Raw genomic sequence first — 56,674 nt, forward strand, 5'->3', positions numbered from 1 at the left:
GAACGTCTACGAGACGCGGGTGAAGTACGCCAGCGACGGCGACACGCTGTCGCCCCAGGTACGCGAGCGGACCCTCTTGGACAACTCCAACACTTGCGACCGGTGAGGGCCGCGCCCGCGTCAGCGCTTCGGTGCTCACCCGCGAAACGCCAGACAACGACCCTGCACTCGAAACGGAAGCACCGTTGTGGAGACAGCCCCCTCGCTTCCGTCCTGGCTCCTGTATCGAACGAGGACGGAAGCGATTGCATGGGGGCGCCCTGCCCTTCAGGACAGGGCCCGTGGCATCACGGCAGGTATGTCACCTCCAGCTTGGGATGCTTCGACGCGTCCGGGGACTCACGCGAGTAGTAGTTCGTGAGGTAGTACGGGCTGGAGAGCCGGAAGGAGACGCGCCGGTCGGAGGCATCCGAGGCGGCCTGGAGCACGGGGATGAAGTTCGGATCCTCCGTGACGCCCACCTGGTCGAAGTACGGGTTGTTGGTGGGGTACCAGAGCCACCACCAACCCAGGGGGGAACCGGTGGCCGCAGGCTGGTTGTTGTACGTGATGCTGTACTCACCCCAGTTGTTGTCCGGCACCAGGTACGTGTAGACGTTGCCATCACCACCGGGCGAAACGCCCCAGAACGCCGTGGCGGACAGCTTCACGGACTGGATGATCGCCCCCGCGGGGATGCTGGCCAGGTTGAACCGCAGGAAGATCTTCCGGTCGAAGCCGTAGTTGATGACCAACTCCTGCGCGCTTCCGTAGTTCCAGTCGGACTCCCCCCAGTAGTCGTGGTTGACGTAGGCATCCGCCTCCGGCTCCAGCACCGTGGTGACGGGTCCCAACTCATAGGTGAGCGTCAGCGCCGGACGCTGGGCTGCGTTGCTGTACTCACGCGAGCGGTAACGCGTCTTGTAGCCCGGCGAGTGCAGCCGGAAGCTCACCAACTTGTCGCCGGCCAGTTCGCCCTGCACGACGGGGATGAGCGCGGCATTGGAGTTGACGCCCCGCTTGTCCTCCGGCGTGTAGTCGTACCAGAGGAACCACTCGCCCACCGGACTCGTGGCGGGAGTGGGCCGGTTGTTCCAGGTGATGCCCATCTCTTGCCACGAGTCATTCGCGACGAAGGACGTGTACACGTTGCCGTCGCCCCCGTACGCGTAGCCGTCGTAGGCCAGCGCACTGAGGCTGGCGGCCGTGATGACCGCGTTCGCGGGCAGGCTGCTCAGGTCGAACCGCAGGTAGGCCTCGGCGTACCCCCGGTTCACGACGAACGTCCCGTGGTTCCCGTAGTTCGCGTCCGGCGCGTCGGGCGAGACGTAGGAGTCCGCGACGGGCGTGAGCGTCACCGTCGTGGAGGCCAGCGCCAGCGACGGGGCCGACAGCGCGGCCACCGCCAGCAGGGTTGTGACAGAGAATGAATTCAACAGCGAAACATCTGGAAATCTGAAGCGACTCGTCATGTCTGCCTTTTTCCGTGAGAAGAGCAGTGATTGCTCTCAAGCTCACGGACCGGGCAGACAGAAAGCGTATTCAGCTCAACCCAAGGTCTGCTTCAACTTCGCCAAGAGGTTGAGCGCGTCCAGCGGGGTCATCCGATCGATGGATGCGGTCCGAAGTGACTCCAGCACCTCCGTGTGCTCGGGAGGCACGGGTGGCGCGGCAACGGCTGGCGGCGCTCCACCGAACAAGCCCAGCTGTCCCGCGTTCACCGGGGCCACGCGCTTCGTGGAGCGCACCGCCACGCGGGGACGGCCCGCGTCATCCAGCTCACCGGACTCCAGGTTCTGGAGCAGCTCGCGGGCGCGAGACACCACCTCCGGCGGCAGGCCCGCGAGCTTCGCGACCTCGATGCCGTAGGAGCGGCTGGCCCCGCCAGGAATCAGCTTGCGCAGGAAGATGACCTTGCCGCCCTGCTCTTTCACGGCGATGCACAGGTTCTTCACCCGGGGCCGCTCGCGCGCCAGGTCCACCAGCTCGTGGTAGTGCGTGGCGAAGAGCGAGCGCGCGCCCACCTTGTCGTGGATGTGCTCCGCCACCGCCCACGCGATGGACAAGCCGTCGAACGTGGACGTGCCTCGGCCAATCTCATCCAGGATGACCAGGCTCTTCCTCGTGGCGTGATGGAGGATGTGGCTGGTCTCCGTCATCTCCACCATGAACGTGGACTGCCCGCGCGCCAGATTGTCCGCCGCGCCCACGCGCGTGAAGATTCGGTCGCACAGGCCGATGCGCGCCGCCTTCGCCGGCACGAACGAGCCCGCCTGCGCCATCAGCGCCGTCAGCGCCACCTGCCGCATCACCGTGCTCTTGCCCGCCATGTTCGGGCCGGTGATGACCAGCAGCTGCGCGTCCTCGGGATCCAACCGCACGTCGTTGGGGACGAAGGACTCGCCCGCGCCCAGCATCCGCTCCACCACCGGGTGGCGGCCGCCCGTGATCGTCAGCCCTTCCCCTGAGTCCACCTGGGGCCGCGTGTAGCCGTACTCCGCCGCGCACCGGGCGAACGACACCAGCGCGTCCGCCGTGGCCACCGCCTCCGCCGCGGAACGGATGCGTGGCGCCGCGGCGATGACCTTCGTGCGCAGCTCCTCGAACAGCTGGAGCTCCAGCACCACGCGGCGCTCCTCCGCCGTGAGGACCTTCTCCTCGTACTCCTTCAGCTCCTCGGTGACGAAGCGCTCCGCGCCCACCGTGGTCTGCTTGCGGATGTAGTCCTTGGGCACCGCGTGGAGGTTCGCCTTCGTCACCTCCAGGTAGTAGCCGAAGACCTTGTTGTAGCGGATCTTCAGCGAGGAGATGCCCGTGCGGTCCTTCTCCCGCTGCTCCAGCTTGAGCAGGTAGTCCTTGCCCGTGGTGGACAGCGCCACCAGGTCATCCAGCTCCGCGTGGTAGCCCGGCCGGATGAAGCCGCCGTCGCGGATGACCACCGGCGGCTCGTCCGTCACCGCGCGCATCAGCAGGTCCGCCAGCTCCGGCAGCGCCCCCAGCGGCCCGGACAGCGACTTCAAGAGCGACGCGTCACACCGCGCGAGCGCCGCGCCCAGCCTCGGCAGCTGCGTCAGCGAAAGCCCCAACGCGCGCAAGTCACGAGCGTTGCCCGCGCCCAGCGACAGCCGGCCGCAAAGCCGCTCCAGGTCGCCCACCTCCTTGAGCGTGGCCACCAACTCCTCGCGCCACACGCTCTTGCCAGACAGCTCCTCCACCGCGTCCAGCCGCGCTTCGATCTCCGGCAGCGAGCACAGCGGCGCGGACAGCCAGCGCGCCAGCTTCCGCGCACCCAGGCCCGTGGCCGTCCTGTCCAGCACGCCCAGCAGCGACCCCTTGCGACCGCCGTCGCGCAGGCTCTTGAGGACCTCCAGGTTGCCGCGCGAGGACTCGTCCATCACCAGGCAGCCCGCGCGCTCCTGGCGCGACAGCCGGTCCACGTGCGCCGCGGGCGTCTTCTGCGTGTCCTTGAGGTAGCGCAGCGCGGCTCCGGCCGCCCCGGTGGCCAGCGGCGAGCCGTCCAGCCCGAACGCGGACAGCGACTGCACGTTGAAGTGCGTGCGAAGGAACGCGGAGGCCCGCGTGTGCTCGAAGGCCGCGCCCTCGCTCTCCGCCACGGCCGGCACGCGCGACAGCCGCTGGCACACCTGCACCACCTCCGGCGCATCCCGCATGCCCTGCGGAACCAGCAGCTCGCGCGGCTCCACGCGCGACAGGCCCTCCACCAGCTCCGACAGGCTCTGCGCCTCGAAGGTGTAGAACTCGCCGGTGGACGCCTCCAGCAGCGCCGCGCCGAAGCCCGCTTCCCCCCAGCACACGGCCGCGAGGAAGTTGCTGGCCTGCGGCTCCAGCACCTCGTCGTCCAGCACCATGCCGGGGGTGATGACCCGCGTGACTTCCCGCTGCACGATGCCCGGCCCCGCGCCCGGCTCCGTCACCTGCTCGCAGATGGCGACCTTGAGGCCGTGCTCCACCAGCTTCGCGATGTACCGGCGCGAGGAGTGGTACGGCACCCCGCACATCGGAATCTTGTCCGCGCCCTTGGCCCGGGCCGTGAGGGTGATCTGGAGCAACTCCGAGGCCTTCACCGCGTCCTCGAAGAACATCTCGTAGAAGTCACCCAACCGGAAGAAGAGCACCGTGTCCGGATGGAGCGCCTTCACCTCCAGGTACTGGCGCATCATCGGGGTCAGGGAAGCGATCTCCCGCGCACCCGCGGGGGCCTCTCCCGTTCCGACTTCCGGAGTCGTGTCCACGTCGGGCAGCACCACGTCCGCCGCCTTGCCTGTCTTCGCCTGCTGCGTCAACGCCATCCCCGACCTTCTCTCACGACCTTACCCCCGGATCAACGAACGGACGCCCCTACCTGGTGCGTATGCCTACCACCGGCGTCCGACATTTCGGCGGGCCCGTTTCCGAAAACGGTTTGCTGGCCCTCCGCCCCCCGGCAGGCTGCCCGGCGACATGCCGACCTCACCCCAGACGACGACCCGCCCTCCCGTGCCCGCCCTGTTCAAGGTGGCCCTGGCCCCCGTACAGGCGTTCTTCCGGCTGGAGGCCAGCAGTGGAATCCTCCTGGCGCTCTGCGCGGTGGCCGCGCTCGCGTGGGCCAACTCGCCCTGGGGCTCCACCTACGCCGCCGTCTTCGACGCCCCCCTGCACCTGGAGATCGTGGGCCACGGCGGCCACTTCACCTTCCGCGAGCTCATCAACGACGGGCTGATGACGCTCTTCTTCTTCCTCGTGGGGATGGAGATCAAGCGCGAGCTGTCCGCGGGCGAGCTGCGCACCTTCTCCCGCGCGCTGCTGCCGCTCATCGCCGCGCTGGGCGGCATGGTGGTGCCCGCCGGGCTCTACCTCGCCTTCACCCACGGCACGCCCGCGCAAGGGGGCTGGGCCATCCCCATGGCCACGGACATCGCGTTCGCCATCGGCTGCCTCACGCTGGTGAAGGCGCGCGTGGGCCACGGGCTGGTGGTGTTCCTCACCGCGCTCGCCATCTTCGACGACATCGGCGGCATCCTCGTCATCGCGCTGTTCTACGGCACGGGCCTGCACGTGGAGTGGCTCGCGGTGGCCGCGGGCCTGGTCGCGGTGCTCTGGGGGCTCAACCGCTTCTACGTGCGCAACGGCCTGGCCTACGCCGTCGTGGGCGCGGCGCTCTGGTACGCCATGCACCACGGCGGCATCCACGCGACGCTGTCCGGAGTGGTGCTGGGCCTGTGCATCCCCGCGCTGCCCACCCGGCCGGGCCGCGAGGTGCTGGAAGAACTGGCGGCGTACGTCCAGGGGCTGGTGTCCCGCCCGGACGACGAGGCCGCTCGGGGCGCGCAGCTGCTCCACATCGAGGAGGCGCTGGAGGACATCGAGCCGCCGCTCAACCGCTTCGTGCACCTGTGGCACGGCTACGTGGCGTACGGCATCGTGCCCCTGTTCGCGCTGGCCAACTCCGGCGTGGACGTGTCCGGCATGTCGCTTTCGGACCTGCTCAAGCCCCTGCCGCTGGGCATCATCGTGGGCCTCTTCGTGGGCAAGCAGGTGGGCATCTTCCTGTTCACCTGGGCGGCGGTGAAGGCGGGCGTATCCCCCCTGCCCGCGGGCGGCAGCCTCGCCCAATTGCACGGGGTGTCGGTAGTGGCCGGCATCGGCTTCACGGTGGCCCTCTTCGTGGGCGGCCTGGCCTTCGCCAACCAGCCGGCCCTGCTGGCCGAGGCCAAGCTGGGCATCCTGACGGGCTCGCTGCTCTCCGCCGTCGTGGGCTACGTCCTCTTGCGCTACGTGGCCCGTCCAGCCCAGGCTCCCGCGCAGCCCTCGCCATGAACCTCCAGGACCTCAACCGCATCCGGCAGATCGCCCTCATCGCCGCCCGCCACGGCTTCGGCGAGGTGACCGAGCGCGCGGGCGTCTGGCGCATGCTCGGCGGCCGCAAGGAGAAGGTGGAGGTCTCCGAGGAGGCCCGCCGCGAGTCCACCGCGCGCCGCTTCCGCCTCTTCCTCTCGGAGCTGGGCCCCACGTTCATCAAGCTGGGTCAGGTGCTCTCCACCCGCGCGGACCTGCTGCCCGCGGAGTTCGTGGAGGAGCTGGCCACGCTCCAGGACAACGTGGAGGCCATCCCACTGGAGCAGGTCCACGCGCAGATCCGCGACGCCCTGGGCAAGGACGTGCAGGAGCTGTTCGCCCAGGTGGATCCGGAGCCGCTCGCCGCCGCGTCCATCGCCCAGGTGCACCGCGCGGTGACGCTGGAGGGCGAGGAGGTCGTCATCAAGGTGCAGCGCCCCGGCATCGCCCAGCGCATCGACGCGGATTTGGGCGTGCTGCGCTCGCTGGCGCGCCTGTTGGAAGCCGTGGTGGAGGAGACGGGCATCTACTCGCCCTCCGGCATCGTGGACGAGTTCGACCGGGCCATCCACGAGGAGCTGGACTTCATCAACGAGGCCACCAACATCCGCGCGTTCCTGGAGAACCACAAGGACCGCCCGTACCTCAAGATTCCGCGCGTGCACGCGGCGCTCTCCAGCCGCACCGTGCTCACCATGGAGTTCATCCGCGGGGAGAAGATCAACCCCGCCGCCCTGCCGGAGGCGGACCGCAAGCAGATTGCCCAGCACATCCTGGAGGCCAGCTTCCGCCAGCTCTTCGACGACGGCCTGTTCCACGGCGACCCGCACCCCGGCAACGTGCTGCTCATGGAGGGCAACCGGCTGGCGCTCCTGGACTTCGGCGTGGTGGGCCGGCTCACGCGCCCCATGCAGGAGACGCTGGTGATGCTGTGCCTGGCGGTGGCGCTCAAGGACAGCGACTCCGTGGCGCGTATCCTCTACCGCGTGGGCGTGCCGGACGCGCGCGCCAACCTGATGGGCTTCCGCAACGACATCGAAGCCATCCTCGGCCAGCACCTGCCCACCACGCTGGGCCAGGTGGACGCGCGCACGCTCCTGCGCGACCTGCTGGACCTGGCCGTGAAGTACCGCATCCGCATCCCCAAGGAGTACGCGCTGCTGTCGCGCGCCTCCATCTCCACCGAAGGCATGCTGCGCGGGCTCTACCCGGAGCTGAACATCATCGAGGTCGCGCTGCCGTACGCGAAGGAGCTGATGGCGGGCCGCTACGACCCCTCGCAGCTCCAGGGCGGCCTGATGCGCACGCTCCTGCGCTTCCAGTCCATGGCGCAGGACCTGCCCACCCAGCTGTCTCAGATTTTGCTGGACCTGGAGACGGGCAAGTTCAGCGTCACGGTGCGCGCGGAGCAGTTCGACAAGCTCAACGAGAACCTGCGCAGCGTGGCCGTCATCGCCTTCCTGGGCCTGTGCGCGTGCGGCTTCATCGTGGGCGCGTTCATCGCCTTCGCGCCCCGGCCGCCCATGTACGGGAACGTGCCGGTGCTGGGCATCGTCGGCATCGCGCTGGCGGCGGCCCTCTTCGGCGCGGTGCTCACCTGGTACCTGTTCGGCGGCCGGTTCGGGAAGGTCAGCGTGACCCGCTTCCTCAAGAAGCGCAGGTAGCCGGGAGCCTCACCGGCGCTCGGCCCGGTGCGGGTGTGACAACGGCCCACCTGGGGACAGGCAGGCGGGCGTGGGGAGCGCGTGTCACGCGAGCACGAACGGATCCGTTGATGGGTGCACAGTCAGGCTCTGCCCGGGTAATCTGCGGGGCTTGTCGTTCCCCCCTCTTGCCCCCGTGCTCGACTTGTTCGCGAACCCAACCGCCGCCCGCCGTCCGTATCGCGCCCCGCTGGCCACGCTGTTCGCGGCCGCGCTCCTCGCCACCACCGCCGGCTGCGCTGGCGGGCTTGATGACCCCGAGCGCTTCACCGGGGGCTCCAGCTCCTGCGCCGCCGGCACCACCGGCGCGAGCATCATCCAGGCGCAGTGCTTGTCGTGTCACTCCACGGATGCCAACGGGTCGGCGGGAGGCGGCCTGGACCTGCAGGCGTCCGGCCTCCCCGGGCGGCTCTACACCACCAACGCGGCGTGCAATTCCAAGCCGCTGGCGGACAGCGCCAACCCGTCCCAGTCCTTCTTCCTGATGAAGCTCACGGCTTCTCCGGGCTGCGGCGCGCGGATGCCGCTGGGCGCGTCGCTGAACGCCGCGGACACCGCGTGCCTCTCCGAGTGGCTGGTCGCCGGAAAGCCGAGCTCCCCGTGATGACGCGCACCCGTCATGTCTCCGCCGCGGCCCTCCTGGGCGCGGCCCTGCTGCTCGCGCCCGCCGCTGACGCCGCGCCGAAGAAGGCGTCCGCGAAGACGGCGCAGTCCTCGAAAAAGAAGGCCCAGGCCGCGGAGGCGCGCCGCGTGGCGGTGCTCGCCTCCGGTCCGCACGCGGACGCCGCGCGCGACGCGCTGGAGGCGGAGCTGGCCCGCCGTCCGGCCCGCTACGAAATCGTCCCCGAGTCCGCGGTGCGCGCCGCCGCCTCGCGCATGGGCAGGGATCCAACGCAGCCCGCCGGCGCCGCCGCCGTGGCGAGCGAGCTGGGCCTGAGCGCGGTGGTGGTGGCGGACACGTCCACCGTGGGCAAGAAGCATCAGGTGCGCGTCACCGTGCGCAACGGCAAGGACGGCAAGGCACTGGCCTCGCCCCCCGCCGCGAAGCCCGCCACGGCGAAGCTGGTGCCCGTGGCGGTGAAGCGTCAGTGGACGGCGCTGGAGCGCGGCCTGCAGAAGTCCAGCGCGCCAGTGGCCGCCCCGGTGGCGCCCCCGCAGCCTCCCACGCCGGTGGAGCCGGAGCCGTCGGTGAAGCCCGCGACGCCCATCGCGGAGACGCCCGCGCCCACGAAGACGCCCGCCGCGGAGCCCAACCGCAAGCCGGTGGCCGCGACTCCCAAGGAGACGAAGGCCCCGGAGAAGCCGGAGGACTCCTCCTCCACGGAGCCAGAGCTGACGGCCTCCGCGCCCATCGTCGAGGGCGCGCTGGGCCTGAAGCTCTTTGGCCGCTCGCTGCGCTACAAGGACGACGTGTTCGGCGTGCTGCGCCCGTACACGCTGGGGCCGGACGTGGGCGGCTTCGCGCTGCCGGGCGCGCCCCAGGTGGCGGGTGACGTGACGGTCTATCCGCTCGCGGCCTTCAAGAAGGGAGCGCTGGCGCGGCTGGGCATCACGGGCTCCATTGATCAGTCCTTCGGCCTGAAGTCCACGGGCTCCTCGGGCGAGGTCACCTACCCCACCACGGCGCGCGAGTGGCAGGCGGGCCTGCGCTACGTGATCCCCTTCGGCGCGGCGAAGCAACACGGCTTCGAAGTCACCGGCACGTACGGGATGAACACGTTCCGCATCGACGCGGTGGACGGCGAGCGGCCGTTGGACCTGCCCAACGTGGAGTACAAGACCGCGGGCCTGGGGTTGGGCGTGCGGGCGGCGCTGTCGGAGAAGTTCGACTTCAACTTCCGGCTTGGCTACCAGCACCCGCTGGACTCCGGCGAGCTGTCCTCGGACGCGTGGTTCCCGCGCATGTCCGCGGGCGCCGTCACGGGTAGCGCCACGCTGGCGTACCGGCTCAACCGCATCCTGGACGTGAGGTTGAAGGCGGACCTGCGCCGCTACTTCTTCAAGTTCAACCCGGAGCCGGGCGACCCGTACGTCGCCGGTGGCGCCGTGGATCAGTACCCTGGCCTGTCGCTCCAGGTGGGCTTCCGTTACTAGCTGAAGCGCCCTCGCGGTGATTGAGCGTTTGCCCATCCTGGAATGGGCAAACGCTCAAAGACAACCCAAGAGGCAGGGCGGGTAGTGCCAACCAATCCCTACCCTGTTTTTGCATGGATGCGATTGCAATGCGACGCCGGCCGGCGGATTCTGATTCACGCCACGTGAACAGGATTCAACCGGAGACCGGATGTCCGACCCCGTACGCGTCATCTTTCGCAACCAGGCCAACGCGCCTGTGACCGTCATCATCAACGGCTATCAGAACGCCAGCAGCGTCCCGGCCCGTGTCTATTCGGGGCAGGTCACCGGCATGAGCGGCGTCTTCCAGGTGTCTGGCTATGCCAGCTACGCCTGCTCCGCCTATGCAACGACGATGCTCTCCCCGGCGCTCGCACCCCAGACGGACGTGTCCATCGTCTTCACCACGGAGCAGACGCCATGAGCAACATGCGTGTCGTTTTCACGCCCTGCCCGGGGCAGGGCTATCAGGCGGATATCAAGAAGGTCTCCCAGGGGCACGTCAGCGAAGTGCAGAACGTGTCGGTCTGGAAGAGCTTGACCACCGACGCCACCGCGACGTTCACCGGCGGACCGGGTGACAGCTTCTTCATGCAGCTCTCTTCCTCGGGAGGACCGCGGGCCCTCTCGGGGACGGCGACCTTCTCGTCGGACGTCACCATCACCTTCGGGATGCTTTACACGGTCTTCGAGGAAGGATGAGCGCCCCGCCGACCCAAGAGACGCCGTCGCTCTTCCTGGTGTCGCTGCCCCGCTCCCTGTCGTCGACCACGTGGCAGTGGGCGCGCGAGCTGTTGGGACTCTCGGCCCCCGGCTGGGTGACGGACGGTGAAGTGCTCAACCTGGAGCGCTTCGGCTTCGCGCCCCATCCCGCGGCGGTGCACTTCCTGCGCCCGTCGGATGGCCCCGCCTTCGAGGCCGCTCGCGAACACCTGGTGCACGTGGTGCGCCCCACGGGCTGGGCCTACAAGGACGTCACCCAACCCTTCGTCGTCTCCGCCGCGCTCTCCCAACCCGGCGCCCTCCGGGTGATGAAGATCCACCGCTCCGTCGCGGACGTCGCGCTCGCCATGGGGGACCGGGGCTGGACGTATCCAGCGCGAGGCGTGCGCCGCGACGACCCGGATGAGGCCCTCATCGAAGGCCTGCTCGACGCCCAGGAGGCGCTGGATGCCATTCCCGGCCTGGTTGTGGACTTCGACGACCTGGTGATGGACGAGCTCGCGCTGCCCGCCTCGCTCCGGAGCCTCTATCCCGGGCTCGCGATGCCCGACACCGTCTCCTTCGACGATGCGTTCCTCCGGGCGCGGGACGAGGTCCTCACGCGACGCCGGAGCGAGCGCCACCGCGTCCTGGGAGATCGCGTGCTGGAGGCTGTGCGACGGCGCTCGGAGGAGCGCCGGGCCACCTCCGCGGACGCGCCCCGGCCGGGCTCCGCGCGCCGGAGCCGCCCGCGCATCCTCGTGGTGGGAGATGCCGTGGCCCCCACCGGCTTCAGCCGGGTCACCGAGAGCATCTTCCGGCGCGTCTCACGCGACTACGACGTCCACCAGCTCGGCATCAAATACGCGGGCGGCGCCCACGATCTGCCCTGGACGCTCCACCCGGCCATCGACGCCCGCGGCGTCAGCAAGCTGCCGGAGCTGTGCGCCAGCCTGGAGCCGGATCTCGTCTTCCTCGTCAATGACATCTGGGTGCTCGGAGACCATGTCCGGGCGCTTGGCCGCGTGCCCGGACGCCACCGGATGGTGGCCTACTGCCCCGTGGACTCCGGCCCGCTGAGCCCGAGCTTCCTCGCGGGGCTCCAGGGCGTCCACCGCCTGGTCGCGTACACCGACTTCGGTCAGGGCGAGCTGAGCGCCGCCGCCGCCCGGCTCACCACCGCGCCCACCTGGCCCCGGGTGGACGTCATCCCCCACGGCGTCGACACCGACGTCTTCCGCCCCCTGTCGCCCCCGAGCGAGTCGCTCGTCGCGTCCCGCCGCGCCAGCCGTGCCGCGCTGTTCGGGACGAACGAGCTGGACGACGCCTTCATCGTCCTGAACGCCAACCGCAACCAGCCGCGCAAGCTCATCGACCTCACGGTGAGGGGCTTCGCCGCCTTCGCGCAGGGACGTCCCGACGCCCGGCTCTACCTGCACATGGGCACCGAGGACGTGGGCTGGGACGTGCGTGGGCTGGGAGCGCGCTTCGGCATCACCGACCGCCTCATCATCAGCTCGGACCAACGCTTCGCGCCCCGGCTGTCGCTCGCCCAGCTCAACCACGTCTACAACGCGTGCGACGTGGGCGTGAACACGTCCAGCAGCGAGGGCTGGGGGCTCGTCGCCTTCGAGCACGCCGCCACGGGCGCCGCGCAGGTGGTCCCCGGCCACACCGCGCCGGGGGAGCTCTGGGCGGGCAGCGCCGAGCTGCTCGACGTCGCGTTGACCTTGTGCCAGCCCCGCATCCTCACCGACGCCCACGTGCCGTCCGTGGACTCGCTCACGGCGGCGCTGACCCGGCTGTACGAAGATCGAGCGCACCTGGAGGCCCGGTCCTGGGCCGCCCACGCGCTCGCCACCCGTCCCACGCTCCAGTGGGACACCATTGCCCTGGAGTGGGCCCGCCTCTTCGAGGACGAGCTCTCCCAGGGTGGAGGCCGTTCATGAATACCCAATATCAGCAGGCCCTCGCGGGAACCCTGGCTTCGGCCCCCACCGGAGGCATGCGCTCCCTTCGCTTCTGGAACAACCTGCCCGTGGACGCGCAGCTCTTCTACCTCGCCGAGGACGCCTCCCGGTGCGCCATGGGCGTCGTCCCCGCGGGCTACGCGATCAACTTCTGGGTGGCCAACGGGGACTCCATCAGCTGGTCCTGCCGCCACACGGGCTCGTTCATCGGCGTGTGCTCCATCACCTCCAGCACCCCCAGCGTCTTCTTTGGCCCCCACTCCATGGTGGCCCCCAATGACATCGGACTGCCCCCGCAGCCCACCGCCGAGGTCGTCATCCCTCCGGACTCCCCGCGCGTCCTCGTGGCGGCGGGCCTGCTGGAGAACCGCAACCGTACGCTTCGTGAGCAGTACTGGCGGCGGCTGCCCGAGTCCTACACCATCGCTCCGGGCGAGACGCAGACGGTCAGCACCACGTCCACCTCGAACATGCAGCAGACGTCGTCGAGCACCGACACCGTCTCCGCCTCGCTCGGCACCAGCGCGAGCGCGGGCTGGGGGCCCATGTCCGTGGGCATCTCCGCCAGCCTGAGCGCCAGCTCCACCAGCTCCCAGGAGGTGTCGCTCAGCACCGAGTACACCGCCTACGTCTCCGACACCCTCACCGCCACCCAGACCTATACGCAGATGTTCCTCAGGTGGCAGCTGATGGACATCGTCAGCGTGCTCTCGCCGAACGGCCAGGTGCTCTCGAGCATCGTCAACGGGCTGTCGCCGACGCTGTTGCAGGGGCCCTACAACGTGTCGGACCTCTCGACGTTGAGCGCCGCGAAGAAGGCCCTGAACCCCGCGAGCCCGGGCTTCCCCCGCACGCGTGTCGCCGCCCGTCCGTTCCAGCCCCGGGCCCTGGCGGAGCGCAGGTGATCATCGCGTACTGGAACACCCAGCGGGCCAGCGGGCTGACCTCCCGCAAACTGGAGCCCCAGGCCCGCTGCATGTGGTGCTGTCAGCAGATCGTGCAATGGATCATCCGGACCATCAACGCCCACCAGCTGAGGCCTTCGCTCATCTTCCTGTCCGAGGTGTCCCAGGGCGGAGGGGCACTGGCCGCGTACCTCACGGACAAGACGGGCTACCCGGCGCGGTACATCGCCGTGGGCGACAGGAACGACAATGCCAGCCCCTGCTCCTTCATCGTCATGTGGCGGGAGGACCTGAAGCCGGAGATCGAAATCGTCGGCGTCAGCCAGAAACGGCCCATGGTGCGGGTGAGGCTGGAAGACCTCACCGTGGGGGCGGTCCACATCATCGCCAACCCCGACAAGGCTCCCGATGAAATCTTTGGCGACATCGCCGAGCTCCACGGCGAATCGCAGCCCGCGGTGCTCATCGGCGACATGAACTACGCCTGGAGCCGCCTCAAGGAGGCACAACCTGGCACTTCCACGAGCCTGGCCGCCGAGATCAAAAGGCTCTTCGAATGGACGCCCGTCTTCCCTTCCCTCGATGCCACCTTTGGCAAGTACACGGAGACCTTGGGGCTCGTGACCCAGGTCCTGGACTACATGTGGAAGTCGGAAACCGTCAGCCGCGTCGAGACCGTGCCCCCGTATCCCGGCTACAGAAAGTGGACGATGATCGACCACGCCCCCATCGCGTACCACGTCTTCCAGAACGACGAGGACGAGCTGATGACCGACGACGAGGATGACTGGGGCGACGACGCGAGGATCCGGTAGCGCTACGCTGCCACGGATGCACACCGCCCTCATCCTGCCCGCGCTGTTCCTGCTGCACACGGCCCCGCCGGAGCTCTCCTCCGAATACACCGACGTGGAGAAGTGTCCGCGTCAGGCCGAGGAGGATGAGTCCGAGGGCGGCGACATCCCCCTCCAGTGTGAAGGCCCGGGTGGCGACTACGTGCTGACGGAGTTCTACAGCGCCTACGACATCCAGCGGCAAATCTCCTCCAAGAGCGACTCCCGCTTCACCATCGAGCTGAGGCCGAAGGGGCAGTGCCCGGTGTTGCGCTTCGGTTCCAAGCTGGAATGGCGGATGAAGGAGGGAAAGCCCTTCGCCGTCATCCAGCGCGTGACGTGCTTCGCCCTGAACAAGGAAGAGTCCGGCCCGGGCAAGAAGCTGGGGGAATACCTGGTCGTGAGGGGACTCAAGGGCTTCGAGTCGATCCTCGGCGACGTGTCCACGAAGACGAAGGACGCGAACACGAAGGCCCGCGCCATCGCGGACGCGGCGCCCTCCAAGCGATGAGGGCCTTCAGCCGCGCTCCGGGGCGTGGCGGCGCAGCCACTCCCTCACCGTGGGCCAGAGCGTGGCGGCATGGTGCTCGCGGAAGAAGCCCAGGTGGCAGATGCCCTGGCCCAGGCTGTCCGCTGGGGAGAACTGCCGACGCTCCACGGTGCAGCCGGTGAGGTGCTCACAGACCAGGTCGATGGCTTCGGGTGGCCCCCAGGGGTCGTCATCCAGGCCGATGGCCAGCACCGGCATGCTCAGCCGCCGGAAGCGGGCCGCGGCGTCGACGCGAGGGTCGTCGAAGTAGAAGCGCGGCAGCGACGCCCAGCGGCTCCACTCCAGCGACGCCTGGGCGGGGACGTCCTCGCCGAGTCCCAGCCGCGCATAGGGCATGTAACCCAGGAAGCGTGCGCACAGCGGCCCGATGAACTTGAGGTACATCGCGACCAGCATCCGCTCCCGAATGGAGTGGATGAACCTCATGCTCCCGGCCTGGGCCGCCACCATCACCGCTGCGGTGAGCTGCTGGCTGCTCGCGCTCAGTCCAATGGCGTGGCCGCCGAAGCTGTGTCCCACGGCCAGCACCGGCAGCCCCGGGTATCGCTCCGCCGCCCAGCGGGTCACCGCGGCCACGTCCTGGTCGGCCCAGGTGAGGAACCCGGCACGCGTCCGCTTCGCCACGCCCGACGGGTGCACGCCCCGGTAGTTGTAGGTCACCACCGCGAAGCCGTCGTCCGTCAGCCGCTCGGCGAACGCGAAATACATGCTCGCGGGCATGGCGGTCGCGGGATGCACCAGCACCACGCCCCGGACAGGGCCCTCCGGGCTGTGCAGCGAGGCGTGCAATTCGAAGCCATCGGCGCAGGGGATGCGATGCGGAGTCGAGCGTGCCATGGCCCTCGGGAGCTGCTTCGCCTGAAAACATATCGGCTAGCATGCGACTCCGTGCCGGGCAAGACGGCGCGGGGACCAAGGTCTCGCCCCGCAACCGTTTCGAACACTCCGGGTTGAACAGGGAACGGAGGTTGTTCATGAACACGGTGATCAGGGCGGTCAGCGGTGCGGGGATGTGTTTCCTGTTGTGGGCCTGTGGTGGTGTCGGCGGTCCGGCTCCAGAGCCGGAGGTGACGCCGGCCGCCACTTCCCAGGAGCTGGCGCCTGATGCGGGCGCCGCATGGAACGCGGTGGGCGCGATGGTGACGGCCCGCGCGGCGGCGTCGGGCGTGACGAGCATGGGACTCGCCATCTACGACGCGCAGGACCGCAAGGTGTACGAACAGATGCTCGGTGACTTCACGCCGGACACGCGCGTGGCGATCGCGTCGTCGTCGAAGATGGTGTCTGGCACCGTCCTCTTCGACGTCATCCGGCAGGGCCTGCTGTCGCTGGACTCCACCACCGGCCAGGTCCTGGGGTGGACGGGCGACAAGGCGAACATCACGCTGCGCCACCTGCTGTCCTTCACGTCGGGCCTGGAGCCGTCCAACCCCTGCACGACCCGGCCGGGCATCACGCTGGCGGAGTGCGTGGCGCAGATCGCCGCCGTGCCCATGAAGGCGCCGCCGGGCACGCGCTTCGACTACGGCAGCACGCATCTCCAGGTCGCCGGGCGCATGGCGGAGGTCGTCACGGGCAAGACGTGGAACACGCTCTTCACGCAGACGCTGGCGACGCCGCTGGGGCTGCCGTCCGGGGTGACGTACTACACGGCGCCGACGCAGCAATTGGGCAGCACCAATCCACTCGTCGCGGGCGGCCTGCGCGCGTCGATGAACGAGTACGCGAAGCTGCTCGCGCTCGTGTACCACCGGGGCCGTTACGCAGGGCTGGAGAAGGGCACGCTGGCGCTCTTCGCACTGCAGTCGCGTGAGCCCTACCCGTCCGTGGTGGTGGGCAACTCGCCCTACCAGGAGCTGGGCTATCCGTACCGCTACGGGCTGACGGCGTGGCTGGAGTGCACGACGCCCGCCACGGGCTGCGACAGCGTCAGCTCACCGGGCGCGTTCGGCTTCACGCCGTGGTTGGACCGGGGCGCGAAGTACTACGCCATCCTGGGCATGCAGCTGGCGGGCAGCGACACCACGGGCGGCGTGGTGGCGTTCTCGGTGGACCTGGAGAACGACCTGAAACCGTTGATTGCAACAGCGCTCGGGAACTGAGCCACACTGCCCTCCCCTTCCAGGAGGCAGTCCATGTCCCAGCGTCGAGCGTCATGCGTCTGCGGTCAGCTTCGCGTGGAGTGCAAGGGAGACCCCGTCCGGGTCTCCATGTGCCACTGCTTCGCCTGTCAGCAGCGCTCCGGCAGCGTGTACGCCGTGCAGGCCCGCTTCCGGCGTGAAGACATCACCGCCATCGAGGGCCGCTCCCAGACATTCATCCGCAAGGGCGACGAGAGCGGCATCCCCACCACCTTCCACTTCTGTCCGGAGTGCGGCTCGACGGTCTACTACGTGAGCTCGCAGCAGCCGGAGCTCGTGGCCATCGCCGTGGGTGCCTTCACGGATCCGAACTTCCCCGCCCCGGTCTTCTCCGTCTACGAAGAGCGGAGCCACCCCTGGGCCGTGCCCCGGGGCATCCCCATGGAGCACATGGACTGAGCGCCGTTCACTTCGCCGGAGGCCGTGCTTCCAGGAGCCCCCGCACGAACGCCGCGACCGGGCCGGCCAGCTCCGAGAGCCGGTCGACGCGGTCCTCCTCCACGGCCTCCAGGATGAGCTCGTTGATACCGCCCACGAGCGCCATCGCGATCGCCGGGGACAGCGTGGCCCCGGTGCCCGCCGCGTCGAACTCCCTTCGCATCAACTCCGCGAAGCTGCGCATCACCTGGCGGCGCAGCGCCACGCCCTTCGGCCCCACGTGCAGGATCTCCACCAGGAGCGTCCGCACGAGCCCTGGCCGGCTCTGGAGGCTCGCGAGGTACACGGCCGCGCCGATGCTGGCCCGCATCTCCCCCGGAGGCGCGTGCTGGATGGCCGCCTGGATCTCCGCCAGCAGCCGGGCGCTCTGCGCCGCGTAGAGCGCCAGCAGGCATGCGTCCTTGTCCTCGAAGTGCTCGTAGAACGTGCGCTTCGACACGCGCGCGTGCCGCACGATGTCCGCGATGGTCAGCCGGGCGTAGCCCACCTCGATGATGGCCTGCGCCAGGCCCGCGACGAGCCGCTCCCGGGGCGCTTCGCCTGGTGGGTCGGACGGGGTCGTCATGCGGCTCCCGGAGCTGGTACTTGACGGTACCAGATGTCACTGCTACCTCTGTTCAACAGACGCATAGGCTGGGTACCTTCCTGTACCACGAGGAGTCCCGTGATGCCGCTGTCCTCCGCCGAGCCGCTCTCGCACGTCGATGTGTTGATCATCGGCGCGGGCCTGTCGGGCATCGGCGCCGCGTACCACCTGCAGACGCGCTGCCCCACCCTGAGCTACGCCATCCTGGAGGGGCGCGGGGCCATGGGCGGCACGTGGGATTTGTTCCGCTACCCGGGCGTCCGCTCGGACTCGGACATGTACACGCTGGGCTACCGGTTCCGGCCGTGGCTGGGGGGCAAGGCCATCGCGGATGGGCCCTCCATCAAGGCGTACATCGAGGAGACCGCGGCGGAGTACGGCATCGACCAGCGGATCCGCTACCACCACCGCGTCACACGCGCCGAGTGGTCCTCCGAGCACGCGCGCTGGACCGTGGACATGGAGGTGGGCCCTGAACGCGCGCCCGTCCGCATGACATGCGGCTTCCTCTACGCCTGCACCGGCTACTACGACTACGCGAGCGGCTACACGCCCACGTGGCCCGGCACCGAGCGCTTCCAGGGCCGCGTCGTGCACCCGCAGCACTGGCCCGAGGACCTGGACTACGGCGGCAAGCGCGTGGTCGTCATCGGCAGTGGCGCGACGGCGGTGACGCTGGTCCCCGCGATGGCCGACCGCGCCGCGCACGTCACGATGTTGCAGCGCTCGCCCACGTACATCGCGGATCAACCGGCCGAGGACAGCGTCGCCCGGGCGTTGAGGTACGTCCTCCCCCGGCGAGCGGCCTACGCGGTCGCGCGCTGGAAGAACGTGCTGCGCGGCATGCTCCTCTACGGCCTCGCGCGCAGCCGGCCGGGGCTGTTCAAGTGGCTCTTGCGCCTGGGCGTGCGGAAGGCGCTCGGCAAGGCCTACGACGTCGATACGCACTTCGCGCCCCGCTACAACCCCTGGGACGAGCGGCTGTGCGTCGCCCCCGACGGCGATCTCTTCGGCGCCATCCGCGAGGGGCGCGCCTCCATGGTGACGGACCACATCGAGTCCTTCACCGAAAAAGGCCTCCAGCTGCGCTCGGGCGCGCACGTGGACGCGGACATCATCGTCACCGCCACGGGGCTGAACGTGAAGATCCTCAGCGGCCTGTCGCTGTCCGTGGACGGAGAGCCCGTCCAGTTGGCGCGGACGCTCGCGTACAAGGGCATGATGTTCAGCGACGTGCCCAACCTCGTCGCGGCCTTCGGGTACACCAACGCGTCGTGGACCCTGAAGTGCGACCTGGTGGCCGAGTACACCTGCCGCCTGCTCAACCACATGAAGCAGCACGGCTACACGCAATGCGTGCCCCGCCTGACGGGCCCGGCCATGACGCCGGAGCCCGTGCTCGACTTCCGCTCCGGCTACGTGCAGCGCGCGTTGGAATCCCTGCCTCGCCAGGGCACGCGCGCTCCGTGGCGCCTGTACCAGAACTACGTCCGCGACCTGGTGATGATGCGCTATGGCCGCGTGGACGACGAAGCAATGGAGTTCAAGCGGTCCGGGAGCGCGGCCTCGGGTCAGGCGCTGCTTCCGGAGGTGAGCACCCGTTCCAACGCGGAGGTGGCCCGTGGCTGAGCGCATGCGGCTTCAAGGCAGGACGGCGGTCGTCACGGGCGCGGCGAGCGGCATCGGCCGAGCCATCGCGGTCTGCCTGGCGCGCAAGGGCTGTCACCTCGCGCTCGCGGACGTGAACGAAGCGGGGCTCGCTGAGACAGCGGACCTGGCGAGTGCGCCGCAGCTGCGCATCAGCCGTCACCGGCTCGACGTGTCCGACAAGGAGGCCGTGGAGTCCTTCCCGGAGAAGGTGAAGGCGGAGCATCCCGGGGTCGACCTGCTCTTCAACAACGCGGGCGTCGCGCTTGGAGGCTCCTTCGAACAGGTGAGCAGCGACGACTTCGAGTGGCTGTTCGGCATCAACTTCTGGGGCGTGGTGCGCCTGAGCCGCGCCTTCCTGCCCCTGCTGCGCCAGAGCGACGACGCGCGGCTGGTGAACCTCTCCAGCGTCTTCGGCCTGGTGGCCCCGCCGGGACAGGTGGCCTACGCGGCGAGCAAGTTCGCCGTCCGCGGCTTCTCGGAAGGGCTGCGCCACGAACTGGAGGGCACCACCGTGGGCGTCACCGTGGTGCACCCGGGCGGTGTCGCGACGTCCATCGCCGCGAGCGCCCGGGTCCCCACCGGCGCGACGGACGAGGAGGTCTCCCGCCGCCGCAAGTCGTTCCAGAAGATGCTGCGGCTCCCGGCGGAGGCCGCGGGCGACATCATCGTCCGCGGGGTCGAAGCGCGCGAGCAGCGCATCCTCGTCGGCAAGGACGCCGTGGCGCTGGCGATGCTCGCCCGCGTCTTCCCCGTGTCGTACTGGAAGCTGCTCGCCTCGCGCCTCCGCTCCTGAAACCTGTCAGACAGGCCTGCGGAACAGGTCGCCCAGGTCCGCGGGCAGCTGCGACGCCACGGCGGCGATCTCGTCCTCGGGGATGCGGTCGCGCACGGCGGTGAACACCGCGGTGACGACGCGGAAGGCCTGGTCGGGCTTGATGTTCAGGTGGTCCGCCACGTCGGTGATGAACTCATCGCGGCCAATGCGCTTGGCGCGTGAGGGGCCCCGGTGCACCGAGCAGGCCCCCAGGATGGCGCCGATGCCGCCGGGCAGCGCGCGGTAGAGCTTCACGTCCTCGCCATCCGACAGCCTCCGGGCGAGCGAGCAGAACACCGCGCTCGCCGCCTCCCGGGCTTCCAGGCCCTGGCTGTGCATGACGGCGTCCCCCTGGATTTCGTCCAGGAACGGCTGGAGCTCGAGCGACTCGTCGCGCTCCTTGACGGGCACGGCGTGGGTGTCGGGAGGAACAGGCGTGGCCATGGCAGCGTCTCCGAAGGTTCAGGGCCCCAAGGCGGGGCCGTGTTCCGAAGACGCTGCGCATGTGCCAGGGCGCCTGCATCGTCCACCGGCGCCGGGGGCGCGCGGGCGGTCAGGCCGCCGCTGAGACTTGACCAGCGCCCTACCCGTGCGGCACCGGCCGGGGCTCCTCGTGGGCGGCGTGCGAGTCGTCATCGCCCTTCCCCTTGCTGAACCGGTTGCCCAGCCGCGTCTTGAGTCGGTCCGCGACGACGTAGAACGCGGGCACCACGAGCAGACTGAGCACGGTCGACACGGACAGGCCACCCAGCACCGCGATGGACATGGGGGCGCGCGTCTCGCTGCCTGCGCCCAGCGCCAGCGCCGCCGGCACCGCGGACATCATCGTCGCGGTGGACGTCATCAGGATGGGACGCAGGCGCACCGGGCCCGCGCGCAGCATGGCCTGCATCGCGTCCGCGCCCTGCTCGCGCTGCTGGAGCGCGTAGTCCACCAGGATGATGGAGTTCTTCTTCACGATGCCCATCAGCAGCAACAGGCCGATCATGCTGAAGATGTTCAGCGTGTTCCCCGTGATGAGCAGCGCGAACGACGCGCCCGCAACCGACAGGGGCAGGATCGTGAGCACCGTCACCGGGTGCAGGAACGAATTGAACTGCGCGCCCAGCACCATGTACGCGACGGCGATGCCCATGAAGAGCGCGAAGATGAGGCTGCTCATCGAGTCGCGGAACGCCACGCTCGCGCCGCCCGCCACCACGCGGATGCCGCCGGGCAGGTCCTTGCCCAGGGACTCCACCGTGGCCAGCGCCTCCTCCTGATTCGACCCCGGCGCCACGTTGGCGAAGATGCTGATGGCGCGCTCACGGTCGCGGCGGGTGATGGCCTGCAGCGCGGGCAGCTCCTCCTGCGTCACCAGCGACGACAGCGGCACCAGCGAGTTGTTCGCCGTCCGGACCTTCAGCAGCGACAGGTCCTCCGGCCGCGAACGCTGGCTCGCGAGCAGCCGCATGCGCACGTCGATGCGCCGCCCGCCGCTGCTGTACTTGCCCACACGCACGCCGCCCACCAGCGCGTTCACCGTGGACGCCACCGCCTGGATGGGCACGCCTACGTCCGAAGCGCGAGCGCGGTCCGGCGTGATGCGCAGCTCCGGCTGGCCCAGCTGGTAGTCCGTGTCCAGGTCCACCACCTTGCCGGACGCCTGGAGTTGATCGCGCAGGGACTGGCTCGCCTCCACCAGCTTGTCCCAGTCCGACCCGCGCACGCTGAACTCCACCGGGAAGCCGCGCTGCGCGGTGAAGCCCGCCTGGGACAGGTCCTGCACCACCGCGCGCAGGCCCGGGTAGCTGTTCAGCTCCTTGCGCAGCACCTGCGCGAAGTCCGCCTGCGACATGCGCTGATCCGTCGGCACCAGCGTCAGGTTCATGTTGCCGGAGTTCACGGCGGACCCGCTACCGCCACCGCCCACCACCACGAACACGCGCGTCACCTCCGGACGGCTGGCGACGAACTCCTCCGCGCGCTTGAAGAGGCGGTTGGTCTCCTCCAGGCTGCTGCCCACCGCCGTCTGCAGACGCACGGACATGCGGCCCTGGTCCTGCGACGGGACGAACTCGCCGGGCAGCGCCTTGAACGCGAACGCGCTCAGGAACAGCATCGCCACCGCCACCAGCAGCACGCGCCAGGGGCGCACCAGCCCCCAGCCCAATGCCCGCGCGTACAGCGCCTCCAGCTTGGAGAAGGCCTTGTCCACCACCACGCCAATGCGGCTGCGGTGCTCGCGGGACGTCTTGAGCAACTGCGCGCAGCGCGCGGGCGCCAGGGTGATGGCCTCCACGTAGGACAGGAGCACCGCTACGCACAGCGTGACGCCGAACTGGAGGAAGAACCGGCCGATGATGCCCTTCATGAAGACGACGGGCAGGAAGATGGCCACCACCGCCAGCGTCGCCGCCAGGGCCGCGAAGGTGATCTCCGCCGTGCCTTCACGCGCGGCGCTCACCCGGTCCTTCCCCTCCTCCGCGTGCCGGAAGATGTTCTCCAGCACCATGATGGCGTCGTCCACCACGATGCCTACGGCCAACGCCAATCCCAACAACGTGAAGGTGTTGAGCGTGAAGCCCAGGAAGTAGATGACCGCCACCGTCCCCAACAGCGACATGGGGATGGCGAGCACGACGTTGAGCGTGCTGGAGAGCGACCCCAGGAACACCCAGCACACGAACGCGGTGAGGATGCACGCGAGCAACAGCTCGAACTCAATCTCGTGCACGCTCTCCTCGATGAACTGCGTCGAGTCGAAGTTGATGCTCGCGCTCATGCCCTCCGGCAGCTCCTTCTGGAGCTGCGCCAGCTGCTCACGCACCGCCTGGGCCACGGCCACCGCGTTCGCGCCGCGCTGCTTCTTGATGCCCATGGCCTGGGCGGGCTCGCCGTTCACGCGCGCCAGGCGGCGCTCGTCCTCGAAGCCGTCCTCCACGATAGCCACGTCGTGCAGGTACACCGGGCGGCCGCCCTCCTCGCGCACGACGACGTTCTGAAGCGTCTCCAGGTCCAGCGCCTCGCCCATGAAGCGCACGTTGACCTCGCGGCCCTGCGTCTCGATGCGGCCCGCAGGCAGCTCCACGTGCTCGCGCTGGAGCGCGGCGGTGATGTCCGTGACGGTGAGCCCGTGCGCGTCCAGCTTCTGCGCGTCCACCCAGATGCGCACGTTGCGCTCCAGGAGGCCGCCCAGGATGACCTCGCCCACGCCGGGCACCGTCTGCAGGCGCTCCTTCACGCGGTAGCGGGCGAAGTCGCTCACCACCTGCTGGGAGAACGGTCCGGCCACGCCCAGCCACATGATGGGCTGGTCCTCCGGGTTGGACTTGGAGACGACGGGCGGATCGATGTCCAGCGGCAGCCGGCGCTGGGCCTGGCTCACCTTGGTCTGCACGTCCTGCAGCGCCAGGTCCACGTTGCGCGACAGATCCAACTCCACCGTGATGTTGGCGCTGCCCTGGCGCGCGGAGGACGTGATGCTCTTGACGCCCTCCACCTGTGTCACGGCCTCTTCGATGAACTCGACGACGTCCGACTCAACAGCCTCCGGGTTGGCGCCCTCCCACGACACGGAGATGTTGATGGTGGGGAAGTCGACGTCCGGGAACTGGCTGATGCCGATGCGCTGGGCCGCCACCAGTCCGAAGATGATGGTCGCCGCCATGATCATCCAGGCGAACACCGGCTTCTTGATGCAGACGTCGGTGATGCTCATGGACGGCCCTCCGCGCCCGCGTTCGGGTTCGTGTCGCCGCGGGCCTCGGCCGGGGGCTGCTCGCCTCCCACCTTCGGCTTCGGACGCTCCTGCTCCACGCGCACGGCCACGCCGTCGCGCAGGGCCTCCGCGCCGCGCACCACCAGCGTCTCACCGGGCTTGAGGCCTTCCTTCACCTCCACCCGCCCGTCCGGCGTGCGCAGGCCCAGCTCCAGGATGCGCTCGCGAGCCTTGTTGTCCGTCACCACGAACGCCAGGAAGCCGCGCTCGCTGGGGCGGATGGCCGTCTGCGGAATCACCGGGCTGCCCCCGCGCGACTCCACCGGCACGCTCACCGTGGCGAAGGCGCCCGGGCGCAGCTTCTGCGCGGCCTCGCCCGTCACCTCCGCGGTCACCGCCACCATGCGGCTCTGCGTGTCCGCGCTCGCGGACACGTACGTAATCTTCGCCTCGTACGCCCCGCCGTCCGAGCGCACCGTGAAGCGCGCGGGCATCCCCGGGGTGATCCGCGTCACGTCCGCCGCGGGCACGTTGAAGCGCAGGAGCAGCGGTTCGCGGCGCAGGAGCGTGGCCAGCACCACGCCCGGCTGCACGTACTGGCCCGTCTGCACGGTGCGCGTCTGGAGGATGCCGTCCATGGGGGCGCGCACGTACGCGTCGCGCTGGTTGAGCTGCGCCTGATCCAACGCCGCCTTCGCGGCCGACACGTCCGCCTGCGCGGTGGCGGCGCGAGCCTGGTACGTCTCCAGCTGTTCGGCGGGCAGCAGGCCCGGGCTCTGCGCGTTGACCTCCGCGCGGCGCTGGGCGCCGGCCTTGGCCTCCACCAGCGCGGCCTGGGCCTTCTGCAGCACGGCCTCCGCGGCGCGCACGGCGATGGCGTAGCGCGCGGGTTCGATCTCCGCGAGCGTGTCGCCCTTCTTCACCGTCTGGCCTTCGGCGAAGGACACCCGCTCCAGGGCGCCCGGGACACGCGCGGTGATCTGCACGCTTTCGAAGGCCTCCACCGCGCCCACGGCGCTGACCGCATACTCCACGTCGCGCGACTCCACGGGCGCGACCTCCACGGGGAACTGGAGGGGGCCCCGGCCCGCGGCCTTGCCACCTTGCGCGGTCGCTTCCTTCTTGCAGCCAGGGGCCAGGGACAGCACGGCCAGCGACAGGGCCAGCATTCCAGTGCGTTGCATTGCCTTCACGGTTCCTTCCCCAGTGGATTCAGTCCGACAGCGGCTCGCAGGCCCAACAACGCCACGCCCAGCCCATACCGGTTCTGGGCGAGCGCCACCTCCGCCTCGAAGAGGCTGAGCGACGCGTCCGCCAGGGTGAGCGCGGTGGACAGGCCCTGGCGGTAGAGGATGCCTGTTTCCGCGGCGTTCTTGCGCGCCGCCTTCGCCGCCTGCTCGCTCTGCGCGAGCGCGGCCCGCGCCGTCTCCAGATTGACCCGAGCCTGCTCGATGTCCACCGGCACGCGGCGCGTCGCGGCCTGGGTGTTCAGCTCCGCGACGTTGGCGTTGGCCACGCGCTCGTCGCGATCGGCGTAGCGGGCGCCGCCGTCGAAGAGGGTCCAGGTGAGATCCAGGGCGAGGAAGCCATCACCGACGTTGCCGTTGAGGCCCGCTTCGTTGGTGAGGCGGTACTGGGCGCTCGCGCCCAGGGACGGCAGCAGGCGCGCCAGGGGCTCCTTCGCGTTCTCCCGCAGCGAGCGCACGCGCAGGCGCGCGGAGAGGATGTCCGGCCGCCGGTCCGCAGCGCCCTCCGTGAGCAGCTCCAGGGGCGGCGTGGGCTGAATGGCGTCCGCGAGCAGCGGCTCCGGCGGCGCGAGCCCGCCCTGCACGGGCTCCACGAGCAGGTAGCCCAGCTCCAGACGGCTCGTCTCCGCGGTGCCCAGGGCGGCGGCGAGGTTGGAATGAGCGGTGGCCAGCTCCAGCTCCGCGCGGGTGACGTCGTTGGTGCTGGCGAGCCCGGAGCTGGCGCGGGCCTGTGCGTCCGCCAGGCTCTGCTTCGCGTAGGCCAGGCGCTGCTCGGCGGCCTGGTACACCTGCTGGTTGGCCAGGGTGACGAGGAAGGCGTTGGCGGCGCTGAAGGACACCTGGCGGCGCGTCTCCACTGCGTCCAGCTTGAATGCCTCGCTCTCCAGCTTCGCGGCCTTGTAGAGCGGGAAGCCGCGCGCGTCGAAGAGGGCCATCCGGCCGGAGAAGACCGCGCCCAGGGCGTTGTACTTCTGGAGCACGACGGTCTGTCCGCCGACCTCGCGCGTGGACTCACGCAGGCGCCGCGTGTAGGTGCCAGCGGCCGTGATGGTGGGCAGGAAGAAGGAGCGGGCGCGGGCGACGCGGGCCTGGGCGGCCTCGGCCGACTGCCCCGCGGCGAGCACGGCCTCGTTCTTCTGCGAGGCGAGCTCCACGGCGCGCTCCAGCGTCAGCGGCGCGGCATCGCCGGACGGCATCGGCGGCTTGGGGAAGGCGCTGGCGGGAGCCTCGGTGGCGGGTGCCGGAGACGGGGCCGGAGGCGTCTGGGCGAAGGCGTCCGGGGCCAGCGCGCAGAGGCAGGCACCCAGTGGCGCGGCGAAGAGGGCACTGCGGACGGTAGGCATAAGGCGTGCGGTGGAACGGGCCAATGTTGAAAGGTCAGCGGCCCCTATACACGGAAGCCGTCATCTGGGGGGTGATGAGCGGTGCGTGTCTGGACGATGCCTCGCGCAGCGGACTAAGGGTCGGGGAAGAAGACTCTCGGGTTGAATTGCCGACGGGTGGCGACATCGCCCTACTCCGGGTGTGGGCGCGCCCCAGAATGCGTGTCCCATGCGTTTATTCCTGGTCGCTGTGCTCACGAGCACCCTCGTGGGGTGCTCCAAGGGCGATGAGCTCAAGTCCGCCGCTCTGAAGGTGCAGCTTCATTACGAAGGATTTCGGCCGGGGTGCGTGACGCTGACGGTCACGGATCAGACGGAGGTTTCCCGGCACGTCACGAAGGACGTGAACGTGTCCGCCGGTGCGCCTCCAGGCACGCTGTCCGTGGCGGTGTTCCGGCAGGCCGGCTGGAGCAACGACGTGAAGCTCCTGGCCCAGGCACACGAGCAGTCCTGCGAAGGCGCCCGGGTGGCGACCGCGGAGGCCACCGCGAGCCTCGAGAAGGACGGCATCACGCCGGTGGAGCTGTTGCTGGCGGCCACGGACGGCGACGGCGACGGCTTCGTCGTTTCGACCGAAGGCGGCACGGACTGCAACGACCGCGACGCGACCGTGGGCGGCCCCACGCCCTGGTACCCGGATGACGACAATGACGGGTACGGCAATTGGCTCCTGCCGCCCCGCGTGGTGGCATGCGAGGGGCCCGCGCTGACCGCGTCCCGCACCGGCGACTGCAACGACCGGGACCTGAGCGTCCATCCGGACCAGGCGGAGTTCCGGTGCGATGGCAAGGACGACAACTGCGATGGCGTGAATGACGAGACGTTCGACGTGGGCGGGAACTGCTTCAACGGCGACCAGTGCCCCGGCGCGAACGTCTGCAGCAATGGAGGCGTCGTCTGCAACAGCACCGTCACGCCCACCGCCTACTACGTGGACGAGGACGGCGACGGTCAAGCGGGCACGGTCGAGGGCCGGACGTGCGGAACGGTTCCTTCGGGCAAGTCCACGGTGTCCACGGACTGTGACGAGAGCTCCGCCTACGTGGCGAACGGGCTTCCGGAGGTCTGCGACCGGCTGGACAACAACTGCGCGGGTGGCGTGGACGAGGGCAACACCTGCGCTTCGCGCGTATGGACTGAGAACCTGAACGTCGGCGGGAACGTCGAATGGAGGTCCATCGCGCTCCACGGGACCCAGGGGGCCTGGTTCGCGGCGAAGGACAAGCTCGCCTATGCCACCCCTTCTGGCCTGACGTCCTTCAATTGTGACGGGAACTGGAGGGCGGCGTGGACCAGCAGCACCGGGCAGGTGTTCCTGGCGGGCGATGATGGAAAGCTCACGACCCGCGCGCCCACGGACACGCCGAGTACGGCCTGCACCGTCGTCGTCGCGGCGGGAAACACCAGCCACCTCAATGGGATTGTCGGACTGGAGGAGCCGGCCGGCAGCGAACCGGTCCTCTACGCCGTGGCGAGCAATGGCAACATCGTGCGCTGGCGGAGGCCGGATGCGCCCACGGTCGTGACCCAGGTCCAGGCCAACCTGCGAGCCATCGATGGCATCAGGACCCCCGGCACGTTGATGGCCGTGGGCTTCGAGGACGTCGGCGGCCAGCCGTCGGTCCGGGCCTTCCGCTCCAATTCGGATGGAACCGTGTGGCAGGCGGAGGCGTTCAACGCCCCCATCGCGGGCTCCCTTCGCGGGGTGGACGTCGTGAACAGTCGCCTTGTCTTCGCGGCGGGAGATGATGGGCTGGTGCTCCAGCGCTACCGCGGGGAGTGGAGCACCTTGCCCCCACCCAGCTTCCTGACCATTCGGGTCAACGCCCTGGACGTGCAGGGGCTCGCGCAGGGCAAGGTCTATGTGGCCGCTGGACAGGGAGGCGTCTACTTCTACGATGGAAGCACCTGGAGCGCCGTCCATGAAGGCACGAACGCGCTCCGGTCCCTGGACTCGACGTCACCCACGAACATCGGCGTCGTCGGCGACCGGGGGACCGTCGCCTACTGGCGGAAATGAAAAGGACCCGAGCCGCCCCACCATGGACCTGCGCGCCGAAGCCCTCGTCATCCGCCATGGCCCCCGGACCGTGCTGGAGCCCACGGATTGCCACGTCCCGCCCGGCACGCAGGCGCTGGTGCTGGGGCGTTCGGGCTCGGGCAAGACAACGCTCCTGAAGGCCTTCGCGGGCCTCCTGCGCCCCTCCTCCGGTCGGGTGACGTGGGACGGACAGGACGTCGCCGGACTCTCTGCGCCGGAGCGTCGTGCGCAGCAGGCGTCGTTCGGCTTCGTGTTCCAGACGGACGCGCTCTTCGACTCGCTGACGGTGCGCCAGAACGTGATGCAGCCATTGCTCCGCCGTCGCGTGCCGGAAGATGAGGCCCGCGAGCGAACGGATGCGGTGCTGCACTCGGTGGGCCTGGCGGACGCGGCGGACACGCTGCCGGAGCGGTTGTCCGGCGGCATGAAGAAGCGCGCGGGGCTCGCGAGGGCCATCGCGGCGAGGCCGGCGGTGCTGCTGGCGGATGATCCGTTCGCGGGCCTGGATCCCGGCACGGCGCGTCAGGTCGCGAGGGTGCTCCTGGAGGTCGCCGGTCAGGGAACGCTGTTGGTGGCGGCGCCGGAAGCGCCGGTGGATCTTCCCCTGCCCCGCTGGTTGTACCTGCAAAGCGGCAGACTGGTGCACGATGGGGCCCCGGCGCCGCAGCTCGAAAGCGCGCCGGACGAGGCCCTCGCATGACTCCGCGGTCCCAGCACCCGTGAGCACCACCGCCCTGGCCTGGCTGGGACGCTCGGCGATGCAGGCGGTGGGCGGCGTGGGAGCGCTGGCCCTGGTCGCGGGCCGCACGGCCTGGGGCCTGCGCAGGCTGGAGCGGCGCGAGCTGGCGCGAGGGCTGGTGCAGTTCGGCTACGGCTCGCTGCCCCTGGCGTTGGCGACGGCGGCGCTGGCGGGCGTCATCGTGGTGGTGCAGGCCTCGCTCTACATCCAGCGCTTCGGAGCGAGGGCCTTCCTGGGATGGGCCGCGGGCTACGGCGTGCTGTGGGAGTTCGGCCCGCTGCTGCTGGGGCTGATCATGTCCGCGCGGATCGGCGCGAGGAACGCGGCGGAGCTGGCCACGCTGAAGGTGGGCGGACAGATTGAAGGCCTGCGAGGCATTGGCCTGGATCCGTTCGCGCTGCTGGTGGCGCCCCGGGTGGTGGCCATGGAGCTGAGCATGCTGGGGCTGAGCACGTTCACGTTCCTGGTGTCCATCCTCTGCGAAGCGGTGGCGGCGAAGCTCACGTTGGACCTGCCGGTGCGGGTGTTCTTCGGGACGTTCGCGCAGATGCTGAGCCCGTCCGACATTCTCGGGGGCGTGGTGAAGACAGGAGCGTTCGGGCTGGCGATCTCGCTGGTGTCCACGGCGGTGGGGCTCCGGGCCAAGGGAGGAGCCCGCGCCGTGGGAGAGGCCGCGGCGAGCGCGGTGGTGCTGGGCTGCGCGGCCATCTTCCTGTTGGACTTCTTGCTGACGACGCTGCTGTCGAAGGTGCTCGCATGAAGCGCGTGCTGCTCTTCTTCGGGGCGCCGGGAGTGATGCTGGCGCGCACGGTGCGGGCGGGCGCGCGGGAGGGAATCCCGTGGCGTGAAACCCTGGCGCAGGTGCACGAACTGGGCGGGCGCAGCGTGTGGCTGGTGATGTCCGGCATGGCCTTCTTCGGCGCGGTGCTGGTGATGATCGCCAACGCGCAGGCGAAGAAGCTGATCGGCAACGTGGCGGTGCTGGGCCCGGCCTACTTCGAGATGCTGGTGCGCGAACTGGGCCCCGCGGTGTCGGCGCTGCTGACGGCGTCGCGAGCAGGTGCGAGCCACTCCGCGGAGCTGGCCACGATGAGCGTGAATGAACAGGTGGAGGCGCTGGAGATGTCCGCGGGGGATCCGTACGCGGACCTCGTGGCGCCCCGAGTGGTGGCGGGGTTGGTCGGAGTGCCGCTCCTGAGCGTGATGGGGACCATCGCGGCGACGGCGTCAGCGGTGCTGGTGGCGAGCGTGGCGTTGAACATCGACGGCCGGGCGTTCATGGACGCGAGGTACGTGGATGGGTGGGACGTGCTCGTCGGAGGGCTGAAGGTCGTGGCCTGCGGCCTGTACATCCCGCTCGCGGCGGCGGTGGCGGGGTTGAACGCCCGGGGCGGCGCGGAGGCGGTGGGCGAGGCCACGACGGAAGGCGTCGTGGCGGCCAGCCTGGGATGTCTGTTGATTGACCTGACGGTGTCGCTTGCGTTCCAGTTCGTGCGCCTGTGAATGACACCGGTCCGGACACGCTGCTCTTCGAGGACGTGGCGATCGCCTTCGAGCAGGGCCGCCGAGTCCTGGACGGCCTGAGCGCGCAGGTCTCCACGAAGGAGCTGACGTTCATTGCGGGAGCGAGCGGCTCCGGCAAGAGCGTGCTGTGCCGGCTGGCAGTCGGGCTGCTCAAGCCCGAAGCCGGCAAGGTGACGCTGTTCGGCGAACGGGTGGACACGCAGCCGGAGAGGACGCTGGTGACACTCCGCCGCCGGGCCCCGTACCTGGTGCAGGGCCCCGCGTTGCTGGACTGGAGGACGCTGCGAGAGAACGTGCGCCTCGCGGACCCGAACGCCCCGGAGGAAGCCGTGGAGACGGCGCTAGAGAAGGTGGGCCTGAAGGAATGGGCGGACCGGCTGCCGCCGGAGCTGGGGCCCGGGGCAAAGAAGCGGGCAGCCATCGCGAGGGCGCTGGTGCTCAAGCCGCGCTACCTGCTGTTGGACGAGCCGACGACGGGGTTGGACCGGAGGGCGGCGATGCAGGTGGAGGCGGTGTTGGCGTCGTTGAAGGAGCAGGGCCTGGGGGCGCTGGTGGTGTCGCACGACTACCGGCAGTTGAGAGGCATCGCGGACCGGGTGCTGGTGGTGGCGAAGGGACGCAACGCGTACCTGGGGAGTCCGGAGGGCTTCCTGGAGTCCCCTGCCCCGGAGCTGCGGACGCTGACAGCGCCATTCATGGAGGGCGCGACGGATGGATGAGCAACGCCTGGAGTTGAAGGTCGGAGCGCTGGTGCTCGCGGCGCTGGTGGGAGTGCTGGTGTTGCTCTGGTTGATGGGAGAGCTGACGCTGGGCCGAGGCGCCAAACTGGAAGTGGACTTCGCACACACGGGCAACGTGGTGCAGGGAGCCCCGGTGAAGCTGGGAGGCGTCCAGGTGGGCAAGGTGGACACCATCCACCTCCTGGCGGACCGACGGGACGCGAAGGGCCTCCCCCTCCCCGTCCGCATGGACCTGTCCGTGGAGCCCGCGGCGAGGGGCGCCCTGCGCAAGGACGCCAGGGTGACGGTGGGAACGGTGGGTCTGCTGGGTGAACCCTATCTGGAGTTGAACCCAGGCAACGCGGACGCGCCGCTGCCGGAAAAGGAAGCGCTCCGGGGCGTGGATGCGCCACGCCTGGACCTGCTGTCGGAACAGCTCTCCAAGTTCGTGACGCTCTTGTCGGACATGCTGGAGAAGGACCCGGAGGCCGTGACGGGCCTGGCCGCCAACGTGTCCAGGCTGGCGAAGACGCTGGACGAGGTCCTGACTGAGAACAAAGGCGACGTGAAGGTCCTGGCCACGGAGCTGTCGGCGGCATCGAAGGACCTGAGGCAGCTCGCGCAGCTGGCCAAGGAGTCCATGCAACCCGGAGGCAAGGGAGCCCGGCTGCTGGACGACGCCTCCGCCGTGGCGGCCCTGATGCGAAAGGACCTCCCCGGCTTGACGAAGTCCGCCGGAACGACCCTGGACGGCCTGGCAGCGGTGACAGGCCCACTGACGCCCGAGGACGGCCAGCAGGTGAAGCTGGCCCTCCAGCGCTTCACGGCGGCGGCGGGGCAGTTGGAGCAGATCGCCACCAAGGCGGACCGGATCCTGGGACAGCTCGATTCCGGTCAGGGAACCGGCGGTGCACTACTCAAGGACCCTGCCCTCTACCACGAACTGAAGACCCTGGTCACCGATCTGCGCAAGCATCCGTGGAAGATCCTCTGGAAGGATTGAGGCTCAAGCAAACCCATCAGTCTCTGCGTTCAGCCCCATCCGACTATCGAGTCGCTACATGCTCCATACCAATCGATCCCATTCCGACAAGCGCTTAGTCAGGCGAAGCCCATGCTCGATCTGGTTATACGAAAAACCACCAGAACACGACACAGACGCCTCTTTTGACACCTCTCGAATCACATTGATATCTGGCTTCTCCCCGTACTCAGGATTTCGTTTAACATCCCAGGTCATATAAACAACTGACAGGTCGCAATCAGCTACCCTACCTCCGCCATGGGGATTGACGTTGGCGTTACCAACGCACAGCGTTCTTCTCTCCTTGAGCCCACAAAGCAGCCTATTGGCTAAACCCTCCAGCTCGATTGCTCGTCCCGTCTCACAAGAAAAGAGTACGGCTGCGTAGAAATGACCGCGCTTGCTCCTGCTGTCACGCCATCGATTCAAGACATTGGTGTAACCCGCCCTGCCAATGTAGACCTCAACTTCTTCGAGCATGGTGTTTCGGTGCAAATGCGCAATTCCATGCATTACCCGAATTGTGCGCTTGATTGCGCATGCCACCTTGGTTTCGTAGTTCGGAGCATGAGTGACAGCTTGATTAATGCCTTCCCAATCAGCGGTATCAATCACGAACGCTGGAGTATCATTCATCTTCACGCCGTCCCAGTTAGGAGCAATGGTAACCGCCGTCCCCAAATGACTCTGGCGAACGAGGAAAATTCAATTGCTGGATAGAAGCAACCGGCAGGCTCCTCATTCATCAAGCGCTGGGTCCATCGCGACCTGCTATTTTCAGCCGGATTGATGCGCGTCCCAGATCTCAAACAATTTTGAGTTGGCCCGACGCCTTCCAGTCGCTCCCTGTTGGGGTGTAAGCTCTACGCCGCCAGTGCTCCTCTAAGAAGGAAGGCCGCATGGCACAGCAGGGGGAGTCCAGACCGCCACCCCGGCGGACCGCGGGCTGGCAGTTGGTGTTGGTCGCGGTGGCGTTGACCATCTTCTCCGTCCGGGTCGTCATCCCCGGTATCTTCGTGGGCATCGGGGCCACCGGGCTCATGGGCTTCGCGATCGCGGCGGTCCTCCTTGAGCGGATGGGGGCGCTCTCGGCAGGTATCTTCGAGGGTGCGGCTCAACTCTCGGTCATCTTCCTGGGCATGGCCTTGATCGCCTTCGTGGCCATCACCGGATGGAACGGATACCGGCGTCTGGCTGGCAGAGTGGGCCCTCCGCCTCTCCTCCTACGCTCGCCCTGGGCCCTGGTGGGACTGCTGCTGTTCCTGGCGTGCAAGTGGGCCATCCCCGATGCAGGTGAGCGCCTTGCCCTGCCCGTGCTGTCCGGTGCGATCGTCATCGCCTTCTCGGTCTGGACCCTCATCACCGTGAGCGTGCTGCTATTCCGGATGAGCATAGGGATGATCCGTCTCTCCTGGCGCATCGCCCAGGCCTCGCCCTTCGGAGCCGGGGGCTTGACCCTGGCGGCGCTCGCGGCCACGGGGCTGATTCCCAGCGTGGACTCTCTCGCCGAGGCACTCCCCGCCCGTGCCCAGACCGTGGCGTCCGCGCGTCCGGCCCGCTGCGATTCGTTGTCCTGGGAGTGCTCGCGGCAGGCGCTCCTCGCCGCCCAGCCCTCACGACCCGCGCCTGTCTTCGCAGCGCCAGAGGATGGATACGAAGGCGTCACAGCAGCTTCCTTCACGGCCTCCGCTGATTCCACGGTCACACTCAACACGCGCACCTGCCTGGAACGGCAATTTCAGCAACGGGAGATGATGGCCAAGGCTCGCCGGATCGCTCAGGGACTGGTCGGCACTTCCGATGCGGAGGACCTGGTTCATTCCATCCTCCTGAATATCTGCCTGAGGAAGCGCCCTCCCGATGAGTTCGAGCAGTTCTTCCTCCGCTCGGTTCAGTACGGAGCCATGAAGCGGTTCGGCCGTGTGATCCGCTCGTGCTCAATCGACGAGTCACTGGAACCTCAGTGCACGATCAGGCCTGACGACCAGTACATTCAGCTCGAGTCTCACCAGACCCTCCACGATGCGATCTGTGCGCTCCCTGAGAAGCATCAGGAGATCATCCAGATGCGCTACTTCGAGGAGCTGTCCGACGACGAGATTGGCGCCCGGCTCGGGCTCCTTCCCGACGCTGTCCGCAAGCGGACCCAGCGGGCCCGGGATCAATTACGGACTATTTTTCTCCAGCAATGTCAGTGACTTACGATTCTCGGTCACACTTAATTCGCTGAAGGGAGTGGAGCACCAGACTGCCTGACACGGGCCGTTTCTGGAGGCTTCATGCACTCGCTGTCCGCCACGCCGTTCCCGGCCACCGCCCAGGTGATGCCGCCCTCGGTCAACTTCCACCTGTGGGAGCCGTGCAACATGCGTTGTCGGTTCTGCTTCGCCACCTTCCAGGATGTCCGCAAGAACGTTCTCCCCAAGGGGCACCTTCCCAAGCAGGAGGCGCTGAGGCTCGTGGAACTGTTGGCGCTCCGCTTCCAGAAGATCACCTTCGCGGGAGGCGAGCCCCTGCTCTGCCCGTGGTTGCCGGACCTCGTGGCTGCCGCCAAGGCGCGGGGTGCCACCACGATGCTGGTGACCAATGGCAGCCGGCTGGATGCGGACACCCTCGCACGCCTTCGCGGCGTGATGGATTGGGTGACGCTCAGCATCGACAGCGTATCGCCGCAGACGCATGCCGCACTGGGGCGGGCCGTCCAGGGCAAGGCGCTGCCGGTCGAGCACTACCTGTCCCTCGCGGAGCGGATCCGCGCGGCGGGCATGCGCCTCAAGGTGAACACGGTCGTCACGAACCTGAACGCGGGTGAAGACCAGACGGTGTTCCTCCGCGAGTTGCGGCCCGAACGCTGGAAGCTGTTGCGCGTCCTCAGCGTCGAGGGACAGAACACCGGCAAGGTGGAACCCCTGTGCTGCCCCCGGGAGGACTTCGAAGCGTTCGTCGCACGCCATCGCTGCCTGGAGCGCGACGGCATCATCCTGGTGCCCGAAGACAACGAAGACATGCGCGGCAGCTACGCGATGGTCGACCCGGCGGGCCGGTTCTTCGACAACGTCCAGGGAGGTCATCGCTACAGCGCCCCCATCCTCCATTGCGGCCTGGATGCCGCATGGTCCCAGGTCCAGTTCTCCATGGAGCGCTTCATCCATCGCGACGGCCACTACGCGTTCGGAGGTGAGTCATGAATGCGGCCTCCAGTCTCGTTTGCCTCGCGGGAGTCTCCGGTGCGGGCAAGGACACGCTGGGCGGCTTCCTGGCGAAACAGTATGGCTTCGAGCGGGTCGCGCTCGCGGACCCAATCAAGGCGGCGTTGATGGGCTTGCTTCAGCTCGATCCCACGCAGCTCTGGGGTGAGCGCCGCAATGAGGTGGACCCACGGTTCGGCCGCGCGCCCAGGGAGCTCTACCAGCGATTCGGCCAGGCCTGCCTGGAGCTGGATCCCGAGGTCTGGCTGCGGCCCTTCCGGATGCGGGTTGAAGCCATCCGTCGCGCGGGAGGGCGCGTCGTCTGCACGGACTTGCGGACCCAGGCGGAATGGCGGGCTGCGCGGGAGCTGGGGGCCACCATCTGGTTGATTGAACGGCCCGGCGCGGGCGCTCCAGGTGCATTGTCGCGTCACGCCACGGAGATGGAGCTCCTGGGGATCGACCGAAGTTCTTTCGACGCCGTCTTGAGGAATGACGGCTCACCCGAGGCCCTGTACCTCACCGTGAAACGCATGGTCGAGGGAGGCATCGACTCGCGGGCCACCTGAGCGCCGCCCAGGAAGCCCGGCCCATCATCCAGCGCGATGGGCTACCACCTGGAGCCGTTGAGTCCCCTGCTCAGTGCAGGCCAGGGAACCGGCGGCGCACTGCTCAAGGCCCCTGCCCTCCATGACGAGCTGAAGACCCTGGTCACAGGCCTGAGCAAGCATCCGCTGCTCCGGACCCTCTCCTGATGCGAAGAGTCCGGAGCACCCGCCCGGCCGCGCTGGCGCGGCCCCGGCGTCCCCTACCGCCGACCCTGGTCGGAATCGAGGTAGTCCCACGGGAAGGCGTCGGATGGCGTGGCCGCCCGCAGGTAGCTCATGGGATGTGCCGGATTGTATTTGTAGGTCTTCTCCATGTCGCGCTCGAACGCGAACAGCTGGTGGGCCGTGTACAGGTGGTGCTGGCGGTTCAATGCGTGGATCCGGGTGTTCTGGGGCGCGACGACACGGGCGGGCAGCGGCAGCAGTTGGCTCCCCTCGCCAACATAGGACGGCTTGATCCTCACCGTGACCGGCGGGTCCATATCGGCAAGCAACTGCTCCAGATCATCGTTCACCGCCTCGTACGTCGCATGGGTGCTCGAGGCAATCTGCCGGTGGTCCTGATGGCTGACCATATCGGCGATGTAGCAGTCGCGAAGATCATTGAGCGTCCAGTTACCGCTCCGGGCGTGGAGAATCGTCTCGCGGTTGCTAAGCCCATGCAGCGCCCACTCATGGGAGATGATCAAGAGGATGCCGCCCGGGTGCGTGGTGGCCTGTCCCCTCATCGCGATATGGACGCGGATCCGCACGTCGCGAGACATGTCGAACCCGGCGAGGTCCCGGGTGAGCTGGTGAAGCGGAATCCAGGATCCGCCCGGCGTCGTCGTGTCGGCAGGGTCCCGCACCTCGATGATGCACTGACCATCGATGCCGCGCGTGGCGTTCGGAGTGACCTCGATGATCAACGGGACGTAGTCGGCGGCGCCGCGGTTGGCGAAGGGCTCGATGACGGACTGACGGAAGACGCTGGAGCTTTCGAGGATCTGCGTCAGTCGCGGGTAGGCCGCCGTGATCTGCGAGTAGCCCTCGATGAAAGGCCACTCCGTCGGGGGCGACGGCTCCTGCTCTTCCGGGACCACCGGCGTGGAGACCGCGGAGCTGGCGCTCCGGGTGCCCGAGCGGTTGCGAACCGCGACCTTGGACGGCCCCACGTCCACCTCCATGCCAGGCGAACCGCGGACCGCGTCGATGGTCTGACCCAGGTCCAACTGATCCAGCGGCGACGCCTTCGAGCTCGAAGCCTGGGAATCGCCGCCGAGCTGCGCGTTCAGCAACCGCTCCTTCCACTCCTGGTTCTTCGCCGGGGATCTGGCGACAGGGAAGGCCTTGTCGATCTGCTCGTTCAGGACGGCGGAGTTGCGGCTGCTCTGGGCTGACAGCGCGAGCTTCGTGGCCATCTCCCCGAAGGCCCGCGCGGTCTCCTGGTTGGAGGTCATCGCCGCCAGGGCGTTCTTCTGGTTCTGGTCCAGGCCCGTCAGGTTGGCGAACGGGCTCACCTGGGTGAGTGCGTTCAGCAGCGAGCCCACCCCCGTGGGATCCGGCGCGGCCGGTGCGTTCTGGATGTTGACGATGGGCTGCGGGAGCGCGGTGGGCGTGGTGCTTTGCGGCGTCTGGTAGCGGCTGTCCGTGCTCACCGGGTTGATGGCGGTGGGCTCGTCCGAGGGCGACTGCTCCCATCTCCAGAAGCGCGTGTCATCGATGCGCTCGCACGCGTTGCAGGCGCCGCGCACGGCCTCCGCGAAGACTCCGGGCGTAGGCACGCTCAGGCGGAAGACCGCGCCCTGCCCCCCTTCGCGCTCGGCCTCCGTCTGGTAGTGCTCCAGCAGTGAGGCATGGGCCATGGCCCCACTGCCGCTCTGGTCCGGGGTGCCCATCTCGTAGGTGGGGTCCAGGTTGAGGCCACGGGCCACCGGGAACACGAGCGAGTTGCCCGCGACCCCCAGCAGCCGGTTCTCCACCAGCGAGGCCAGGGAGCGGCCCAGCACCCCGCGTTGCGCATAGATGGAGTTGAACTCGTCCTGCGCCAGATGGATGCGGTCCAGCATCATGTACCGGCGGTGCGGCGTGATGCCGTGGCACCAGATGGCGTGGTGGTAGTACTCCAGGTTCTCCTGGTTGAGATGATCCCGGAGCTGCTGGGCCAGCCGCTGGTCCTCCTGCCAGGGGTTGCGCTGCTCCTCGGGCGTCATGGGCGTGGGCAGGTAGATCTGATCCGCGAAGCCGATGTCGTTGCGGATGGTCTGGTTGTTCACCAGCGTCCCGCTGAAGTGAGGCGTGCGGTAGCGCAGCGTGCCCCGGTCGACGACGGCGAAGCTGCCCGACAGACTCAGGCTGGGCGAGCTCAGCCGCAGTCCGACAATCTGGCTGCGCTTGAGGTCCGCGGGGGTGCCGGAGAAGGGCTGCTGGGCCACCCCGGCCTTGAGCGCCTTGATGTCCGTGGTCCGCGTGGAGCGCACGGAGACGGTCAACAGCCGGCCCGGGGCGTAGTCGGTGAGCAGGGTGCAGTCCAGCCGCAGGTCCTTCACCGTCGTCCCGTTCGCGAGGATGGCCTCGAAGCGAAGCTGCTCGACGAAGTTGCGGGCGAGCGCGGGGGCGTGCTGCGTCTGGAAGGTGCGCTCCCGCTCCTCGAGGGAGAGCTTGACGAACAGGTTGCTGATGCCCCGGATGTCCAGCCCCAGGAAGACATGGCTCAGGGTGGCCCAGGCGGCGGCGTCAATCGACCCATCCGCTTGATCCGCCGGCCTGCTCAGCGTCAGGCGGAGCTGGAGCTCACCCGAGAACTCCTCGATGGACTCCTCACTGTAGGGCAGGAAGGTCACCGCGCCGGAGGACTCCACGCGGCGGGGGAAGTCCGTGCCCTGGTAGTTCCGCGCAATGCGATCCAGCGCGTCGAAGCCCCGGCGCAGCTCCTGCCCCCGGGTCGTCTCCAGGGAGTAGAGCAGGTGCTCGGACAGGCACTCCCGCCAGCGGAGGATCTTCGCGTCCGTGAAGAGGCTCATCATCAAGGGGACGAAGAGGCACTCCTGGACGTCCACCACCTGCTGCTCGATGACGAAGTGCCGGAGGATCTCGAAGTACTGGATGGTCAACGCGTGGCAGTGGTTGTGGTTGGCCACCACTTCGGTCTGCACGGAGAGCGATTCGCCCTGCTTCGCGCTGGTGACGACGGTGGAGCGCTGGCTGCGCACGGAGGACGTCGCCTGCATGGTGGCGTCACGCAGCCGGTTGTGAAGGCTGGACGTCATGTCGCGGGTGTTGTCCTGCCACGCGGAGGACGTCCCTGAACCGCCGGAGATGCTGAAGCCGGTGGACAACCCCACGGCCACGCCGTTCTTGCTGCCGCTGCCAGCGCCCCCCATGCCGAAGGAGAAGCCGCGCGTCTTGGCCGAGCTGCCACCCCGCATGGACTCCTGGACGGTCCCACTGAGGATTTCGTCGATGTCGCGGTCTCTCGACAGGCTGTGGGTCAGCCCCTCTTCGGCCACCGTGGCCTCATCGCGCGAGGCCCCGTCCTCCCGGTTCCAGTCGTAGATGACGAGCTGCTTCTTCTGCCCGGGGGCCAGCGGCAGGGAGTAGAGCAGGTCCCCCATCGAGTAGCCGTCCGCCTTGAAGGTCTGCTTGAAGTGGAGCACGTGGCCGTGCGCCAGCGACACGGCTTGATACAGCTCATAGTCGCTGGCGTCGTCGTCCCAGCGCAGGGGGTTCTTGCTCCCCAGCGTCTGCCGCAAGGTGCGGTGGAGATGACGGGCGTAGCCGGCCGGGTCGGAGGTGTCGCCATTCCACTCCCAGGCGGGGGCTTCGCGGATGGGGACGAGCTGGCCGCGCGGGTCCGTGGTGCGGACGATGGCGTAGTGGCTGAACTCCTCCAGCGACCGGTTGGGGACCGTGAAGTTGACGCAGGAGCCGCCGATATCCTGCGAGTAGCTGGACTCGTTGGCGACGAGCTCCTCCGTGCCCGGCAGGCGCGGGGTCGGGTCATTGCAGGCGCAGTCGTCTTCACCGCTGGCGGCCTCGGTCGTGCTCCCTGTCGCGACGACCAGCAGCGTGAACGCGGGGAAGGTCCCATCCGCGTTGAGCCCGACGGGGAGCTCCTCGTCGGAACGGGAGGAGACCACCGCGTAGGCCTCGAGGAACGGCTCGTTGGGGACCACCACGGAGAAGTTGCCGCTGCTGTGCGTGGTGACCGCGGCGAGGGACACCTTGAGCGGGGGGCTCGTCCCGTCTCCTCGCAGTGCCTGGAAGAGGATCTGCTGCCGCGTCAGCGCCCTGCCCGTGGGGTCCACCAGGCGCCCCTTGAGGACACGGGTGGTGGGCGCGCTGGAGCTTGGAACGAGGACGTTGGGCGAGAACGGCTCCACCTGCACCTTCACCACCGCCATCTTCGCGGCCTGGCTCACGGTGAGGTGCGTCGGAGAGACGAGCCGGGTAGGCAGGCCGTTGGGGGTGCGCACCACGAAGGTGAGAGGGCTGCTGGAGATGCGGCCGGTGAGGGCAAGCCCCAATTGGAAGGCGCCCGTGGGCCCGAGCAGGAACTCCTGGTGGATGGGGGTGACTTCGCTGTCTCCAGCGATGGTGTCCGGACAGGAGACCTCCAGGGTGTACCCCGAGACGGAGCCAGCGGAGCTCTCCACCGCGCCCAGGACGGAGATGAACTCCACCACCAGTTTCGGCGCTGTCGCGGCCTCCATCGTCGTGACCGACGTGCGCGGGGCCACCTTCACCGCGGGAGCGAGCGCCGGCAGCTGGAGGATGACCCGCCGGTCCGCCGCGGCGGGCTTGCTCTCCGCGACCAGCACCGCGTTCAGCGCGGCCTTGTCGGCGAAGGTGTGCTCCACGACGGAAACCCCCGAGCGGAGGACATGGAGCGAAAGGGGAAAGGGCAGCGCGGAGGCGGTGATCTTCTGGAAGAAGAACCCACCCTGCGGGCTCGTGAACTCAGCGGTGAAGAGGGGCGTGTTGGGCGACTGGCCCAGCAGCACCGTGCATGCTTCCAGGCTGCCAGGCTCCGATGTTTCTATCTGTCCGTAGAGTTTCATGGGTCTCGTGAATTATTTCCGGCGAGACCGTAAGAAACACGACATTTGTGCTCATAATACATTTCTCAGGAAATGAGACATGTCTCAGGGGGGGGCGAGACATGTCTCAAGTGGGCTTGTCTGGCGGGATTGAGCAGTCCCTACCCGGGATCCAGCGCCCAGGTTCCTTCCGCCCAGCGCTTCAGCGCCTCGGAGGCAGCGAAAGAAACAAGGTCCTGACCTTGAGCAGCCTCGTTGAGGACGGCCTTGGCTTCATCCGTTCGATGGCGGAGGAGGAAGGCGGCCGCCTTGACCCGGACGTCCATGCGCGGATGAACGAACAGGGTCGCGAGCGCATCCCGACCCGCGTTCCCGTGCGCACACAATTTGTCGAAAGTCTCGTTCACCTTCTTGGCGTGCTTGTTCGCGGTCTTCGCATCGCCCTGCCGGACTGCATCATTCTGGGCCGCCACATGCCGTGCGAACGCTTCCATGAGCTTTTCCATCGTCACTTCCAGACTCCCCAAATTCGCTTCTGGATCTTCTCGATGGCCTGCAGGCCGAAATCGCGCTGAGCATCAAGGGACTGCGTGCTCAACCACTGTCTCACCGTCAGGATCCGCGAGCCGGTGATTTCTTGTTGAATCGATGAATAGAAACCGCTCAACCGCTTATGCAGTCCTTGTTCCAGCTGAATGACGTTCTCGGTGTTGTGGATGGCCTCGGGCCCAAACCGATTCACGTTGCCCGGTGTTTGCTCGACGATGTGGTGCCACTGCTTTCCATCTCCTGCCGGGCCAAGGGCTCGTTTGAGGCCGCTGAACGACCTCCAGTACCGAAGACCACCTGGATTGCTGTTCGCTCCTGCTCCATTCCGGGCCACCATCGCAACCACCGTCGCAGGAAGTGAGACGACGATGGTGTCGCCTGCGATGGCAACCGCACTCACCTGCCCTACGTGAGCCAGTTCGATTCCGACTCGGGTTGCGCCCACCACCGATGCCTCGGGGTAGCCGGGCATTCTCGAGAGCCGTGACGCCAATGACGCCGCGCCTCCGGTCATCCCCTGACTCACCACGACCGTCACCGCGAGGACGAAAACACGCGCAACCTCCGGCCCGATACGATTCGCAAAGTGCTGCCCTGCCTGATCCAACTCTCGGGCGGAGGTCGCCGTCTCTGTTGCCCGCTTCAGTTCCCGACTTGCCTCCAGCCGCATCAGGCTTCGCCAGCTTGCGTCAGGCGTGCTTCCCGGATAGGCGGCTCGAACCAACCAGGGTTGCCGCTCTGAGCGAAGCGAGAGCGGGATCTCAAGGACCCAGGCGGAGAGCGCCTCCTCGAATGCATCCGCCCCTACCACCACCGACCGTGAGGGGGCACGCGGCACGTAATCAATGGATCGCCCCTGCCCCAGGTCAAGGCGGAGCCCAGGTCGGTTCGCGCACGCACCGAGCAGCGAAAGAACAAGGACGGATACCACCAACCGGTTCGTCATGAATGCCTTCGCTTTCGGAAGTGCCCCGTCACCTGGTGGTTGCCTCCGCCCCACCATCCAGGCAAAGGCAATACACGTCAAAGCTCGGTCGGCACCGGCACCTCGTCCGCGGGTGCCGGAGTAGGCGCTGGCGCCGCCTGCGCAGGGACCTCATCCTGGGCCACGGGCGAGTTCAGGATCCACGAGTACCCGCGCCCCAACGTGCTCAGCCGGTACGCCGCGCGTTTTCCGCAGCCCGCGACTCCCGTAGTGACGGGATCCAGCTTGGACGTCTTGAGATCAAACCGTGAACAGCCCATGTCGAACTCCGCGCGGGCCCTCACGTCCGGGATCCAGGAGCACTGACCCACCTTGCATTTCAGCTCATAGATACCCTCAACGTTGCAGCCGATCATCTGGTACTGATTCTCACCCAGGTACTGCGGCGTCAGCTCCTGGTCGCACTTGAGATCCTTGGCGGCGATCTTCTCCAGGTTCGCGTAGCGCTTGGAATTGATGGACGGCCCCATCTGGGAGAAGTCCACCTTGGCGTTGCTCCGGCGGCCCCCGCAGCCCGCCACCAGGAACGCCACACCCACGCCCACAACCGACAGTCGAATCAGGTTCATGGCCGCCCATCTACTCCAGGGCCTCACGCGCTTTCCAGCCCTTCCCCCCGCAAAGACAAGGAGCCGCCCCACCGCGCAGGTAGGACGGCTCCCAGGTCAACGCCCGCGCATCACTGCATCGACAGGGCCCAGGTGTAGCTGCCGCTCGAGCCCAGCCCGACCAGCGTCGTCTTGCACGTGGCGGTGGTGCTGCCCTTGGACGTGGCGCTTCCCGCGGGCGTCCAGTAGCCGGACGTCCCCAGGATCGGGTTGGGCGGGGTCCAGATGCTGCTCATGTTGAAGCGACAGGTCTTGCTGCCACTCGTGTACTCGAAAACGACGGCGGAGTTCTGCCCACAGTCCGTCTGGTGCACGCCCGAAGTCGAGTTGGCCGCCACCGAGGTCAGGGCCGGGATGACCGCGGCACAGCCGTTGAAGTAGGAGTTGGTGATCGCGCTGGTCGTGATCTTGTTCTGCACCGTGAACGTCAGCGTCGCCGCGTGCGCGGAACCCATGCCCAGCGCCGACACCGCGAACGCAGCCACCACCGTCAAGCTTTTCATGGACAGCCCCCAAGGAAGGGGAATCGCTTCCCCAGAATCAGATAAGCGATTCCCGGGAGCCTTGTCCAGACAGCCAGCGTTTGAAATGCATGCAACGGATTGCGAGGAAAATTCTCGCCGGACTCGCTTTCTCCTCCTGAGTCAGGCCTGAATCGCTTGCTGCCAGTCGTGGTCGCGTCCGACTCACGAACCTCCATTCAATGACAGACATTCGCCGTGCGGCGTCAGGGCTGGGGCGCCTCCGCACTCCCGGGCAGCAGATCCGACAGCAGCATCTGCTCCTCGCTTGGCGAGAGGTCGTAGTGGCGGGCTGCCTCCGTGATGATCTGGATCATGGGAGTGTCCGGCTCCTCTGCCCTCCGCACCGCGATCCTGCGGGCTGCGCCTCGAAGGGCCTCTCCCCTGGGTTGAAGGCTTTCACGCATGACGGCACCTCACTGGAGAGATTCGGACGCGCTTGCGCCAGTGCAAGGGCGATGACGGTGGGTGGGAGCAGGCGCTTCCCGTCAGCCCCCGTCCACGGGAAGCGGGCGGCTCGCAGGGCGGCGCGTACCTTCCTCCGGACTCGCGAGCGCTCCAGCTTTGGGGTCGGACCCCACTCCGAGGAACGAGGAATCAGACATGGCAGCGCAAGACATCCCCGGCACCGGGCAGCAGGCAGGGAGCCCCACGCACCGCAGCACGGACATCCCGCTCGACGAGCGCCGCCGCATGCGCCACGAGTCCCGCACGTCGCAGACCTACAAGGCCTTCCTCAAGTACCTGCGCGACGTAGGCCAGTTCCAGGACGAGCAGGCTGCCCAGCAAGCCGCCTTCTCCGTGCTGTGCGTGCTGGAGCAGCGCCTCTTCGGCGAGGAGGACAACGACATGGAGGCCCAGCTGCCCCACAAGCTGCGCGAGCTCCTGGTGCGGTGCGACCGCCACGAAGCCGGGCCGCCGCCTCATAAGTTCGGCCGGGCGGAGATGCTGGCGATGGTCTCCACGGACCTGGGCGTGGAGGCCGAGAACGCAGAACCCATCGTCCGCGCGGTCTTCAGCGCCATCCAGGCGCAGATCTCCGAGGGCGAGAGCGACGACATCGCGGGCGAGCTTCCAACGGACCTCCGCGAGCTGTGGGCGCGCCCTACCTGAGGCCAGGGCGCTCGCCTGCCTGGGCGCACTCCATTGACGTCAGGTCATGAATGGCTGTGAGCTGACGGCAACATGGACTCCATCTCGGAGATCGAAGTCTTCATCAAGGCCGTCGACCTGGGCGGCTTCACTCGTGCGGCCGAGAACCTGGGGCTGACTCCTTCGGGCGTGAGCCGGATCATCTCGCGGCTCGAAGGTCGGCTGGGTGTCCGGCTCCTGAACAGGACCACCCGCAGCCTCAGCCTCACGGACGAAGGGGCCCTGTACCACGAGCACTGCACGCGGATGCTCGCGGAGCTCGAAGCGGTCAACGCCACGCTGGCGCGGACGAGCGTCACGCCGCGAGGCCGCCTGCGCGTCGATGTCCCCATCCCGCTCGCGGACTACGTCGTCGGGCCCGCGTTGCCCCGGTTCTTGGAGCGCTACCCGGAGGTGTCCATCGATCTCACGGTCCGCGACCGGATCATCGACCCCACCGCCGAGGGCGTCGACGTGGTCCTCCGCCTCGCGCCGACGCGTGACTCCGACCTGGTCTCACGGAAGCTCGCCCGCGCGCGCTCCATCCTGGTCGCCTCCCCTGCCTATCTCACCGCGCATGGCAGGCCCCGGACGCTCGCGTCGCTGCGGGAGCACACCTGCATCGCGTACCTGTCGAACACGGGCCCCCTCCCGTGGCGGCTGAAGGGCCCAGGGGGCGAGGTCACCTTCGCCGCCCGGGGCAGGCTCATGGCCGGCTCTGGCAACGTGCTCACGCACGCCGCGCTGGGCGGGCTCGGCATCATCCAGACCTACGAGTACCACGTCGCCGAACACCTCTCCCGGGGCGAGCTCGAGCTCATCCTCGAAGACCTCGAGCCCGAGCCACGCACCGTCTTCGCCCTCTTCGAGCGGCACAAGTCCGCCGTGCCCAAGGTGCGTGTGTTCCTGGACTTCGTGGCGGAGCTCTTCGCCTCCAGGGCCCCGCTGGCCACGGGTCGCAAGCGCCGCTGAATCAGCGCACCAGCCGGAACCCGATGTCCGGCCCCAGCTTCTGCACGTAGCCGAGCAGGATGTTGAGGTAGCCCAGCGACTCCAGCCACCGGGAGTTGCGCAGCGGTCCCGCGTCCACCGGGTCGAAGCCCAGGTCGCGCCCCAGGCCCAGCACGCGCTCCCTGCCGCCAGCGTCATCCGAGGCGACGAGCAGGCTGAGCTTCTCGCCCTTCACCTGTCCCTGGTCCATGTGCTGCGCGAAGACCGTGTTGAAGGCCTTCACCACGCGCGCCTGGGGAGCCTTCTTCTGCAGCTCCTCCGCGCCGCTCGTGGTGAAGCCGAGCGCCAGCTGCATGTCGGCGGTCAGCGCGTTCGTCACGTCCACCACGACCTTGCCGTTCACCGCGTCGCCCAGCGCGCGGAGCGTGTCGTCCAGCGCGCCGAAGGGCACCGCCAGGAACACCACGTCCGCCCACGCCGCCGTCTGACGCACGGCCGCCGGGTCCTTGCCCACCGCCCGCACCTCGTGCCCCGCGCGAGCCAGGCCCCGCTGCAGCGCGCCGCCCACGTTCCCCTTGCCGATGATCCCGATCTTCGTCGCCATGGTCTTGCCGTCCTCGTGAAGGCCGGAGCGGTGCGCCCCGGAACGGTTGGCAATATGCGGAACGGGGCCCTCGCGAAAAACGCCTGGGTCGTCACGGCACCTGTGACGCGGCGTCATGAAACGCGGGGCGGGCCTCCTGGTGACACGAGTCACCAGCACTGGTGATCCGCCTCACCAGTTTCGAGCCGCCCGGGCACCTCTCGAATCACGCGCTTCAGAGGGAAGACGGCCTTCGCCGGCCCCGCCGGAGGCCTGGCACGCGCCGTGCTCTAGGGATTCAGCACACGGACCGGACGCAGCACTCCGGGCCCTCTTCCAAATCCCTGACTCTCCCCTCCTTCGCCGCCCCCCGAGGTCTCCCATGCGCGTCTCCAACCGCCCCGCGTCCACGCCCGCCTCGAACTCCCCCGCCGTTGCTGGCCCGTCCGCGGCCACCGAGAAGAAGCCCGGCTTCATCGACAAGAACCAGCCGGACACGAAGTTCAGCAAGGAGTGGGGCCAGGACATCTTCATGGACTCGCGCAAGGGCGATAAGGCCCAGGCCAGCGCGGACAAGAAGGACGGGCGCCAGGTCACGCAGGGCAACACGGGCCCCGGCCAGGTGGCGGGCAACGAGAGCAGCAAGTACGTGTCGTGGCAGAAGGACGCGGCGGAGTTCAAGACCGGCACGGGCTTCACCCAGGACGGCACCGGCGCGCAGATCGAGGCGAGCGCCGCCGAGGTCCAGGGTGATGCGTCATATCGCGTGATGCCGTGGGAGATCGGCGGCCGCGCGGGCGCCGAGGCCAACATCGCCAGCCTTCGCGGTGACGCGGGCTTCGGCAAGGACTTGAAGGACATCGGGCTCGACAAGGTGGAGGGCAAGGTCTACGGCGGCGTGCACGGCGAGGCGCTGGTGGGCGCCAACGCGGACGCGAAGGCCAAGATCGACCTGAACCCCAAGAACGGCGACATGGGCGCCGAGGTCGGCGCGGGCGCGCTGGTGGGCGCCGAGGCGAGCGCCACGGCTCGCGGCGAGTTCGGCCCCGTGCAGGGCTCCGTGACGGGCAGCGCCATCGCCGGCGTGGGCGCCGCGGTTGACGCGAAGGTGGCCTTCGAGGACGGCAAGCTCACCATCGGCGGCAAGGCCAAGGCGGCGCTCGGCGTGGGCGTCGGCGTCGGCACCTCGTACACCATCGACTTCAACAAGCTGAAGGGCACGGTCGACAACCTCACCAACGGCAAGGCCAGCGAGGCCGTCAAGAACGTCACGGACAAGGTCGGCGACACGGCGAAGAACGTCACCGACAAGGTCGCTGACACCGCCAAGAACGTCACGGACAAGGTCGCCGACAAGGCCAAGGACGTCACGGACAAGGTCGCCGACGGCGCGAAGGACCTGGGCAAGGGCATCAAGGACCTGTTCAAGTTCTGATGCGCCTTCAGGCCGCGGAGACGACCGTGCCCTGCGCCAGGGCGCACAGCGTCTCCGCGCCATCCTTCACCGCGAAGACTTCACATTGACACACGGCCTGCCGCTTGCCGGCGGCCTTCGCGTGGGCCCGCGCGATGAGCAGCGAGCCCACGGCGGGCTTCAGGTAGTTGATCTTGTACTCGGAGGTCAGCGCGTTGCCGCCCAGCGCCAGGCCCCCGGCGAACGTGATGGCGTTGTCCGCGAGGTAGCTGAGCACGCCCCCGTGGACGAAGCCGTGCTGCTGCTTCAGGTGGTCCACGATGGGGAGCCGCAGCTCCGCGGTCCCAGGCCCGGCGCTGGCGAGCTGCGCGCCGATGAACTGGCTGAAGGGCTGCGACGCGAACACCTGACGCGCGAACTCCTGAAGGTCTTCCACTGCGTGCTCCTGCGCTCGTGTTGGAAAGTCAAGGGAGCATGACCCGCGAGGGGACCTTCACCAAGCCAAAAACCTGGCGCACCCGTCAGCGGTCTATCAATGACACGCGGCGACTTGCCAATCCCTGCTCGCCGGGAATAGGACTGTCCTTGCCTTACAAACCAGACACGGGAGGACGCGTGAAGCCGTCGCGACTGAAGCGGGCAATTCCTGGCATCGCGTTGTTGATGGGACTCGCCGCGGGCACGGCCCTGGCGATGGTCCCCCCTCCACCGCGGAGGGCACGGAAGCAGGCGCGGCCCCCCTGCCGAGGGTCTGCTCCTTGAGCTGCAAGGATTGCAATCTGCCCGATACCGGGTGCGGTCCTGGGGAAGGAGTCTGCGGGGCCTTTCTCTGCCTGTAGAGGCGCCTCTCTATCCCTCCGCCGGAGCCGGCGCATTCACCGGTTCCGGCGGCTCCACCGGTGGCCTGACGATGAGCTGTTCCAGTGTCGGCCGCTTGGGCTTCTCGAACGGGGCCAGCTTCACCGGCTTCCCCGTGCGCGCGGACTCCTGCAACGCGACGATGATGCGCACGTCCGCCAGGCCTTCAATGCCGTTGGGCTCCGGATCGCGATCCTCCAGGACGCACTGGGAGAAGTAGACGAGCTCCGGCGCGAACTGGTCGCTGTTCTTGAACGTCCGCGTCTCCGTCTCCCCGCCCACCGTGAGCTCGTGCTGGATGTCCGTGCCGTAGCCGAAGCCGTGCTTCACCAGCAGGTCCCCTTCCGTCCCCACCAGCCGGTAGCTCGACACCGCCGAGGCCTCGTGGCTGATGGCGAACTGGGCCACCCGTCCGTTCGGGAATCGCATCAGCGCGAACGCGGACGCATCCACGCCGTGGAAGCGCCCATCCCTGCCGCCTCCCGTGAACGCGAACACCTCGCGCGGCTCGTCGCGGAAGAGGTAGCGCGCGGCGTTGATGGGGTATGGCCCTTCGTCCAGCAGCGCTCCGCCTCCCACGTCCACGCGCGTGCGGATGTCCCCTTCGCGCACCTGCTGCGTCAGCATCCCCGTGAACACCAGCGGATTCCCCAGCCGCCCTGAGCGCATCAGCTCGATGGCGCGGAGGTTCGCCTCCTCGAAGTGCAGCCGGTACGCGACCATCAGCTTCACGTCGTTCTCGTTCGTGGCGCGGATCATCGCCTCGCAGTCCTCCACCGACGTCGCCATCGGCTTCTCGCAGAGGACGTGCACGCCAATGCGTGCCGCACGCTCCGTGAAGGCCCGGTGCAGGGTGTTGGGCAACACGAGGTAGACCGCGTCCGCCTTCGAGTCGCGCAACACCTGTTCGAAGTTCTCGTAGCCCCCCACGTGCTCCACGCCGTACTTCTCCTGGAGCGTGACCCGCTTCGCCTTGTCGGAGGAGATGATGGCCACCAGCTCGGAGTTCTCCTCCGCGTGCTGGAACGCCGGGAGGATGGCCACCTGCGCGAGGTTGCCCGCTCCCACCACCGCGTACCGCACCCGCCTGGATGTCCCCTGCGCCATGATGCACCTCTCCCGTGGTGAAGCCTTACGCTGGTGACGCGCCAGGCCACCCCGCAAGCCGCGCCCGTCCCTCCGGTGCAGGGGCCGCATGATGGGCAGGCGGACGGACGGACAGGCTTTCGCGCCGCGTCCATCCGGCCTATGCCGTTCCCCATGCCCTTCATGAAGATGCTCGCCCGCCTCGGGATTGGCAGCGCGCGGGTGGACACCCGCCTGGAACACGACACCGTGCGCGCGGGCGGCGACCTGCGGGGACTCGTCCATGTCCAGGGCGGCCACACGCCCCAGCGCATCGACCGCATCGACCTGCACCTGATGGCGCAATACCTCCAGCGCGACAACGACCGCCTCAGCGCGCTCAACGCCGTCGTGCGCACCTGGCGCGTCGCCAACCCCTTCACCCTCCAGCCCCGCGAGGAGCGCGAGATCCCCTTCTCCCTGCGCATCCCCGCCCACGCTCCCATCACCGAACGCGGCACGCCCGTGTGGATCAAGACGGCGCTCGACATCGACAACGCCCTCAACCCCGAGGACAGCGACCGCGTCCACGTCCTGCCCCACCCGTCCCTCCAGACCGTGATTGAGGCCGTGCAACAGCTGGGCTTTCAGTGGCGCAACTCGTACTGCGAGGCTGGGTCCCCGTTGGGTCGCGACGAGCCCTTCGTGCAGGAACTGGAGTTCCACGCCGGCCCGGAGTGGAACGGCCCGCCTCGCTCGCTCGCCCTCCTGCCCTTCCCCCAGGAGGACGCGCTGGAGCTGGTCCTCGACCTGGACCGCGGCCCCCGGGGCCTTACATCCCTCCTGGAGGGCTCGTCGCTGGACGGCGGCCGGCGGCAGCGGCTGGTGCTGTCCTCCTCGGACCTGTCCTTGGGGACAGGGGCCATCGCGGCGCTCCTGGCGCCCCACCTTCGCGGCGGGACGTGAAAGCCCGGAAGGACCGGTCCTTCGTACAGCCCTGGACGTACCCGACGTCCCAAGTCCTCCGCCCGGGCTCGGAAGTGGTACAAGCCGCCGTGTGAAAGCTCCCCCGCCTCCCGCTGCCCCCGAAACCCCCACCTTCGAAGCCCTCGGGCTCAAGCCCGAGCTCGTCGAGGCGTTGACGACTCTCGGCTACGAAGAGCCCACCCCCATCCAGGCCGCCGCGCTCCCGCCGCTGCTGGCCCAGAAGGACCTGCTGGGCATCGCCGCCACGGGCACCGGCAAGACGGCCGCGTTCTCGCTTCCGCTCCTCCAGCACCTGAAGCCCGGCGCCGCCGGACCGCACAGCACCTCCGCGCTGGTGCTCGTGCCCACGCGCGAGCTGGCCATGCAGGTGTCCGAGGCCATCCACCGCTACGGCCAGAAGCTGGGCGTCAGCGTGCTCCCGCTCTACGGCGGCCAGGAGATTGGCCGGCAGCTGCGCGTGCTCAAGCGCGGCGTGGACGTCATCGTCGCCACGCCCGGCCGCGCGCTGGACCACTTGCGCCGCAAGACGATGAAGCTGGACCTGGTGAAGACCGTGGTCCTGGACGAAGCGGACGAGATGCTCGACATGGGCTTCGCGGACGACCTGGAGGCCATCCTCTCCGAGACGCCCGAGAAGCGGCAGACGGCGCTGTTCTCCGCCACCCTGCCCCCGCGCATCGCCAGCATCGCGGAGCGCCACCTGCACCAGCCGGTGCGCGTGCGCATCGAGAAGGAGAAGCTGGAGGCCGGGGAGATGCCGCGCGTCCGGCAGACGGCCTACATCGTCCCGCGCGCGTTCAAGATCGCCACGCTGGGTCGCGTGTTGGACCTGGAGTCCCCCACCGCCGCCATCGTGTTCTGCCGCACGCGCACGGAGGTGGATGAGCTCACCACGTCCCTCAACGGCCGGGGCTGGCGCGCCCACGCCCTGCACGGCGGCATGAGCCAGGAGCAGCGCGACCGCGTCATCAAGCAGTTCAAGTCGCAGGCGGCGGACCTGCTCATCGCCACGGACGTCGCGGCGCGCGGCCTGGACATCCCCCGGCTGACGCACGTGGTGAACTTCGACGTGCCCAACGCGCCGGAGGCCTACGTGCACCGCATCGGCCGCACGGGCCGCGCCGGCCGCGAGGGCGTGGCCATCACCCTGCTGGAGCCCCGCGAGCACCGGCTCTTGCGCAACATCGAGCGGCTCACCGGCCAGCGCATCGAGGTCACCGCGGTCCCCACCGTGTCGGACCTGCGCGCGCGCCGGCTGGAGATGATCCGCTCGTCGCTGCGCGAGGCGCTCGTGGGCGGGGAGCTGGACGCGTTCCGCGGCATCGCGGAGGACCTGTCCGGCGAGTTCAGCGTCATGGACGTGGCCGCCGCCGCCATCAAGCTCCTCCAGGAGAAGGAGGACGAGGGCAAGGACTCCGCCGAGCAGGACATTCCCCAGGTGTCGGCGCCGGCGGAGCGGAAGTTCCCGCGCACGGAGCGCTCCGGGCCTCCGGGCAAGTTCGCGGACCGAGACGCCGAGCGCCCGTCGCGAGGCCCCCGCACCGCTGACCGGGGCGAGCGCGGAGAGCGAGCCGAGCGCGGCGAACGGGCCGAGCGCGGCGAACGGGCCGAGCGGGCCCCCGCGCGTCCCCCGCGCGCACCGGAGTGGAACGTCACGCGCCTGTTCATCGGCGCGGGCCGCACCGCGGGCATGCGGCCGGCGGACCTGGTGGGCGCCATCGCGGGTGAGGCGGGGCTCGACTCCTCGCGCATCGGCGCGATCCACATCGCGGACATGTACTCCATCGTGGAGGTGCCGGAGCCGGAAGCCGCGCGCATCATCTCCGCGCTGAAGGGCTCCACGCTGCGCGGCCGCAAGGTCACCGTGCGCCGCGACACCCGCGACTGACGTCCCTCTCGCGTCACCGGCCTCCCATCACGGGCGGGCCGGTGACGCCCGCCTCAGACCGCGTCCGGGTCCATGTCCCCCGCGCGCCCCAGCAGCAGCGGCGACGCGAGCCGGCTCTCCGGGTGCATGCGCAAGAGCAGGTGGATGACGCCGCCCAGCCCGGCCATCAGCCCGGGCGAGAAGGCGTCACGCGCAAGCCCCGCCACCGGGCCACGCGCCTCCAGGCCGGAGATGAGCTCCGCGTCCAGCGTCTCCCGCTCCTGCCCGAGCGGCTCCGAGGACAGCCGGCGCGCCGTCTCCATCAACTCCCACAATCCCAGGTCGCCGTGGCACAGGGTGTGGGTCCAGCCGAAGCCCTCGCGCACGGCCGCGGCACGGGCCCGCTGGAACAGGTCCCCGTAGCGGGGCATCCCCGTGCGCACGAAGAGGTCCGCCGCGGCCATGCCGATGCCCGTACTCCCATGGCACCAGGTCGTCAGTTGATCCGTGGCGTCCGGGCGACGCAGGTCCGTCCAGTTGCCCACGTCCGGACGGTAGAGCCCGTCCACGAAGTCGAAGGCGCGCTCGGCCAGGCTGCGCCACCGCCGCCGGTCCGCGGCAGTCCCCGCCGCGCTCAGGCCCAGCCGCGCCAGCGCCCAGCCGATGCCCGCCGTGCCGTGCGCGAAGCCACCGATGGGCTCCGGGAACATGGACGTGGACCACCGCGCGTCCCCCGCCACGCTCCGCGCCGTGTCCTCCAGCCGCCGCCCCGCGTGCGCCGCGATGTCCAACCACGTCGGGTCGCCCGTCTGGTCCACCAGGTTGAGCAGCGGGACGATGACGCCCGCCACGCCGCCCAGCACCTCCAGCAGCCCGTCGGCATCCAGCACCTGGGGCGTCAGCACCGCCGCGCGCTCGCGGGCCCGGTCCAACGCGCCGGGGACGGTGCCCAGGTCATGCAGCGTGGACCAGATCCACACCTGCGACGCGAGCCCGGAGAAGCCGCCCGGCGACTTCACCGGTACGCGGTCCTCGGTGGCACGAAGCACCGCGAGCGTGCCTTCCAGCAGCGCGGGCAGCCCCTCCACCGCGTCCGCGCGGCCGTGGTGGACCTCGCGCAGGTACTGGGCCAGCACCACCGTGATGCCACCCTGCCCGCTGTAGTGCTCGGCGGAGAGGGGGCGCACGGCCCAGCCGTGTTCGGCGAGCACCGGGCTGATCCACGTCACCGTTCCGTCCGGCCCCTTCACGGCCGCGTCGCCCACGCGGCGGACCAGCTTGGACAGTTGGGCCCGGCGCCGCGCGTCCAGGCGCTCCCGGCGCGCGGGCGTGGCCGGCGCGGGGACGCGTGGAGGCACGGTCTTCTCGTTGAGGTAGGCGCTGATCAGCGTGCTCTGGATGGTCATCTCCTCCAGGGGCACATCCACGGAGCGCCACGCCTCCACCGCGGTGTCGATCACGCTCCGGGTCACGGGCTGGGTGAAGACGGGGATGTCGCCCACGCACAGGTCCGCGAGCTCCTCGTCGATGACGGGCGCCGCGGAGGGCGCTCCGGGGGAGACGTCCGCGTTCTTCCGCATCACCTCCCGCGCCCGCGCGTGGGCCTTGGGCGCGTCGTAGAGGGAGGCCGGATGCCAGAGCATCCGCAGCAACTCCGCGTAGGTCTGGGTGGGCCGCAGGATGCGCCGGACCACCGCGCCCATGAACGGCTCCAGCAGCGGGCGCAGATTGCCGTCCGCATCCAGCGCTTTCATTCGCGCGGTGAGTTCGTGGAACCCCTCCACGACCCGATCCCAATACAGCGCGAGCACGGGTTCCGGGCTGGGGTGGTTCTTCGCCATCGGGCGCTCCATCAGCGCCATGCCCAGGCGCGCGCCGTCCGTGCCACCGCCAACGATGAGCGGCGCCGCGATGCGCGGCTGCTGCCCTGGAAGCGAGCCCGCGGCGGAGATGTCCAGGCCGCCCAGCCCCGGACCTCCGCTGCGCACGGGAAGCAGGCCCGTGCGCAGGACGGTGCCCCGGATGGCCTTCGCGGCCAGGTCCACCGCCAGCCCGCGCTCCGCCGGAGGCACGAAAGGATCCGGCGTGAAGAGGCTCTCCACGTCCACCACCACGGGCACCGGCCCATGCGCGATGAGGTTCTCCGAGTGCAGGTCCGTGCCGCCCAGCAGGCGCATCACCGCGAGCCAGTGGCCCATGTTCCGGTAGAAGCGCGCGAACTCGGCTTCGCTCTCGCAGTAGCGGTGCTCCACGAACTCCGCCCAGCCGTAGCCCGCGCGAACCAGCACGGCCGGCACCCGGATGCGCCGGGTGGCGTCCTCCGGCGCGAGCAGCCGCGACAGCAGCCCCTCCAGCGCGCGGTCCACGCGCATGCACCGGGGCTTGTAGAGCACCGAGCCCTCTTCCAGTTCCAGGAGCGCCACCGTCTGACCACCCCGGTGGGCATCACCTTCGCCCAGCCGCAGGCGCTTGAGCGCGCCGCGAGGGCGACCCGGCAGCTCCTGCAGGGACTCGCGGTCCGCGACGAACCGCTCCGCCAGTCGCAGCACCGCTTGGGTCTGGAGCCGCCCCAACGTCGCCAGCCGCTCCATGAGCGGCGGATAGCGTTCGCGCAGGTGCGCATGGAAATCAGACGTGCAGGCAAGCTCGAGGAACTGGCCCCACCGTGCTGACGAGTCCGCGGCGTCGAGCCGTCCCTCCATCGACGCGGCATGCAATTCCAGGAGGAGCACGCGGTTGAGCTTGAACTGGGCGCGGAAGCCCAGCATCGACCGGGTCGAGGTCTCCACCGCGTCGCGCTCGGCTGGGGAGAGGCCCTGGATTCGCGCGAGCCGTTGCGACAGCGTCTCCAGGTGCGGCGTCAGCAGGACGTTCACGGGGCGCGCGAGCCATCCCTCGGGAGGGACCTCGGCAGCCATCGACGCTTCCTCGTGGACCATGAGGGGGGCTCCCTGGGGGTGGGGACCGATGCTGGGGAATGAGGGGAAGACCCTCCGGCACCGAGCACGGCGCCGGAGGGATGTTTCAGACGGACGGAAGACGTCCGGGGTGGCTCAACAACACCACCCGGTGGTGGAGGCGGTGCAGCTGCTGCAGCCCGTGTCCGCCACCAGGTTGGACTCGGTGAGCGCCTGTTCGGTGCGCTCACCTCCCACGAAGAGCGGTCCCGCCGGGTTGGTCATGCCTTGGGACTCCTCATTGCCGGCCAGCCAGCCCTCCACCACATCCTGGAAACCAGGCTTCTTCGTCATGAGTGTTCTCCCTCACGTCCGGACGGTCATGGCGAGGGGTGCCATGTGCGCCGGACGCGGAGCGGACGTGAACACAGACACGCCCCGCAATGCCAGACGCATCAGGTCAAAGTCAGACACTCCACAATGACTTGCGCTCGCACGCCACAAGTCCAGCGGGATCCGAACGCCGCATAAGGGATTGCCACCACGAAACGGTGGTCCCCCTGCCCAGGGGGACGAGGAGACCGTGGACCAGGTGACAGGTCGGCCTCGGGGTCGGAGAGCGAGCCCGCCACGCGACATCCGCCGCCCAGAACGCCGGGGGCCTGACAGCCGGGCCCCTGTCCGCTCTTTCCAGGTCAGCAGGGACGCCTAGGATGGCGAGGAGGAGGTGAACGTGGAGCGCCCCATCGCCAGCCCGGAAGATCCGCTGGTCTTCAACGGCATCGATGGCGTCACCGGGCAGTACCTGGTGCCGCCCATCGCGTTGCCCGCGGCCGCGGAGGTGGCG

At 68.8% G+C, this 56,674-nt stretch carries 49 protein-coding genes (2 of these 49 running past the window's edge); 30 read left to right on the top strand and 19 right to left on the bottom strand.

All coding sequences use genetic code 11. The annotated features are described in order from the left end of the window. On the top strand, positions 1–106 hold the end of the coding sequence (locus D7Y04_RS35095; RefSeq protein WP_121762148.1) for a hypothetical protein. Its footprint begins 665 nt before the window's first position; 106 of the gene's 771 nt are visible here — the last part of the coding sequence; its start codon lies beyond the left edge, outside the window; it ends in the stop codon at positions 104–106. A gap of 181 nt (positions 107–287) precedes the next feature. Here the strand turns inward: D7Y04_RS35095 and D7Y04_RS35100 are convergent, their stop codons facing one another. Then, positions 288–1,415, bottom strand: coding sequence for a DNRLRE domain-containing protein (locus D7Y04_RS35100; RefSeq protein ID WP_158627640.1), 1,128 nt, complete (start codon positions 1,413–1,415; stop codon positions 288–290). A gap of 111 nt (positions 1,416–1,526) precedes the next feature. Next, positions 1,527–4,289 carry a DNA mismatch repair protein MutS gene (gene mutS, locus D7Y04_RS35105; RefSeq protein WP_121762150.1) on the bottom strand — a complete coding sequence of 921 codons (2,763 nt, stop codon included), beginning with the start codon at positions 4,287–4,289 and terminating at the stop codon, positions 1,527–1,529. A gap of 151 nt (positions 4,290–4,440) precedes the next feature. On the opposite strand from mutS, the gene nhaA reads away from it, so the two are divergent. The 10 genes from nhaA (at position 4,441) to D7Y04_RS35155 (ending at position 14,553) form a co-directional block, all read left to right on the top strand. Further along, positions 4,441–5,796: a Na+/H+ antiporter NhaA gene (gene nhaA / locus D7Y04_RS35110; RefSeq protein WP_121762151.1), complete on the top strand. Its 1,356-nt coding sequence runs from the start codon at positions 4,441–4,443 to the stop codon at positions 5,794–5,796. Beyond that, positions 5,793–7,478, top strand: coding sequence for an AarF/ABC1/UbiB kinase family protein (locus tag D7Y04_RS35115; RefSeq protein WP_121762152.1), 1,686 nt, complete (start codon positions 5,793–5,795; stop codon positions 7,476–7,478). The genes nhaA and D7Y04_RS35115 overlap by 4 nt, the downstream gene beginning before the upstream one ends. Before the next feature lie 184 nt (positions 7,479–7,662). Further along, positions 7,663–8,121, top strand: coding sequence for a cytochrome c (locus D7Y04_RS35120; RefSeq protein ID WP_147477262.1), 459 nt, complete (start codon positions 7,663–7,665; stop codon positions 8,119–8,121). After that, positions 8,121–9,611 (top strand): hypothetical protein, encoded by a 1,491-nt coding sequence (locus tag D7Y04_RS44640; RefSeq protein WP_158627641.1) that lies wholly within the window; start codon positions 8,121–8,123, stop codon positions 9,609–9,611. The genes D7Y04_RS35120 and D7Y04_RS44640 overlap by 1 nt, the downstream gene beginning before the upstream one ends. 190 nt (positions 9,612–9,801) lie before the next feature. Further along, positions 9,802–10,056, top strand: a complete 255-nt coding sequence (locus tag D7Y04_RS35130) for a hypothetical protein (protein ID WP_120579993.1) — start codon at positions 9,802–9,804, stop codon at positions 10,054–10,056. Further along, on the top strand, positions 10,053–10,334 hold the full coding sequence (locus D7Y04_RS35135) for a hypothetical protein (protein ID WP_120579994.1): 282 nt from the start codon (positions 10,053–10,055) through the stop codon (positions 10,332–10,334). The genes D7Y04_RS35130 and D7Y04_RS35135 overlap by 4 nt, the downstream gene beginning before the upstream one ends. Next, positions 10,331–12,283: a hypothetical protein gene (locus tag D7Y04_RS35140; protein WP_121762154.1), complete on the top strand. Its 1,953-nt coding sequence runs from the start codon at positions 10,331–10,333 to the stop codon at positions 12,281–12,283. Before D7Y04_RS35135 ends, D7Y04_RS35140 begins: the two co-directional genes overlap by 4 nt. Continuing rightward, positions 12,280–13,209 carry a hypothetical protein gene (locus tag D7Y04_RS35145; RefSeq protein WP_147454474.1) on the top strand — a complete coding sequence of 310 codons (930 nt, stop codon included), beginning with the start codon at positions 12,280–12,282 and terminating at the stop codon, positions 13,207–13,209. The genes D7Y04_RS35140 and D7Y04_RS35145 overlap by 4 nt, the downstream gene beginning before the upstream one ends. Beyond that, positions 13,206–14,024: an endonuclease/exonuclease/phosphatase family protein gene (locus D7Y04_RS35150; protein ID WP_120594807.1), complete on the top strand. Its 819-nt coding sequence runs from the start codon at positions 13,206–13,208 to the stop codon at positions 14,022–14,024. Before D7Y04_RS35145 ends, D7Y04_RS35150 begins: the two co-directional genes overlap by 4 nt. A 16-nt stretch (positions 14,025–14,040) precedes the next feature. Further along, a complete protein-coding gene (locus D7Y04_RS35155; RefSeq protein ID WP_121762155.1) occupies positions 14,041–14,553 on the top strand; it encodes a hypothetical protein in 513 nt (170 codons plus the stop codon). Positions 14,554–14,559: 6 nt separating this feature from the next. Here the strand turns inward: D7Y04_RS35155 and D7Y04_RS35160 are convergent, their stop codons facing one another. After that, positions 14,560–15,429, bottom strand: coding sequence for an alpha/beta fold hydrolase (locus tag D7Y04_RS35160; RefSeq protein ID WP_120594809.1), 870 nt, complete (start codon positions 15,427–15,429; stop codon positions 14,560–14,562). A gap of 137 nt (positions 15,430–15,566) precedes the next feature. Between D7Y04_RS35160 and D7Y04_RS35165 the strand changes: the two genes are divergently transcribed. Together D7Y04_RS35165 and D7Y04_RS35170 are read left to right on the top strand one after the other, a co-directional pair. Further along, the gene (locus tag D7Y04_RS35165) at positions 15,567–16,694 is read left to right on the top strand and encodes a serine hydrolase (RefSeq protein ID WP_199749783.1); all 1,128 of its coding nucleotides are present in this window, start codon (positions 15,567–15,569) and stop codon (positions 16,692–16,694) included. Positions 16,695–16,727: 33 nt separating this feature from the next. Next, complete coding sequence (locus tag D7Y04_RS35170) at positions 16,728–17,132, top strand: GFA family protein (protein WP_121762156.1); 405 nt, start codon at positions 16,728–16,730, stop codon at positions 17,130–17,132. Positions 17,133–17,139: 7 nt separating this feature from the next. Here the strand turns inward: D7Y04_RS35170 and D7Y04_RS35175 are convergent, their stop codons facing one another. Continuing rightward, entirely contained in the window at positions 17,140–17,736 is a 597-nt protein-coding gene (locus tag D7Y04_RS35175) for a TetR/AcrR family transcriptional regulator (protein ID WP_121762157.1), read from the bottom strand. Between the two features lie 102 nt (positions 17,737–17,838). On the opposite strand from D7Y04_RS35175, the gene D7Y04_RS35180 reads away from it, so the two are divergent. Together D7Y04_RS35180 and D7Y04_RS35185 are read left to right on the top strand one after the other, a co-directional pair. Continuing rightward, positions 17,839–19,386, top strand: coding sequence for an NAD(P)/FAD-dependent oxidoreductase (locus D7Y04_RS35180; RefSeq protein ID WP_121762158.1), 1,548 nt, complete (start codon positions 17,839–17,841; stop codon positions 19,384–19,386). Beyond that, entirely contained in the window at positions 19,379–20,200 is an 822-nt protein-coding gene (locus tag D7Y04_RS35185) for an SDR family oxidoreductase (protein ID WP_199749784.1), read from the top strand. The genes D7Y04_RS35180 and D7Y04_RS35185 overlap by 8 nt, the downstream gene beginning before the upstream one ends. 6 nt (positions 20,201–20,206) lie before the next feature. On the opposite strand, the gene D7Y04_RS35190 is transcribed toward D7Y04_RS35185, so the two are convergent. The 4 genes from D7Y04_RS35190 to D7Y04_RS35205 all read right to left on the bottom strand — a co-directional run bounded on the left by D7Y04_RS35190 (position 20,207) and on the right by D7Y04_RS35205 (position 26,511). Beyond that, on the bottom strand, positions 20,207–20,665 hold the full coding sequence (locus D7Y04_RS35190; RefSeq protein ID WP_120580304.1) for a DUF2267 domain-containing protein: 459 nt from the start codon (positions 20,663–20,665) through the stop codon (positions 20,207–20,209). 139 nt (positions 20,666–20,804) lie between these two features. Beyond that, positions 20,805–23,921 (bottom strand): efflux RND transporter permease subunit, encoded by a 3,117-nt coding sequence (locus D7Y04_RS35195; protein ID WP_121762159.1) that lies wholly within the window; start codon positions 23,919–23,921, stop codon positions 20,805–20,807. Next, entirely contained in the window at positions 23,918–25,105 is a 1,188-nt protein-coding gene (locus D7Y04_RS35200) for an efflux RND transporter periplasmic adaptor subunit (RefSeq protein WP_121762160.1), read from the bottom strand. The genes D7Y04_RS35195 and D7Y04_RS35200 overlap by 4 nt, the downstream gene beginning before the upstream one ends. A gap of 5 nt (positions 25,106–25,110) precedes the next feature. Continuing rightward, the gene (locus D7Y04_RS35205) at positions 25,111–26,511 is read right to left on the bottom strand and encodes a TolC family protein (protein WP_121762161.1); all 1,401 of its coding nucleotides are present in this window, start codon (positions 26,509–26,511) and stop codon (positions 25,111–25,113) included. Positions 26,512–26,719: 208 nt separating this feature from the next. Between D7Y04_RS35205 and D7Y04_RS35210 the strand changes: the two genes are divergently transcribed. The 6 genes from D7Y04_RS35210 to D7Y04_RS35235 are packed head-to-tail and all read left to right on the top strand — an operon-like array spanning position 26,720 to position 32,576. Continuing rightward, complete coding sequence (locus tag D7Y04_RS35210) at positions 26,720–28,570, top strand: putative metal-binding motif-containing protein (protein WP_147477263.1); 1,851 nt, start codon at positions 26,720–26,722, stop codon at positions 28,568–28,570. Positions 28,571–28,592: 22 nt separating this feature from the next. After that, a complete protein-coding gene (locus D7Y04_RS35215) occupies positions 28,593–29,291 on the top strand; it encodes an ABC transporter ATP-binding protein (RefSeq protein WP_121762163.1) in 699 nt (232 codons plus the stop codon). A 19-nt stretch (positions 29,292–29,310) separates the two neighbouring features. Then, complete coding sequence (locus tag D7Y04_RS35220) at positions 29,311–30,090, top strand: ABC transporter permease (RefSeq protein ID WP_233601721.1); 780 nt, start codon at positions 29,311–29,313, stop codon at positions 30,088–30,090. After that, on the top strand, positions 30,087–30,833 hold the full coding sequence (locus D7Y04_RS35225) for an ABC transporter permease (protein WP_120594820.1): 747 nt from the start codon (positions 30,087–30,089) through the stop codon (positions 30,831–30,833). The genes D7Y04_RS35220 and D7Y04_RS35225 overlap by 4 nt, the downstream gene beginning before the upstream one ends. Then, positions 30,830–31,573 (top strand): ATP-binding cassette domain-containing protein, encoded by a 744-nt coding sequence (locus D7Y04_RS35230; RefSeq protein WP_121762164.1) that lies wholly within the window; start codon positions 30,830–30,832, stop codon positions 31,571–31,573. The genes D7Y04_RS35225 and D7Y04_RS35230 overlap by 4 nt, the downstream gene beginning before the upstream one ends. Beyond that, complete coding sequence (locus D7Y04_RS35235; protein ID WP_120594822.1) at positions 31,566–32,576, top strand: MlaD family protein; 1,011 nt, start codon at positions 31,566–31,568, stop codon at positions 32,574–32,576. The genes D7Y04_RS35230 and D7Y04_RS35235 overlap by 8 nt, the downstream gene beginning before the upstream one ends. A 54-nt stretch (positions 32,577–32,630) precedes the next feature. Here the strand turns inward: D7Y04_RS35235 and D7Y04_RS44180 are convergent, their stop codons facing one another. Then, a complete protein-coding gene (locus tag D7Y04_RS44180; RefSeq protein ID WP_147454478.1) occupies positions 32,631–33,239 on the bottom strand; it encodes a hypothetical protein in 609 nt (202 codons plus the stop codon). 257 nt (positions 33,240–33,496) lie between these two features. On the opposite strand from D7Y04_RS44180, the gene D7Y04_RS35240 reads away from it, so the two are divergent. From D7Y04_RS35240 to D7Y04_RS35250, 3 genes are all read left to right on the top strand, one after another. After that, entirely contained in the window at positions 33,497–34,795 is a 1,299-nt protein-coding gene (locus tag D7Y04_RS35240; protein WP_120594823.1) for a sigma-70 family RNA polymerase sigma factor, read from the top strand. 81 nt (positions 34,796–34,876) lie between these two features. Continuing rightward, positions 34,877–35,785 carry a viperin family antiviral radical SAM protein gene (locus D7Y04_RS35245; protein WP_233601722.1) on the top strand — a complete coding sequence of 303 codons (909 nt, stop codon included), beginning with the start codon at positions 34,877–34,879 and terminating at the stop codon, positions 35,783–35,785. Next, positions 35,782–36,354, top strand: a complete 573-nt coding sequence (locus D7Y04_RS35250; protein ID WP_120594824.1) for a hypothetical protein — start codon at positions 35,782–35,784, stop codon at positions 36,352–36,354. Before D7Y04_RS35245 ends, D7Y04_RS35250 begins: the two co-directional genes overlap by 4 nt. Positions 36,355–36,593: 239 nt before the next feature. On the opposite strand, the gene D7Y04_RS35255 is transcribed toward D7Y04_RS35250, so the two are convergent. The 5 genes from D7Y04_RS35255 to D7Y04_RS35275 all read right to left on the bottom strand — a co-directional run bounded on the left by D7Y04_RS35255 (position 36,594) and on the right by D7Y04_RS35275 (position 44,056). After that, positions 36,594–41,432: a hypothetical protein gene (locus tag D7Y04_RS35255; protein WP_121762165.1), complete on the bottom strand. Its 4,839-nt coding sequence runs from the start codon at positions 41,430–41,432 to the stop codon at positions 36,594–36,596. A gap of 140 nt (positions 41,433–41,572) precedes the next feature. After that, positions 41,573–41,917: a DUF2019 domain-containing protein gene (locus D7Y04_RS35260; RefSeq protein WP_121762166.1), complete on the bottom strand. Its 345-nt coding sequence runs from the start codon at positions 41,915–41,917 to the stop codon at positions 41,573–41,575. A 2-nt stretch (positions 41,918–41,919) separates the two neighbouring features. Next, positions 41,920–42,906, bottom strand: coding sequence for a hypothetical protein (locus tag D7Y04_RS35265; protein WP_121762167.1), 987 nt, complete (start codon positions 42,904–42,906; stop codon positions 41,920–41,922). A gap of 77 nt (positions 42,907–42,983) precedes the next feature. Beyond that, positions 42,984–43,514, bottom strand: a complete 531-nt coding sequence (locus tag D7Y04_RS35270) for a hypothetical protein (protein ID WP_121762168.1) — start codon at positions 43,512–43,514, stop codon at positions 42,984–42,986. Positions 43,515–43,624: 110 nt separating this feature from the next. Beyond that, complete coding sequence (locus D7Y04_RS35275) at positions 43,625–44,056, bottom strand: hypothetical protein (RefSeq protein ID WP_121762169.1); 432 nt, start codon at positions 44,054–44,056, stop codon at positions 43,625–43,627. Between the two features lie 621 nt (positions 44,057–44,677). On the opposite strand from D7Y04_RS35275, the gene D7Y04_RS35280 reads away from it, so the two are divergent. Continuing rightward, a complete protein-coding gene (locus tag D7Y04_RS35280) occupies positions 44,678–45,187 on the top strand; it encodes a DUF2267 domain-containing protein (RefSeq protein WP_120580189.1) in 510 nt (169 codons plus the stop codon). A 72-nt stretch (positions 45,188–45,259) separates the two neighbouring features. Further along, positions 45,260–46,177: a LysR family transcriptional regulator gene (locus tag D7Y04_RS35285; RefSeq protein WP_120594830.1), complete on the top strand. Its 918-nt coding sequence runs from the start codon at positions 45,260–45,262 to the stop codon at positions 46,175–46,177. Position 46,178: 1 nt separating this feature from the next. Here the strand turns inward: D7Y04_RS35285 and D7Y04_RS35290 are convergent, their stop codons facing one another. Continuing rightward, positions 46,179–46,760 (bottom strand): NADPH-dependent F420 reductase, encoded by a 582-nt coding sequence (locus D7Y04_RS35290; protein ID WP_121762170.1) that lies wholly within the window; start codon positions 46,758–46,760, stop codon positions 46,179–46,181. 361 nt (positions 46,761–47,121) lie between these two features. On the opposite strand from D7Y04_RS35290, the gene D7Y04_RS35295 reads away from it, so the two are divergent. Further along, positions 47,122–48,174 (top strand): hypothetical protein, encoded by a 1,053-nt coding sequence (locus D7Y04_RS35295; protein WP_120594832.1) that lies wholly within the window; start codon positions 47,122–47,124, stop codon positions 48,172–48,174. Positions 48,175–48,181: 7 nt separating this feature from the next. Here the strand turns inward: D7Y04_RS35295 and D7Y04_RS35300 are convergent, their stop codons facing one another. Together D7Y04_RS35300 and D7Y04_RS35305 are read right to left on the bottom strand one after the other, a co-directional pair. Next, positions 48,182–48,589 carry a PaaI family thioesterase gene (locus tag D7Y04_RS35300; RefSeq protein WP_120594833.1) on the bottom strand — a complete coding sequence of 136 codons (408 nt, stop codon included), beginning with the start codon at positions 48,587–48,589 and terminating at the stop codon, positions 48,182–48,184. 413 nt (positions 48,590–49,002) lie between these two features. Next, on the bottom strand, positions 49,003–50,118 hold the full coding sequence (locus tag D7Y04_RS35305) for a Gfo/Idh/MocA family protein (protein ID WP_120594835.1): 1,116 nt from the start codon (positions 50,116–50,118) through the stop codon (positions 49,003–49,005). A gap of 153 nt (positions 50,119–50,271) precedes the next feature. On the opposite strand from D7Y04_RS35305, the gene D7Y04_RS35310 reads away from it, so the two are divergent. Further along, positions 50,272–51,042, top strand: coding sequence for a sporulation protein (locus D7Y04_RS35310; protein WP_158627642.1), 771 nt, complete (start codon positions 50,272–50,274; stop codon positions 51,040–51,042). 91 nt (positions 51,043–51,133) lie between these two features. Further along, on the top strand, positions 51,134–52,951 hold the full coding sequence (locus tag D7Y04_RS35315; protein ID WP_121762172.1) for a DEAD/DEAH box helicase: 1,818 nt from the start codon (positions 51,134–51,136) through the stop codon (positions 52,949–52,951). Positions 52,952–53,004: 53 nt separating this feature from the next. Here the strand turns inward: D7Y04_RS35315 and D7Y04_RS35320 are convergent, their stop codons facing one another. After that, entirely contained in the window at positions 53,005–55,848 is a 2,844-nt protein-coding gene (locus D7Y04_RS35320; protein WP_233601723.1) for a type 2 lanthipeptide synthetase LanM family protein, read from the bottom strand. Between the two features lie 135 nt (positions 55,849–55,983). Beyond that, on the bottom strand, positions 55,984–56,181 hold the full coding sequence (locus tag D7Y04_RS35325; protein WP_121762174.1) for a DUF6229 family protein: 198 nt from the start codon (positions 56,179–56,181) through the stop codon (positions 55,984–55,986). A gap of 379 nt (positions 56,182–56,560) precedes the next feature. On the opposite strand from D7Y04_RS35325, the gene D7Y04_RS35330 reads away from it, so the two are divergent. Next, on the top strand, positions 56,561–56,674 hold the beginning of the coding sequence (locus tag D7Y04_RS35330) for a hypothetical protein (RefSeq protein ID WP_147477265.1). The gene runs 1,359 nt beyond the window's last position; 114 of the gene's 1,473 nt are visible here — the first part of the coding sequence; the start codon lies at positions 56,561–56,563; the stop codon falls past the right edge of the window.

Source organism: Corallococcus sp. AB038B, from assembly GCF_003668955.1.
GTDB classification, from domain to species: domain Bacteria; phylum Myxococcota; class Myxococcia; order Myxococcales; family Myxococcaceae; genus Corallococcus; species Corallococcus exiguus.

Excerpts from the sequence above, each read along its gene's own strand:
- D7Y04_RS35285 (WP_120594830.1), top strand. The coding sequence starts at position 45,260 with ATGGACTCCATCTCGGAGATCGAAGTCTTCATCAAGGCCGTCGACCTG.
- D7Y04_RS35175 (WP_121762157.1), bottom strand. The coding sequence starts at position 17,736 with ATGACGACCCCGTCCGACCCACCAGGCGAAGCGCCCCGGGAGCGGCTC.
- D7Y04_RS35205 (WP_121762161.1), bottom strand. The coding sequence starts at position 26,511 with ATGCCTACCGTCCGCAGTGCCCTCTTCGCCGCGCCACTGGGTGCCTGC.
- D7Y04_RS35275 (WP_121762169.1), bottom strand. The coding sequence starts at position 44,056 with ATGAAAAGCTTGACGGTGGTGGCTGCGTTCGCGGTGTCGGCGCTGGGC.
- D7Y04_RS35290 (WP_121762170.1), bottom strand. The coding sequence starts at position 46,760 with ATGGCGACGAAGATCGGGATCATCGGCAAGGGGAACGTGGGCGGCGCG.
- D7Y04_RS35250 (WP_120594824.1), top strand. The coding sequence starts at position 35,782 with ATGAATGCGGCCTCCAGTCTCGTTTGCCTCGCGGGAGTCTCCGGTGCG.
- D7Y04_RS35200 (WP_121762160.1), bottom strand. The coding sequence starts at position 25,105 with ATGCAACGCACTGGAATGCTGGCCCTGTCGCTGGCCGTGCTGTCCCTG.
- D7Y04_RS35180 (WP_121762158.1), top strand. The coding sequence starts at position 17,839 with ATGCCGCTGTCCTCCGCCGAGCCGCTCTCGCACGTCGATGTGTTGATC.
- D7Y04_RS35115 (WP_121762152.1), top strand. The coding sequence starts at position 5,793 with ATGAACCTCCAGGACCTCAACCGCATCCGGCAGATCGCCCTCATCGCC.
- D7Y04_RS35165 (WP_199749783.1), top strand. The coding sequence starts at position 15,567 with ATGAACACGGTGATCAGGGCGGTCAGCGGTGCGGGGATGTGTTTCCTG.
- D7Y04_RS35310 (WP_158627642.1), top strand. The coding sequence starts at position 50,272 with ATGCCCTTCATGAAGATGCTCGCCCGCCTCGGGATTGGCAGCGCGCGG.
- D7Y04_RS35135 (WP_120579994.1), top strand. The coding sequence starts at position 10,053 with ATGAGCAACATGCGTGTCGTTTTCACGCCCTGCCCGGGGCAGGGCTAT.
- D7Y04_RS35195 (WP_121762159.1), bottom strand. The coding sequence starts at position 23,921 with ATGAGCATCACCGACGTCTGCATCAAGAAGCCGGTGTTCGCCTGGATG.
- D7Y04_RS35240 (WP_120594823.1), top strand. The coding sequence starts at position 33,497 with ATGGCACAGCAGGGGGAGTCCAGACCGCCACCCCGGCGGACCGCGGGC.
- D7Y04_RS35190 (WP_120580304.1), bottom strand. The coding sequence starts at position 20,665 with ATGGCCACGCCTGTTCCTCCCGACACCCACGCCGTGCCCGTCAAGGAG.
- D7Y04_RS35145 (WP_147454474.1), top strand. The coding sequence starts at position 12,280 with ATGAATACCCAATATCAGCAGGCCCTCGCGGGAACCCTGGCTTCGGCC.
- D7Y04_RS35160 (WP_120594809.1), bottom strand. The coding sequence starts at position 15,429 with ATGGCACGCTCGACTCCGCATCGCATCCCCTGCGCCGATGGCTTCGAA.
- D7Y04_RS35265 (WP_121762167.1), bottom strand. The coding sequence starts at position 42,906 with ATGACGAACCGGTTGGTGGTATCCGTCCTTGTTCTTTCGCTGCTCGGT.
- D7Y04_RS35130 (WP_120579993.1), top strand. The coding sequence starts at position 9,802 with ATGTCCGACCCCGTACGCGTCATCTTTCGCAACCAGGCCAACGCGCCT.
- D7Y04_RS35215 (WP_121762163.1), top strand. The coding sequence starts at position 28,593 with ATGGACCTGCGCGCCGAAGCCCTCGTCATCCGCCATGGCCCCCGGACC.
- D7Y04_RS35325 (WP_121762174.1), bottom strand. The coding sequence starts at position 56,181 with ATGACGAAGAAGCCTGGTTTCCAGGATGTGGTGGAGGGCTGGCTGGCC.
- D7Y04_RS35260 (WP_121762166.1), bottom strand. The coding sequence starts at position 41,917 with ATGGAAAAGCTCATGGAAGCGTTCGCACGGCATGTGGCGGCCCAGAAT.
- D7Y04_RS35255 (WP_121762165.1), bottom strand. The coding sequence starts at position 41,432 with ATGAAACTCTACGGACAGATAGAAACATCGGAGCCTGGCAGCCTGGAA.
- D7Y04_RS35210 (WP_147477263.1), top strand. The coding sequence starts at position 26,720 with ATGCGTTTATTCCTGGTCGCTGTGCTCACGAGCACCCTCGTGGGGTGC.
- D7Y04_RS35140 (WP_121762154.1), top strand. The coding sequence starts at position 10,331 with ATGAGCGCCCCGCCGACCCAAGAGACGCCGTCGCTCTTCCTGGTGTCG.
- D7Y04_RS35305 (WP_120594835.1), bottom strand. The coding sequence starts at position 50,118 with ATGGCGCAGGGGACATCCAGGCGGGTGCGGTACGCGGTGGTGGGAGCG.
- D7Y04_RS35295 (WP_120594832.1), top strand. The coding sequence starts at position 47,122 with ATGCGCGTCTCCAACCGCCCCGCGTCCACGCCCGCCTCGAACTCCCCC.
- D7Y04_RS35235 (WP_120594822.1), top strand. The coding sequence starts at position 31,566 with ATGGATGAGCAACGCCTGGAGTTGAAGGTCGGAGCGCTGGTGCTCGCG.
- D7Y04_RS35320 (WP_233601723.1), bottom strand. The coding sequence starts at position 55,848 with ATGGCTGCCGAGGTCCCTCCCGAGGGATGGCTCGCGCGCCCCGTGAAC.
- D7Y04_RS35170 (WP_121762156.1), top strand. The coding sequence starts at position 16,728 with ATGTCCCAGCGTCGAGCGTCATGCGTCTGCGGTCAGCTTCGCGTGGAG.
- D7Y04_RS35280 (WP_120580189.1), top strand. The coding sequence starts at position 44,678 with ATGGCAGCGCAAGACATCCCCGGCACCGGGCAGCAGGCAGGGAGCCCC.
- D7Y04_RS35270 (WP_121762168.1), bottom strand. The coding sequence starts at position 43,514 with ATGAACCTGATTCGACTGTCGGTTGTGGGCGTGGGTGTGGCGTTCCTG.
- D7Y04_RS44640 (WP_158627641.1), top strand. The coding sequence starts at position 8,121 with ATGACGCGCACCCGTCATGTCTCCGCCGCGGCCCTCCTGGGCGCGGCC.
- nhaA (WP_121762151.1), top strand. The coding sequence starts at position 4,441 with ATGCCGACCTCACCCCAGACGACGACCCGCCCTCCCGTGCCCGCCCTG.
- D7Y04_RS35225 (WP_120594820.1), top strand. The coding sequence starts at position 30,087 with ATGAAGCGCGTGCTGCTCTTCTTCGGGGCGCCGGGAGTGATGCTGGCG.
- mutS (WP_121762150.1), bottom strand. The coding sequence starts at position 4,289 with ATGGCGTTGACGCAGCAGGCGAAGACAGGCAAGGCGGCGGACGTGGTG.
- D7Y04_RS35155 (WP_121762155.1), top strand. The coding sequence starts at position 14,041 with ATGCACACCGCCCTCATCCTGCCCGCGCTGTTCCTGCTGCACACGGCC.
- D7Y04_RS35245 (WP_233601722.1), top strand. The coding sequence starts at position 34,877 with ATGCACTCGCTGTCCGCCACGCCGTTCCCGGCCACCGCCCAGGTGATG.